Below are 56,675 nucleotides of genomic sequence, written 5' to 3' on the forward strand. Positions count from 1 at the left end.
TCCTGCCCGGTCTGCTCGTCGAAGGCCTGCAGCGGGCGCGCCGCCGCGTCGTACAGCGCGTCGAGCTCGGCCATGCGCTGACTCAGCAGTTGCTGCGCGGCGGCCGCGCCTTCGGCGTGGCCCGCCGCAAAACCTTCCTCGCGCGCCTGCTGCTCGAGCGCCGCCAGCTCGCGCACGGTCGGCTGCGGCGTCGCGTTGGCCGCCGGCGACGCCGCCGAGCGGGTGCCCACGTTCGGCAGCTCCCAGCGCTGGAACTCCGCCGCCACGTTGTGGATGGTGGCGGCCATCAGACGAACTCATCCCCGCTGGAGGCCAGGCTGAGCTGCCCGGCGTCGGAAAGCTTGCGCGCGATGCCCAGCACCTCCTTCTGCGCCGCGTCCACTTCACTCAGGCGCACCGGTCCCTTCACCTCGAGGTCGTCGCGCATCATGTCGGCGGCGCGCTTGGACATGTTGGCGAAGATCTTCTCGCGCACCGCCGGCTCGGCGCCCTTGAGCGCCGTGATCAAGGTGCCCGACGGCACTTCGCGCAGCAGGATCTGCATGCCGCGATCGTCCAGTTCGGCCAGATCCTCGAACACGAACATCAGGTCCTCGATGCGACCGCCCAGGGCCTCGTCCTGGCTGCGGATGGCGGTCATCAACTCGGTCTCGCGACTGGTTTCCATCGCGTTGAGGATGTCGGCGGCGGCCTTCAGCCCACCGACGCTGGCGGACTTGAGTTTCTTGGTATTGCCGGAGAACTGCCGCTCCATGATCTCGTCCAGTTCGTTCAGCGCGTGCGGCTGCACGCCGTCGAGCGTGGCGATGCGCATCACCGCGTCGGAGCGCACGCGCGGCGGCAGGTAGCCGATCACCTCGGCGGCCTGGTCGGGCTCCAGGTGCGCCAGCACCAGCGCGATGATCTGCGGGTGTTCCTGGTTGATCATCTCGGCGATCGCGCGGCTCTCCATCCACTTCAGCGATTCCAGCCCCTTGCTGGAGCGGCCAAGCAGGATGCGGTCGATCAACCCGCCGGCCTTGGTCTCGCCCAGCGCGTTGGTGAGGATCTTGCGGATGTATTCCTCGGTGCCGACGCCCAGCGAGGTCTGCTGGCCCATGTCCTGGTTGAGCCGGGCCAGTGCGAGCTCGACATGCTCGCGCGAGACGCTGGTGAGCCCGGCCATCGCCGTGCCGACCGCCTGCACGTCGCGGGCACTGAGGTGCTTGAGCACCTCGGCGGCGTCCTGCTCACCCAGCGTCAGCAGCAGGATTGCCGCGCGCTGCGCGCCGTTGATGGGCGCATCGGAACGATTAGTTGCCATCTTCGCTCACCCAGTTCCTCACCACTTGCGCCACCTGTTTGGAGTTTTCGCCGACCATCCGCCGGGCCTGGCCGACGCGCTGCTCGTACGAAAGCGTGGGCATGGCGCCGCCGAGCCGGGCCGGTTCGTTGGCCGCCAGCTCGTCATCCACGCGCACCGAGATCTGCGGCATCGGCGAAGGCAGCGCGCGCGCCGCCGGCTCGCCGCGCAGCAGGCCCTTCAGCAGCGGACGCAGCAGGCCGAACGCCACCAGCAGCGCGATCAGCACGCCGGCGCCCTGCTTGAGCAGGTCGAGCACGCCGGGCCGGCCCCACAGCGGGGTTTCCGGCAGCGCCTCAGGCGCCGCGCCACGCTGGAACGCCTGGTTGACCACGCTGACGCTGTCGCCGCGGGCGGCGTCGAAGCCGACCGCGTTCTTGGTCAGCTCGGTCAGATGCTGCAGTTCCTGCGCGCTGAACGGCACGCTCTTGGGCGCTGCCGTCGCATCGTCGGCGCCGGCGTCCGGGTTGGCCGGGACCGCCAGCTTGTCGTCCACCACCACCGCCACGGTCAGCCGGGCCAGCCGCCCCGCCGGGTCGCTGACGTGGCTGATGGTGCGGTCCAGTTCGTAGTTGCGGGTGGCGCTGCTGGAACTCTCGCCCGGGTTGGTCGCCGCCGCCGTGGCCGTCGCCGCGGCGGCCTTGCCGGCATCGGGCTTGGCCGCGGTGGGCTGCGCCACGGTGACCGGTGGCTGGTTGCTGAGCGCGCCGGGCACGCCGCCGCCGGCGGCATCCGCGCCACGTTGCTCGCTGCTGGTCTGCTCGCTGCGCAGCGCCGGGTGATCGTGGCCGAACGTCTCGGTCGCTTTCTCGGTGCGGCTGAAATCCAGGTCGGCATGCACCTGCGCGTGCACCCGGCCGGGGCCGACCAGCGGCATCAGCAATTCCTCGATGCGCTGGGCGTAGGTGTTCTCGATCCGCGTGGCGATGCGCAGGCGGTTGTCGCCCACCGCACCCGGGCTTTCCGGATCGGTGGTCAGCAATTGGCCCTGCTGGTCGATCACGGAAACCTGGCGCGCTTCCAGGTTCGGCACGCTGGCCGCCACCAGGTGCACGATCGCCGCCACCTGGCCGGCGTCCAGCTGGCGGCCCGGGTACAGCGTGACCAGCACCGAAGCGCTGGCTTCGCGACTGTCGCGGATGAAGGCGGAGGGTTTCGGCAGCGCCAGGTGCACGCGCGCGGCGCGCACCGACTGCAGCCCGCCGATGGTGGCGCCCAGGTCCGCTTCCAGCAGTTGCTGGTAGCGGGTGCGTTCGGCCAGGTCGCTCATGCCGAACGGCGAGTCGGCGGCCGGCAGCGCACTGCTGCTGGCGCTGCCCTGGGGCAGGCCCTTGGCCGCCAGCTTCAGGCGCAGCGCGGCCAGGTCGGCGGCCGGCGCCATGATCGACGAGCCGTCGCTGCTCAACTGGTAGGGCGTGTTGCCCGCCTGCAGTTCCTGCGTGATCGCCGAGGCGTCCTTCTGTTCCAGGCCGGCGTACAGCAGCCCGTAGTTCGGGCCGCGCGACCACAGCACCACGGCCACGCCCAGCGCCACCGCCGCGGCCACCGCCACCAGCAGCACCAGCTGCCGCGTCGCCGGGTTGCGGGCGAGCTGCTTGAAGGGGTCCAGGCGCGTACCGTTGTTGGCGGTCGTCGCGATGGCGTTGTCGGCCATGCTGCTGCTCTTTGGCTAGGGGACGGAACCGGCTCGGCGCATGCGCGTCAGACCGGCATGTTCATGATTTCCTTGTAGGCATCGACCAGCTTGTTGCGCACCTCGACCACCGTGCGCAGGGACAGGTCGGCCTTCTGCACCGCGATCATCGTGCGGCCGAGGTCGGCGCCGGGGTCGCCGCGCTCGAAGCTCGCCGCCAAGCGGCCGGCTTCCAGCTGGTTGCGGCCCACGGCGGACAACGACTGCTTGAGCACGTCGGAGAAATCCGCCTGCCCGACGGCGGCTGCCGGCTTCACCGCCGCTTCCGGCGCACGCACCTGCGCGGTCATCTGGCGCATCTGGGACAGCAGGTTGTTGACGTCGATGGTGCTCATCGCGATGCGTCCTCATGACGGATTCCCGACGCGTGACGGGGTTTCGAGTGAGTGGTTGCACGAGGCGTGCCAGTTTTTCCGGGCATAGGGAATGGGGAGCAGGGAATCGCAAATGCAAAGGCTGACGCGCTTCCCGACTCCTCATTCCCCATTCCCGGCCCTCACGCCGCCAGGCTGTTCTGCAAGCCGTACTTGCGCAGCTTTTCCACCAGCGTGGTGCGTTGCATGTGCAGCAGCCGCGCGGCATGCGCCACCACGCCGCCGGTGACGTCGAGCGCCTGGCGGATCAGCCCCACCTCGATGTCGGCCAGGTGGTCCTTCAGGTCCAGGCCCTGCTCCGGCAGCGTGCGCAGCGCCTCGGCTACCGGATGCACGCCGGCTTCGCACGGCGGCAGCTCGTCGTCCATCAGCGCCAGCAATGCCGCACCGTGCACTTCGTCGACGGCCTGCTGGCCGCGGTACTTCTTCGGCAGGTCGCTGCCGCGCACCTCGCCGTGCGGGAACAGGATCGCCATGCGCTCGACCAGGTTGGAAAGCTCGCGCACGTTGCCCGGCCAGGCATGCTCGCGCAGCGCCTGCATCGCGCCGGCGCTGAAGCGCACCACGCCGAGCCCGCGGCGGGCGAGGCGCTGGTTGAACTCGCCGATCAGCACCGGCAGGTCGTCCAGCCGCTCGCGCAGCGACGGCAGTTCGAGCGGGAACACGCTGAGCCGGTAGAACAGGTCCTCGCGGAAGCGGTCGCTGGCGATCGACTCTTCCAGGTTGCGGTGGGTGGCGGCGATGATGCGCACGTCGCAGCGCAGGGTCTTGCTGCCGCCGACCCGCTCGTAGGCACGCTCCTGCAGCACGCGCAGCAGCTTCACCTGCATCGGCAGGCTCATGTCGCCGACCTCGTCGAGGAACAGGGTGCCGCCTTCGGCCATTTCGAAGCGACCCTTGCGCGCGCTGATCGCACCGGTGAAGGAGCCCTTCTCGTGGCCGAACAATTCGCTCTCCAGCAGCTCCGCCGGAATCGCCCCGCAGTTGATCGCCACGAACGGCTTGTCGCGACGCGGCGAATGCTCGTGGATCGCCCGTGCCACCATTTCCTTGCCGGTGCCCGACTCGCCCAGCACCAGCACGGTGGAATCGAACGGCGCGACCTGGCGGATCAAGCCGTTGACGCGGATCATCGGTGCCGAGTTGCCGACGAAGCGCAGCGCGCCGGACTGGCCGCCGAGCAGGCGCGCATAGATGTTGCGCATGGCCTCGGCCATCTTCTCGTAGCGCAGCGGAAACTCCAGCGTGGCCATCCGCGCGGCAAACGGCGACGACGCCGTGCTGAAGCGCTCGACCCAAGGCGAATCGCCGGCCAGCAGCACCGGCACGTGCGACACGGCGGCGCCCAGCAGGGCGAACTGGCGCTCCGCCTCGGCGGCGTCGGCAACGCTGCCGATGTACACGGCGCGCCATGCGTGGGTGGATTCGTCCACCTCGCCGCAGGCGGCGCCGTGTTGCGGCCGGTAGCCCAGGAAGTGAAGTGCCGAGAGCACGAAATCCACACGCGCCTCATCGGATTCGATGACCAGGAAGTCGAATTTCTGCATCGCTCTCTCCTTATCCACACTGCTCGTTTTGGCGGCCCCATGCTTCCAGCGGGAGCGCTTTTTCATCGGTGCCGGGCTTCCGTTGCCGGCCTGATGAACCATGAGCAATTAGGAGGCCAATGTTTCCGGCCATCGCGACGACAAAATGTCACCTGTCGGAAAAACTGCCACCGCCGCGTCGACAAACATGCGTAACCGTGTTCCCTAACTGCATGAAACATGGACGATTTACACGACGTTCGCGGCATGGCCTGGCGCACATGCCAAATGTGACCGGCGTCGAGAGAAGCGCCAGCGGAGTTTCGCAATTGCGAACTGCATCACATCCGATGCATCGACCGGATCCCGCCTCACGCCACCGGCTGGCGCGCCCCTGCCACTTTGCGTCGGTGATGGCGGAAAACCAGACGCTCAATTGCGTCACTCAGTGCCTCGCCCAATGGCGCAAAAATCACGAACACTCGACCATCGTCGAATTGACGCTGCACCTGCGCGGCGAGTTCGAGCGGCAGGCTGCGGCACAGGTCGAAACGGATGCGCAGCAGCAGCCCGCCGCCGGCCGGCGCCAGGCCGGCGGGCAACAGCGCGCCGATCGCATTGAAGCGCAGCAGCTGCCGCGGCGGCAGCACGCTGTCGGGCACCAGCAGGCTGTTGACGATTTCCACCAGTACGTTGAGCTTGGCGTCCATCCGCAGGATTTCCTGCATCAGCGGGCTGTCGTCCTCGCCGCTGTCGGCGCGGCGCTCCTCCAGCGCGGCGATCGCCGCCAGCACGTTCGCGTTGCGTTCGGCCAGCTGCTGCAGCAACGCCGGCGAGGGCGGCCAGGCCAGCGGCTCGCCGTCGGCATGCAGGCTCTCCTCGCAGCTGACCCGTTGCTCGAAATCGTCCCAGCCGGCCACTGCCGCGCCGCCCGATGCCGTAATGCCGGAGGTCGTCTTGCCCGGGGACGTGCTGTCTGAGGTCATGGCGTGGCTCCGCGACGCGGTGAAGCCGAAACCGCCACGCCGGCGGCTTTCGGAAGGGGAAGCAAGGCGCTGATGAAAAAAACCGCTTCCTGCGGCCGTTTCCCTCGCCAGTCCGACACACGTCCGGACTGGCCCATGCGCCCGTTGCACAGACCCTCAGCCGCCGCCGGCGATCACGGCCGGGCGTAGGCGGCGATCGCGCGGGCGCGGTCGGTTTCCTGCTGCCATTGTTCGGCCGCCGAGTCCCGCGCGCGGCCGACGATGGCCTGCAGCTGGCGATCGTACGCCAGAATCTCGTCCAGCCGGGCCAGGCTGTCCGGGTCGGACGCGTGCCGGCGCAGCAGCAACGGTTCACGCTCGGCCTCCAGCTCGATCAGCCGCGGCCACTCCTGCGCCTGCGCAGCGGCCAGCATCGCGCGGGTCAGCCCGAGCGCGAGTTCGAGGACGTCCATGCTCACGCGCCTGCCACCCGCTGGCTGGCGGCCGGAGCGATCTGCACCCAGCTGTCGCGGACCGGCTGCAGCAGGTTGCTGACCTCGTCGATCAGGCTGGCGTCGTCGCGCAGGTTGGCCTGCAGCAGGCGGCGGCTCATGTAGTCGTAGAGCGAATCCAGCCGGCCGACCAGCACCGGGTCCGCCTTGGGATCGAGGCTGCCGCGCAGGCCGCCGATGATCTCGATGCAACGCGAGATCGCCTCGCCCTTCGCCGCGACCTCGCCGCGCAGCATGTGCGCGCGGGCCTTCACCAGGCGCTCCAGCGCGCCATCCATCAGCAGCGTGATCAGCCCGTGCGGATCGGCCGACTCCACCCCGCCGTGCGAGCGGACTTGTTGATAGGCGCCTGCGCCGTAGCCGAATCCCATGACCGTGTCCTCTTACTTCTTGCTGCTGTTGGTAAGCGCGTCGAACTGCTGCTGCAGGTAGGTGCTGGTGCTGTTGAGCTTGGACATCAACGTGTCGAGCGCGGTGAATTGCGCCTGGTAGAGCGCGGTGAGGCTGTCCATGCGGCTGTTCAGCGCGGTCTGCTGGTTGGCCAGGTCGCTCAGCTGCTGGCCGATGCTGCTGGTGCGGCTGGCCAGCACGCCCTGGCTGCCGACCCAGCTGGTCAGCGGAGCATTGAGCTTCGCCGCGAAGCCGTTGGTGCCACCGAACAGGGCGCCCACCTGCTTGCCGCCGTCGCCGAGCGCGGTCGCCAGCTTGCCGCTGTCCAACTTCAGCGTGCCGTCCACCTGCAGCGAGATGCCGATCGAGGACAGCGAGGCGCCGTTGGCGGTGCCGCCGATGATGCTCGACAAGGTGTTGTTGATGCCGTTGAGCGTGGCGTCGCCGAGCAGTGCGCCGGCGGTGCCGCTGGTGGCGTCGTACCTGGTCAGGTTCTGGTAGATCCCGACGAAGCTGTTGTAGGTGTTGACCAGGTTGGTGAGTGCGCCGGTGGCCTTGCTGCTGTCGCTGGTCACGCTCAGCGTGCTGCTGCCGGCCTTGACCAGGCTCAGGGTGAGGCCGTCGATCGCGCTGCTGACGGTATTGCCGGCGCTGCTGGCGGCCAGGCCGTCGATGCTGTACTTCGCGTCGGCCGCCGCGGTGACCACGCTCAGCCCGTTGCCGGTGGTGGCCGCCGGATCGTATTTCAGCGCCGCCAGCTTGCCGTCGCCGCCGCTGCTGCTTACCGAGAAACCGTTCGCCGCGCCGGTGCGGGTGCCGCTCAGCACCAGGTGCGCGCCGTCGGTGCCGGTGACGATGGTGGCGCTCACGCCGGGGTTGGTGCTGGCGCCGTTGATCGCATCGCGGATCGCCGCCAGCGAATTGTTGGTGCTGTCGAGGGTGAGGCTCATCGACTGGCTGCCCACCGCGATGGTCAGCGTGCCGGTGCCGACCGCAGTGGTGCTGCTGGCGAATGCGCCGGACGACGCCTTCAGCGCGCTGGCCAGCTGCGTCACGACGATGTTGTAGCTGCCGTTGACGGGAGTGCCGGTGGCGCTGGCGCCAAGTACGGTGGTGTCGCTGCTGCCTACCGTGCGCGCGGTGAAGGCGCTGCCGTCGGTGAGCGGAGCCATCGCCGACTGCAAGGCGGAAAGCGCGGCGCTGACCTGACCCAGCGCCGAGAGCTGGGTGTTCGCCGCGTTGGCCTGGCTGGTGATCTGGTTCTGCTGCGGTGCTTTCTTCGCGGCGACCAGCTGGCTGACCAGGCTGGCCACGTCGAGCCCGGAACCCACACCCATGGAGGTCAGCAAACCCGAAGTGGGTGTGGTGGAGCCTACGGTGATCGCCATGGGTGTGGGTTCCTGAAATGAAGGGAACGGCCGCGAACTGCTCGCGGCCGTTCCGGGTTACCTCGTTACTGCAGCAGCTTGAGCACGCTCTGGGTGGAGGCGTTGGCCTGTGCCAGCACCGAGACGCCGGCCTGTTGCAGGATGTTTGCGCTGGACATGTTCGCGGTTTCCGCGGCGAAGTCGGCATCCTGGATCTGGCTGCGCGACGAGCTGAGGTTCTGCGAGATGGTCTGCAGATTGGCGATGGTGGACTGGAAGCGGTTCTGCACCGCGCCGAGGTCGCTGCGCATCGAACTGACCGTGCTCAGCGCGGCGTCGATGCGGCTGATGGTGTCGTTGGCGCCGGCCACCGTCTTCACATCGCTGCCGGACAGGCTGCCGCCGGTGGCGATCGCGGTGGCGCCCGCGCCGGTGAAGCCCAGGTTGCCTGCGCCCGCGCCGGACTTGGTGCCGTTCACGGTCAACGCCGACTGCGAGTTCAGGTGCACCATGTGGCTGGTGCTGTCGTAGTAGGCCGAGACGCCGGCGACGCCCTTGGCGTTGATCGCATCGACCAGGTTCTGCGCGCTGTTGTAGGTGCCGTTCATGTCGACGGCGGCGCCGCCACTTGCCGACTGGATCGTCAGGTCGCCGGTGGCCAGCGTGAGGATGCCGGTGGAGGCCGGCGTCTGCGCGGCGACGCTGGTGGTGCTGAAATAGGTCGCCTGCTTGGTGCCGGCAATCGCCACTGCCGCCGCGTTGGTGTTGCTGATGGTGATCTTGTTGCTGGTGCCGTCGAAGGTCGCGGTGACGCCGGCGCCGCCCGCGGTCTGGATCGCGGCGGCGAACTGGGCACCGGTGTAGGTGCCGGCGGCCACGGCGGTGCCGCCGATGGACAGGTCGCCCGCGGCGACGACGGTCGACGCGCCGATCACCAGGCTGGTCGCCGTGCCCGGCGCCGCCGCGCTGACGGTGAACATCGCGCCCAGGTCGACGCTCTGCGTATTGGCCATCTGGCCGACCTGCTTGGCGCCCGCGCCCTGGCTCAGGTTGACCGAGATCGTCTCGCCGACGTTGGCGCCGATCTGGAACGCGGCGCTGCCGAAGCTGCCGTCGAGCACGTGGCGGCCGTTGAACGTGGTCTGCTGCGAGATGCGGGTGATTTCCGACAGGCGCTGCTGCACTTCGGCATCCAGCGCGGCGCGGTCGCTGTCGGAGTTGGTGGCGTTGGCCGACTGCACCGCCAGCGTACGGATGCGCTGCATGTTGTTGGTCACCTCGTTCAGCGCCGACTCGGTGGTCTGCGCCAGCGAGATGCCGTCGTTCGCGTTCGACACGGCCTGGTTCAAGCCGTTGATCTGGGTGGTGAAGCGGGTCGAGATGGCGAGGCCCGCGGCATCGTCCTTCGCGCTGTTGATGCGCATGCCGGAGGACAGGCGTTCGATCGCGGTGGCGAGTTTGCTCTGCGACTTGGCCAGGTTCTGCTGGGCATTCAGCGAGCTGATGTTGGTGTTGACGCTCATGACCATGGGAGTATCTCCAGAAGGGGTCGTAGGTGCCGGTGGCCGGCGGTGGTAGCCAGCGGGGATTCCGATGGGAACACCGCCGCCTCAGACACTGTTTCGACCCCCACCATGGAAACTTGAGCCTTGTCAACGCAAATAGTCGAACAATTTTGAACCCTGGATTTTGGTGAACGTCTGCTGTGACGCCTGCAACGCCGTGGTCTGCGCACCGAGCTGGCTGATCGCGTCGTAGTAGTTCAGGTCCTGCACGTCCGACAGCGCGCCCTTGTACTGCAGCGTGAGGTCGTCGTTGAGTCCGCGTTGCTGGTCGAGCGCATTCATGCGCGCGCCGACCATGCCGCGCGTGCGGCTGATAGTGTCGATCGCCTGGTCGAGATTGGCGAACTGCGTGTTGATGCTGTTCTGCATGTCCGCGCCGCCGCCGTTGGGCTGGCGCAACGTGGCGATGATCTTGTCCAGCGTGGTGAACACGTCCTGCCTGGCGGAGGCGCCCAGCGCGAACGCGTCGCCCGCATTGGGCTTACCGCTGAACGCTACCTGCGCACCGCGAAAGTTGATGCTGCCGCCGATGGTGGCGTCGTAGCTGCCGCTGTTCAGCACCGTGCCGGCGCCATCGCGCACTTCATACGCATTGGCCGCGGTGAACACGATGCGATAGCTGCCACCGCCCCACGCCGAGGGATTCGCGTTGGGGTTGCTGACGCTGCTGGCGCCGGCCACCGCGCCGCCCGTGTTGGCTGCAGCGGCACTGACCGCGAACGTGCCGTTGCCGGTGGGGATGTCGGCGAACACCGTGCTGCCCGGATCGCCGGTGGCCACCTGCAGGCCGGGGCCGGCGGCGACCATGCGCTGGCCGTCGTCGCCGACGTAACTCACGCCGTTCTGCGCGACGAACGGCATCGTGCCGGTGCGGTTGCCGGCGAACAGGTAGTCGCCCTGGCCGTCCTTGCTGTTGGCTTGGCCGAGCAGTTGCTGGCGCAGCTGCAGCATCTCGGCGGCGATGTCGCCGCGGGTCTGATCGGTCTGCGAACCGTTGGCGGCCTGCAGCAGCAGCGTGCGCACGCGGCCCAGCACGTTGCTGACGTTGGACAGGGTCTGGTCTTCCAGCCCCAGCCGCGCGTTGGCGCTGGTGATGTTGCGCTGGTACTGCGCGGCGTCGGCGGTGAGATGGGTCAGATCCAGTGCGCGCGCTGCACCTACCGGATCGTCGGACGGCTGGTTGATGCGCTTGCCGGTGCTCAACTGGATGTTGAGGTTGGACAGGTCGCTCTGCCGCTCCATCATGCTGCCGACGGACTGCTGCTGCATCCAGCTGGTGGAAACGCGCATGGCTTACCCCTTCACGGCGCTGAGCAGCGCGCCGAAGATGTTGTTGGCGGTGCTGATGACCTGCGCGGAAGCCTGGTAGGCCTGCTGGTAGCGCAGCAGGTTGGCGGCTTCCTCGTCCAGGTTCACGCCGGACACGCTCTGCTGCGAACTCATCGCCTGGTGGTACACCGCGGTCTGCGTGGTCAGGTCGTCCTTGGCCAGCGCGCCGGCGCTGCCGACCTGGCCGACCAGCTGGCTGTAGGCACGGCCGGCGCTGGTGACGCCGCCGTCGAGCACGCCGAGATTGGCCACCTTGCCCAGCATCAGCGCGTTGCTGTTGTCGCCCTGCGCGTTGCTGTTGGCCTGCACGCCGAAGCTGTCGCCGGCCTGCGGTGCGCCGCCGAACCGCAGGCTCCAGCCGTTGTGGACGATCGGCTGACCGGGGGTGAAGACCTGCGCCGGGCCGCCGTCGATGCTGTAGCTGGTGGTCGAGGCGAACACCACGGAGCTGCTGTTGAACAGGTTGGGGTTGCTGCCGTCGCTGACGCTGACTGCCGCTGCTGCGGTGCCGGTGTTGCCGGCCGCGGCAGTGGCCTTGAGCGGCGCGGCGGCGGCGACCTTGTCGGGGTCGTCGATTGCCACCGAGAAACTCGCAGCGGCGTTGCGGCTGGGCTGCACGCGGAAGCTGTCGCCGGCGTTCGCGCTGCCGCCCACCACCAGGCTCAGCCCGGCGGCGACGAACGGATCGGCGCTGGTGCCGCTGCCGCTCAACGCGACGCTGTTGCCGCTGGTGTCGCGCATGCGCCAGCTGCTGCCGTCGTAGCTCAGCACGTAATCCTTGCCGGTCAGCGCGCCGATGTCGCCGATGGCGGCGCCCAGCGTGCCGCTGCCGCTGTTGGTACTGGCCGCCTGCACGGTCGGGCCGGCCACGTCGAAGAAGGTGCCGCCGAGCTCGCCGCGCAGGTCCATGCCCTGCGCGTGCTGTGCGTTGAACGTACTGGCCAGCGCCTGTGCGGCACGGCCCAGCTGGTTCTGCGCGGGATCGAGCACGTTGCCGCGAAAATCCAGCAGGGCGCCCAAGGTGCCGCCGCCGATGCGCCCGCTCAGCACGGCGCCGGACGCCGCGCCCACCACTTCCAGCCGGGTGGCGTCGTACATGTTGGGCGCGGTGCCCAGCGCGTGCGCCTCGGTGCCGGTGACCAGCGCCTGGCCGTTGCCCACGAACACGCTGAGGGTGTTGTCGTTCTGCGGCACCACGCTGATGCCGACCTGGCCGGCCAGCTTCTTCACCAGCGCATCGCGCTGGTCGAGCAGGTCGGCCGGCGGCGTACCGTCGGTGGCCTGCGAGGAACGGATCAGCCCGTTCAACCTGGCGATCGACTGGCTGTCGCTGTTGATCGCATCGACCGCCTCGCCGATCTGCTGCTGTACCTGGCCGGAAAGCTGATTGAACTGGCCGGACAGCGCGCGGAAGGTGCTGGCCAGCCCGCCCGCGCGGGCCAGCAGCACCTGGCGCGAGGCCGCGTCCGACGGCGCGTTGGCCATGTCCTGCACGGCGCCGAAGAAACTGTCCAGCGAGGTCTGTAGGTTGCTGTTGCCGGACAGCTGGTCATTGAGCTGGCCGGTGAGGCTGTCCATGCTGCTGGCACGGCCCTGCGCCGAGGTGGCCGACCACAGCGAGCTGTTCAGGAACTGGCTGTAGGCGCGCTGCACCGCCACGGTATTAACGCCGGTGCCGACGTAGTAGTTGGCCTGCCCCTCGGGTAGCCGCGCGGCGTACGACACCAGCTGGCGACTGTAGCCGTCGGTGTTCGCATTGGCCACGTTGTGGCTTACCGTGCTGAGCCCGATCTGCGCGGCAAGCAGTCCGGACACGCCGGTCGAAAGCATGTCAGCCATGGATCATCCTCGACACCTGGGGCGCCGCCGGAACGGCACGGCACGTGATCACGGTAACGGCCGGGCCCGCGTTCACTTGAGTTCACCCGACGACCGCAGCGCCGCCAGCGCCTCGCGCATCTGCGGGCTGTTGGCGATCGCGGTGATCTTGGCCGCGTACGCCGGGTCGGTCGCGTAGCCGCCGCGCACCAGTGCCCGCGCAAAGCCGGCGATGTTCTCGCCCTGACCCAGCGCCTGCGCATAACGCGGGCTGTCGGTCAGCAGGCGGGCATAATCGGAGAACGATTCCGATGGCGAGTCGTAGGCACGGAACTGGTCGCGACGGCGCACCGCCACGCCGCCCTCGTACTCCAGCGTGGGCACGCTGACCTTGTCGCCATCCCAGCTGCCGCCGGCCTTGATGCCGAACAGGTTGAAGCTGCTGCTACCGTCACGGTGGCTGGGCAGGTGCTTGCCCCAGCCGGTTTCCAGCGCCGCCTGCGCCAGCAGCGCGCGCACCGACACGCCCAACTGCTTCGCCGCCTGCTCGGCGTGCGGCGCCAGCGCGCGGACGAAACCCACCGGGTCGCCGCCCGGCAGCAGCTGCGCCGCGCTGCCGGCCGCCTCGAGCGCGCCCTGCGCCATGCGGTCCAGTGCCTGGCGCCATGCCGAGCCGGCGTCGGCGGTCGAGGGCATGGCCATGATGCCGGTACTGCCGGCCGCCTCGTCGGCCCCGTCAGCCGCGCCACCACCGGCGCCCAGTTGCAGCAGCGCGCGCACGTTGGCGTTGGCCACATCGGCAGTGGGCAGCGGCAACCGCCCATGGGCATCGACGGCGGCCGTCGGCGGCTTGCCGCCCAGCTGGCGCACCAGCATCTTCGCGATGCCGAGGCCGTTGTTGCCGTTGGCCAAGCTCAGTGAGAGCTGCTGGTCGAACAGTTGGCGATAGGAGTCGACCTGCTCGCTGCCGGCGATGTCGCTGCCCATGCCGGCGTTGGCGTCGCGCATCGACTTCAGCATCATCTGGGTGAAGATCGCCTCGAACTGCTTCGCCACGGCCGGCAGCGCGCTCTTGCCGCCGTCGCTGCGCGCCTGCGCGCGCAGCTGCTGGAACCCGGACAGCTCGGTCCAGGTATCGAGCGCGGGCGAGGGGCGGTTGATCGGTGTCATGGTGATCCCGTCGCCTAGATCACGACCAGGTCCGCGTGCAGCGCACCGGCCTGCTTCAGCGCCTGCAGGATCGAGATCAGGTCGCTCGGCGTGGCGCCGACCTGGTTCACCGCGCGCACGATGGTGTCCAGGCTCACGCCGGGGCCGAACTTGAACATGTGCGCGCCCTCTTCGCTGACCTGCACGCTGCTGCTGGGCACCACCGCGGTCTGCCCGCGGCCGAACGGCGCCGGCTGGCTGACCTGGGGCTGCTCGCTGATGGTGACCTGGATCGCGCCGTGCGCCACCGCGGCGGCGCTGACCCGCACGTCGGAACCGATCACCACGGTGCCGGTGCGCGAGTTCACCACGATGCGCGCCGGGGCATCGCCCGGCTGCACGTCGAGGTTCTCGATCGCGCCCAGCCATGCCACTTTCTGCGCCGGATCCTGCGGCCCGCGCACGGACACCGAGCCGCCGTCGAGCGGCTGCGCGGTACCGGCGCCGTAGGCCCGGTTGATCGCCGTGGCGATCCGCGTGGCCGTGGTGAAGTCGGCGGTGTTGAGGTTAAGCATCAGGTCGCCGCCGGCGAACGACGAGGGCACGATGCGCTCCACCGAGGCGCCGTTGGGGATGCGCCCGCTGGCGGAGATGTTGACCTGCACGCTAGAGCCGCTCTTGCCCTGCGCGCTGATACCGCCGACCACCACGCTGCCCTGCGCCACCGCGTAGACGTTGCCGTCGGCGCCGCGCAGCGGCGCCATCAGCAACTGGCCGCCGCGGATGCTCTTGGCGTTGCCGATCGAGGCGACGGTGACGTCGATGGTCTGGCCCGGCTTGGCGAACGGCGGCAGGTCCGCGGTCACCATCACCGCCGCCGCGTTCTTCAGCTGCGGCCGCGCGCTGGCCGGCACGGTGATGCCGAACTGCTGCAGCATGTTCTCCAGGCTCTGCGTGGTGAACGGCGCCTGCGTGGTCTGGTCGCCCGAGCCGTCCAGGCCCACCACCAGGCCGTAGCCGATCAGCTGGTTGCTGCGCACGCCGGCCACCGAGGCGAGGTCGCGGATCTTGTCGGCATGGGCGGGGGCGACGAGCAGAACCCCCACGACAAGCAGGAACACACGTAGGAGCCCGCTCGCGGGCGATGCCTTTGCCTTTGACCTTACCGAATCCCGGCTTTCAACAGACGAATGTCTGGTCATCCCGAACCCCGGCTTCCAACAGACGAATGTCTGGTCATCCCGGAACAAACGCATCGCCCGCGAGCGGGCTCCTACGGTGGAGCGTGGCGACGGGCTCATCAGAAGGGCATCCACTTGGAATTGAAGAAGCGCGACAGCCAGCCGCGCGTGTTCGCGTCGGCCAGGGTGCCGCGGCCGGTGTAGCTGATCCGCGCGTCGGCCACGCGGGTGGACGGCACCACGTTGTCCTGGCCGATGTCCTGCGGGCGCACGATGCCGGAGATGCGCACCAGCTCCTGGCCCTGGTTGATGGTCAGCCATTTCTCGCCGCGCACCAGCAGGTTGCCGTTGGCCAGGCGCTGCGCCACGGTGACGGTGATCTGCCCGGTGAGCTGGTTGCTCTGCGTGCTGGAACCGGCGCCGTCGAAGCTGCGTTCGCCGTCCAGCCCGATGTTCGCCGCCTTGCCGCCGATCGAAATGCCCTGGCCGAGGATGGTGGGCGACGCGATCTTCGCCTTGTCGGTCTTGCTGGTGGTGGTGGTGGCCTTCTTGCTGGCCTGGGTGCTCTCCACCAGCGCCACGGTGAGGATGTCGCCCACGCGGTGCGCGCGCGGGTCGGCAAACAGTTCCATGTTCTGCTGGTCGTGGTAGATCGCGCCGTCGGCCTGCCCCGGCGCGATCTGCGCTGCGGGCGGCGGCGTGGGCGCCCATTCGGCATCGTCGTGCGTGCGCGGGCCGGTGGCGCAACCGGCCAGCAAGGTCAGCGCGCACAGCACGAATGGAAAACGGCGATCGAACATCACGACATGCCTCAGGTCTTGTTGGTGAGGAACTGCAGCATCGAGTCGGCGGCGGACACCGCCTTGGAATTCATCTCGTAGGTACGCTGGGTCTCGATCATGTTGACCATCTGCTCCACCACGTTGACGTTGGAGCTTTCCAGCGCACCCTGCGCCAGCGTGCCCAGGCCATTCAGGCCGGGCTGGCCGATCTGCGGCGAGCCGCTGGAGGCGGTTTCCAGGTAGAGGTTGTCGCCGTTCGGCTGCAGGCCGGCGGGGTTGATGAAGTCGGCCAGCTGCACGGTGCCGATCTGCTGCGTCGCGGCCTGGCCCGGCACGCTCACGCTGACGGTGCCGTCGCTGCCGATGGTGATGCTCTGCGCGTTGGCCGGCACGCTGATGGCCGGATCGATCGCGTAGCCGTTGGCGGTGACGATCTGCCCGTTCTGGTCCATGTGCAGCGAGCCGTCGCGGGTATAGGCGATCGAGCCGTCGGGCATCGTCACCTGCAGGAAGCCGCGGCCTTGCACGGCCACGTCCAGCGAGTTGCCGGTCTGCTCGATGTTGCCCTGGGTGAACAGCTTCTCGCTGCCGGCCACGCGCACGCCGGTGCCCAGCATCAGGCCGGACGGCGCCTGGGTCTGCTCGGTGGTCTGGCCGCCGGGCTGGCGCAGGTTCTGGTAGACCAGGTCCTGGAACGAGGCGCGCGCGCTCTTGTAGCCGGTGGTGTTGGCGTTGGCGAGGTTGTTCGAGATCACGTCCATGCGCGTCTGCTGCGCATCGAGGCCGGTCTTGGCTACCCACAGGGATGAGAACATGTCGATGGACTCCGTCTGGACGTCTGGATGTCTTTATGAAATTCGTGTGATCAGGTCATCTGCAGCAATCGCGAGGCCGACTGCGCGTTTTCGTCGGCGCTGTGGATGGCGCGGATCTGCAGCTCGTACTGGCGCGAGAGCTGGATCATCTGCACCAGCGTCTGCGCCGGGTTGACGTTGCTGGATTCGAGCACGCCGGACTTCAGCGTCACCGCGGGGTCGGCATCCGCCGTGGCGCCGCCGGCCAGGTGCATCAACCCGTCGCTGCCCAGCGCGAGCTGGTCGGCGGCCGGGTTGACCAGCTTGATGCGGCCGACCGCGGCGATCGTCTCCGGACCCTGCCCCATCGGCACCACCGACACCGTGCCGTCGGCGCCGATGTTCACGTGCGCGCTCTGCGGCACGCTGATCGGGCCGCCGTCGCCGAGCACCAGGTTGCCGCGGGCGTCGGTGAGCAGGCCGTCGGGGGTCAGCCGCAGCTCGCCGGCACGGGTATAGCCTTCGCTGCCGTCGGCGCCCTGCACCGCGATCCAGCCGGCGCCCTGCACCGCCACGTCCAGCTCGCGGCCGGTCTCGATCTGGCCGCCCTCGCGCAGGTCCACGCCCAGCCCCTGCGCCACGCCGTTGATCCGCGTGGGCAGGCCCGGACCCTGCACCGCCAGCGGCTGGAACGCCGACAGCTGCGCCTTGAAGCCGACCGTGTCGGCGTTGGCCAGGTTGTGCGCCACCTCCGACTGCCCGCGCATCATCTGCGTGGCGCCGGTCATGGCTACATAGAGCGAACGATCCATGGAAAACCTCGAATGGTTTTAACTCGTCATTCCGGTGCAGGCGGAATCCAGCGTGTTGCCTTGACGTTGTGTCCCGGCTTCCGCCGGGACGGCTCTTTCACTGGATCCCGGCCTGTGCCGGGATGACCTCACGCATTCGCGTGAGGTCAGTTGCGGATGTTGATGATGGTCTGGGTCAGCTGGTTGTCGGTGGAGATCACCTGCGCGTTGGCCTGGTAGTTGCGCTGCGCCTTGATCATGTTGACCAGCTGCGCGGTGAGGTCGGCGGTGTTGGAGGCCTCCAGCGCACCGGCCTGCACGCTGCCGAAGGTGCCGTTGCCGGCCGCGCCCATCACCGGCGTACCGGAATCGTAGGAAGCGGCCCAGTTGGTGTTGTCCAGCTGGCGCAGGCCCTGTTCGTTGGAGAACTGCGCCAGCGCGAGCTGGCCGAGCGCGGTGGTCTGCCCGTTGGAATACTTGGCCTGCACCACGCCCTCGCGCGACACGTCGATGCTGGACAGGATGCCGGTCGGATAGCCGTCCGGATTGATCGCGCTGGCCGCGTAGGCGTTGCCGAACTGGGTGGCCTTGCTCATGTCCAGGCTGAGCTGCATCGGGTCGGCGCCTGGGCTGACCGACACCGCCGGGAAACTCAGCTTGCCGTTGGCTGGCGCGACCAGTGCGCCGCTGCTGTTGAAGGTCAGCTGCTGCGACGCGCCGGTCGACGTGCCGTCGATATACAGGCTCGCGTTCCACACGTTGGCAGCGGCACCCTTGACGAAATAGACCACGCCGTTGTGGGTGGCGCCGAGCGAATCGTAGGCCGTGAACGGCGTGGCCTGGTTGTAGCTGGACGGGTCGTTGAGCGGGTCGAAGGCGGTGGCCGGCGGCGTGGCGTCCGACGGCAGGTTCAGTGACATCTGCACGGTACCGGTGGCCTTGGCCGCGTTCTGCGCGGTGAGCAACTGCAGGTCGGTCAGCGTGCTGTTGTCGAAACCGCCGTTGGCGACCGGCGGGAACACCTGCAGGCGCTGGCCGTTGGCATTCATCACGTAGCCGTTCTGGTCCTTCTGGAACGCGCCGGCGCGGGTGTAGGAAAAGCCCTTGCCGTCGCGCACGGTGAAGAAGCCGTCGCCGCTGATGGCGAAATCCAGGCTGTTGTTGGTGGTCTCGACGCTGCCGGCGGTGAATTGCTGCGCCACGTTGGTCAGCCGCACGCCGCTGCCGGTCTGGCTGGAGCTGAGGTTGGGGCCGGCGGCGTTGAACAGCTCGGCGAACTGCGTACGCGAGCCCTTGAAGCCGGTGGTGGCGGTGTTGGCGATGTTGTTGGCGGTAACCTCCAGATCCTTCGAGGCTGCGTTGAGACCGCTCAAGGCAATGTTGAAAGCCATCGGATAATTCCTCTGTGTTGAAGCCCCGCGGGGCCGTCAGTTGATCTGCGCGACCTGGCTCAGCAGGGCACCGCCAAAACCGTCCACATCCAGGTAGGTACCGTCGCTGCCGGTCATGCCCACGCCGGTGACCTTGCCGCTGACGTAGGTGGCCACGGCGGTATCGCCGGCCTGCGCCGCCAGGCCGTAGGTGCCAGCCGGCAGCGCCTGGCCGCCGTCGCCGGTGCCGTCCCAGTGGAAACGCGCCAGCCCAGCCGGCGGCGTGCCAAGGCTGATCGTGCGCAGCACGTTGCCGTGCGTGTCGCTGATCTTCACCAGCACCTGGCCGCCGCCGTCGGGCACGTTCACCGCGCCGTCCAGGCCGCCGTCGCGCAGCGTGCCGGCCGCGGACGGCACCACCACGCTGCGCCCCACCATGCCGCTGGCCTGCAGGATCTGGTTGCCCTGCAGCGCGGCACTCAGGCCGTCGAACGAGCTCTGCAGCGCCTGCGTCGCCGAGACCTGGCTGATCTGCGCCAGCTGGCTGACCATCTGCGACGAATCCATCGGCTTGGTCGGATCCTGGTTGCGCATCTGCTGCGTCAGCAGGCTGAGGAAATCGGCCTGGCTCAAGGTCTTGTCCTTGCCCACGCTGGCCGCTTGGCCGGCGCTGGCACCCACGTTGGAAACATTCATGCCGCTCATGCCGTCTGCCTCATGGTTCGCCGCCTCACTTGCCCAGGTCCAGCGTCTTCTGCATCAGCTGGCGGGTGGAATTCATCACCTCGACGTTGTTCTGGTACGAGCGCGAGGCGGAGATCATGTTGACCAGCTCGTCCACCGGGTTGACGTTGCTGCTGTAGACGTAGCCGTCGGCGTCGGCCAGCGGGTTGCCGGGTTCGTAGCGGCTGGGGATCGCCGCCTGGCTCTCGGTGACGCCGAGCACCTGCACGCCTTCGCCCGGCGCATCGCTGCCGTCCAGCCGGCTCTTCACCGCGGCGAACAGCGGTTCGCGTGCGCGATAGGCCGCTTCCGGCGTGGTCGCCACGCTGTCGGCGTTGGCGAGGTTGCTGGCTACCGTGTTCAGGCGCAGCGACTGTGCCGCCATGCCGGAACCGGCGACGTTGAAGATCGAGAAGAGCGACATCAGACCTGGCCTCCGGTGATGGCGGTGCGCAGCATGCGGATCTGTGCGGTGATGAAGGACAGGCTGGCCTGGTAGTGCACGCCGTTGGCGGCAAAGGCGGCCTGTTCGGCCTGCGCATCGACGGTATTGCCGTCCATGCTCGGCTGGGTCGGCACGCGGTAGGCGAGCGCGCCGTCCGCCGCCGGCCCGGCCGTGCCGATCTGGCCGGCGGCCGTGGTCTGCAGCGGCAAACTGCCGGCGCCGCCGCTGGCGTCCGCCAGCACCTTGCGGAAGTCGACATCGCGGGCGAGATAGCCCGGCGTATCGGCATTGGCCAGGTTGTTGGCGAGCACTTCGGTACGGCGCTGCCACAGGTCCAGTGCCTGGGTATGTATGCCGAACAGGTTGTCAGTGGTCAGGGACATCGCTTCGCTCCGCGTGCAGTTGCCGCACGGAGCTGGAGGCAATTTGCATGCCACCACGGGGAGAAGCGTTGCTGCAGCTGGGCTGGCGCGGCAACACCGGCAACGCCACGAAAGCGGCATCGGCGAAAAGACGGATTGTTGACGCTGCCCCTGCCGGGCCGCGGCGGACGTCAGCCCGCCGGCGGTTCCGCCGGCTCCGGCAACAGCTCCAGCACCGCCTGCGCCAGCAGGTCCGGCTGGAACTTGGCGACGAAACCGTCGGCCTTGACCTCTTTCACCATCGCCTCGTTGAAGATGCCGCTGAGCGAACTGTGCAGCACCACCTTGAGCTGGCGCAGGCCCGGCGCCTCGCGGATCGCGCGGGTCAGCGCGTAGCCGTCCAGCCGTGGCATCTCGATGTCCGACACCACCAGCCTGACCCCGTTGGCGGGGTCGCCCACGGCGAGTTCCTGCAGGCGCTCGAGCGCCTCGCGGCCATCCGTCGCCACCACGCACTCGATGTTCATCTGCTTGAACAGGCCGACCAGCCGGCGGCGGGCGATCAGCGAATCGTCCACCACCATCACCCGCCGCGGCGACAGCGCGCGGGTGTCGGCGGCGCGCTGCATCTGCACGGACAGCTCGGCCGGCGCGGCGTCGATGCTGGCCAGCACATGCTCCACGTCGACCACCGCCATCAGCGCGCCGTCGATGCGGGTTACCGCGTTGACCCGCGCGCCGAAGCCCAGGTTGCTCGGCGGCGCCACCAGCGTTTCGCCCGCGCACTGCACCATGCGCTGCAGGTCCGCCACCAGGAAGCCCTGCACCGAGCGGCTGAACTCGGTCACCATCAGGTGCGCCGATGCCACCTCGCGCAGCGGCGCGTAGCCCAGCGCGGCGGCCAGGTCGATCACCGGAATGGTCTGCCCGCGGTAGTCGCAGCTGCCGGCCAGCAAGGCGTGCACGCCCGGCATGCGCTCCAGCGGCGGGCGGCGCAACACCTCGCGCACCTTGAACACGTTGATGCCGAACAGCTGCTCGTCGCCCAGCCGGAACAGCAGCATCGCCACGCGGTTGTGCCCGGCCAGTCGGGTGTGCTGCTCCACTTTTTCCAGCAACGTGCCGCCCATGCGGTCTCCTCGGGTGGGTTGCCGCCGTGGCGGCCGTACGCGGTGGCTATCGGCCGCGGCCCGCCGAGCTTGAGCGGCGCCGGCGAAGGGGCCGCCCTGCCTTGGGCTGGCATGCGACTTGCTTCCTCAAGTTTCGAAGGTTGTTGTCGATGCAGCGATTGCACTCCCGCGCCATAACCAAGGTGATCTCCGCCCCATGAGCCTGATCTGGAACCAGCACCTCACTGCCCTGGTCGAGGCCGCCGCCGCCGGCGACGACGCGAAGGTCGCCGCGCTGCGGCGCCGCTACCCGCGCGCGGCGCAGGCGCTGGCGCCGCTGCTGGCCCGCGTCGTCGGCCGCCCGCCCGCCTCGGTGGCGCTGCAGACGGTGGAACAGCAGAGCCTGGTGCTCGGCGCAGTGCAGCAACTGTCGCGCGAGCAGGCGGCGCTGGAGAAGGCCGCCGGCGAAGGCCGCGGCAGTGTCGATCGTTTGACGGATGGCAGCGCCGGTATCTCGACGGCGCTGCAGCAGATCGGCGCCGACCTCGACCAGGCCGGCCAGGCCGGGCAGGCCGGCGAACGCAGCGTCAGCGAACTCGACGGCCAGTTGCGGCTGCTGCGCAGCGCGCTGTCGGCGATGAACCGCAACCAGAGCAAGCTGGCCGAGCAGGTTGCGCAGATCCGCAAGCTGATCGGCGTGGTGCAGGAGATCGCGCACCAGACCAACCTGGTGGCGCTGAACGCGGCGATCGAGGCGGCGCGTGCCGGCGAGGCGGGCCGCGGCTTCGCCGTGGTCGCCGACGAGGTCAAGCAGCTGGCGGAGAAGACCACGCTGGCCACCGCCGAGATCGAGACCGTCACCGGTTCGATCGGCGACTTCTCGCTGCAGCTGGATGGCGACGTGCAACACGGCCTGCAGCAGCTCGAGCGCGCGCAGGCCGGCGTCGGCCAGTCCGGCACTACCCTGCGCGAGGGCAGCGAAGTGCTGCAGGCCGCCAGCGGACGCATCCACAAGCTGCAGCAGAACCACGACGTGCAACACGCGCGCGCCACCGCGGCGCAGGCCGCGCTCGGTGCGCTGCAGCGCCGCGGCAACGAGGCGCGACGCCAGTCCGACTCGCTGCACCGCGCCGCCCTGCTGGCCCACCGGCTGGGGCTGGACTGGCTGGAAGGCGAAAGCGGCCGCGACCCGGCCAGCCTCAGCCTGACCCTGCGCGAAGCATCGCTGAGCCTGCGCCAGGCGGCGGAGCTGGCGCTGCTGGAACCGGGCGCGCTGGACCGGCGCTGGTTCGACACCCACGCAATCAACCGCAGCGTCGACCGGCTGGGCACCCTGTACCAGGGCCACCCCGCCAGCGCCGGCCTGAGCGACAGCGGCAGCCGCCTGTGCGAACAGGGCAGCCGCTTCGTCTCGCTGCTGTGCGATGGCCAGCTCGAACAGGCCGCCGCGCTGTCGCAGCAGATGGAATCCGGACGTGAAGCCCTGCTGGGGCAACTCGGCGCCCTGCTGGCGGACGCATGAGGAAACCCCGGCTCATCGCTCTCGCTGTGCTGGTCGCCGCGCTGGGCAGCGGTGCGGCGTGGCCGCAGCGGGCCCGTGCCGACACCGCGGCCACCGCGACGCAATCGCCCGACAGTGTTCGCAGCGCGGCCGAGCAGGCCGTGCGCGAGCACTACGCCCTGCCCGGCGGCCGCGTGGTGGTCAGCGCCGCGCCGCTCGACCTGCGCCTGCGCCTGGACGCCTGCCGCGAGCCGCTGCGCGCGGTGATCCCCGCCCACGCGGCAACCTCATCGCGCATGACGGTGCCGGTGCAGTGCCCGCAACCCGGGGGCTGGACCGTGCGGGTGCCGGTGCGGCTCGAGCTGTTCCGCCAGGTGCTGGTGACCAGCCGGCCGCTGCTGCGTGGCGACGGCCTGGGCGCGGCGGACGTGCATGCGGAAGAGCGCGACGTCACCCGGCTCGGCTACGGTTATATCGACAATCTCGCCCAGGTGGCTGGCCGTACGCTGACCCGCGCGCTGGCCGGCGGCAGCGTGCTTTCGCCCGGCGCGCTGGGTGGCCGCCGCATGGTGCGTGCCGGCGATCGCGTGGAAATGGTGGCCCGGCTCGACGGCATCGAGGTGCGCGCAGCCGGCGTGGCGATGGGCAGCGGCGACAACGGTGCCCGCCTGCGGGTGCGCAACGAGAGCTCGGGCAAGGTGGTCGACGCAATGGTCAGCGCCCCCGGCGTGGTGGTCGCACTGCCATGAGCCCGACAAACCGGTGCCCACGCCGCTACGCTCGCCATTCCACCCTAAAGTTTCCGCGACAGCGGCCGATCTGACGGTTACAGGGCCACACCCCAGCGAGCACGGACCCATGAATACGACCATTCCCAACAACGGCTTGCCGAAATTCACGCAGACCACCGGCAGCTCGGGCAACGGCCCGGCGGCGACGGCCAGCGGCCCGGCGGATGCCGCGGCGTCCGCGCCCAAGGCCAGCGACCAGCTCAAGCTGACCGATTCGGCCCTCGCGCTGCAGGAAGCCGCACGCACCGGCGACAGCTCCGCGATCGACGCGCCGCGGGTGGAACGCCTGCGCCAGGCGCTGGCCGACGGCAGCTACACGATCGACGCCAACCGCATCGCCGATCGCATGCTCGCGCTGGAACAGCAGCTCGGCGGCACGGGCAAGGCATGAACCGACGCCTGCAGCACGAACTGGACGACGCGCTGGCCGCGGTGCTGGGCGACATGCAGCAGGCGGTCGACCGGCTCGCGCAGGTACTCGAGGCCGAGCGCTCGGCGCTGGACGCCAGCGACAGCGACGCGCTGGACCAGGCCGGCACGCGCAAGCAGGCGCTGACGCTGCAACTGGAGCAACTCGATGCCGAGCGCCAGCAGCTGGCGTCCGAACAGCCGGCCGTGGCAGCCGCGGCAGCGGCCGGCTGGAGCCGGATCGTGCAGCGCCTGCAGTATTGCCACCTGCTCAACCAGCGCAACGGCAGCGTGGTCAGCCAGCGGCTGAACCAGACGCGCCGGGCGCTGGCCGTCCTGACCGGGCATGCCGGCGAAAACGAACTGTACGGCCGCTCCGGCGAACTGCACGCCAGCCTGCGTTCGCAGGTACTGGCGGCGGTATGACAGCGCGATGAGAGGCGGCACCACCAGCTGCCCACGCAGACGATCTTCCCACTGACCGCGAAGCAGCCGCCCCGGCATGCCCAGCGTTAACCACGACGACTGATCATGAGCCCTCCGAACGCCTCCACCGCTGTCACCCCCTCCACCGGCGCGCCGGGTCGCGACGGCGTGCCGACCTCGGTGCCGCTGCCGGTGTTGCGCGTACCCATGCTCGACCGCGAGCGCCAGCTGTTCGCCTACGAAATCGTCTTCCATCGCGAGCCCGGCGACGAACAGACCCTGCTGCAATGCGTGCTGTCGACCATCACCGACGGCGCACTGACCCGGCTGGTGCGCGGCAACCGCGCCTTCCTCAACATGCCGGCCGAACTGCTGCCGGAAGACTCCGACGTGCTGCTGCACCAGCCCCGCCTCGGCGTGGTGCTGCAGCCCCACGTGGCCAGCGACACGGCGCTGATGAAGCGCCTGCAGCAGATGGCGCAACGCGGCTGCCAGTTCATGCTCGACGTGGCCGGCGCCGACCTGCAAAGCAGCCTGCCGCTCGAGACGCTGCTGCAGATGGTGCAACTGGTGCGGCTGGACGCCAGCCATCTGAGCCCCGAGCGGCTGAAGGAGCACGCCGAGCAACTGCACCTGCGCGGCATCCAGGTGGTGGCCGGCCACGTCAACGACCACCCCACCTACGAACGCTGCCTGCAACTGCCGCTGGAGGCGATCCAGGGCCGCTACCTGCTGATCCCGCAGCCGGTGGCCGTGCCCGTGCTCACCGCCAACCGGCTGAGCATGCTGCGCCTGATGCGCGTGCTGCAGGAAAGCAACCCCGGCCCGGTGGAACTGGGCAACATCGTGCGCGACGACGCGGTGCTCAGCTACAAGCTGCTGAGCTGCGTCAACTCGGCCTACTTCGCGCTGCCGCGGCAGCTGAAATCGGTGCAGCAGGCGGCGATCTTCTTCGGCGTCACGCGCATGCGCAACTGGATCGACACCATGTCCATGTGCGGCATGGACGACCGCCCGCCGGAGCTGCTGCGCGCCGCGCTGATCCGCGCCCACATGTGCGAGAAGCTGGCCACCGGCATGCCCAACGGCCATCCGGAGATGGCCTTCACCGTGGGCCTGTTCTCCCTGCTCGACACGCTGATGTGCGCGCCGATGGAGTTCCTGCTGACCCACCTGCGGCTGGTGCCGGAGATCAGCGACGCGCTGACCGGCCGCGGCGGCCCGTTCGCGCCGTTGCTGAAACAGATCCTCGCCTGGGAGGCCGGCGAGCTGACCAGCGAACACGCCGTGCCGCAGCGCATCCAGCGCATGGCCACGATCTACCTGGGCGCCACGCAGTGGGCCGATCAGGTGTTCGCCTCCGCCGGCGGCAAGTCGGCCACGGCGTAAGGAGTCCGAGCGCGCGCATTCAGCGCGCGCGGCGCAGCCGCCAGCCGGTGAGCAGCAGGCCGCACAGCGCCAGCGCCAGCCAGCCGAACATGGTGCGCGTATCGTCGCCGAGCCACAGCACGCTGGCCACGATGCCCACGACCAGGGCGCCCAGGCCCAGCGCCAGCAGCGGGTCGCGCCGGTCGCGCTGGGTCGCCAGCAGCACGAACGCCCCCAGCGAAGCCAGCAACACCGCCAGGACCCGCCAGCTCAGCACGAACTCCGGCGGCACCGGCAAGTCCGGAAAGATGTCCAGCACCGGCACGTCGCCGACCTGCACGACGTAACCCTTGCCGTCGGCGGCATCGGTGGCCGCCACCAACCGGTCGCCGTCGATGCGTCCGACCACGGTCAGCTGCTGCAGCGGCACCTCGTTCCAGCTCACCCGCACGTCGCCCAGGCGCGGGTCGCCCGGCCGCGCGCTGGTCACCAGGTAATCCTGGTAGCGGCTGAAACTGGCCGCCAGGTTCGCCGGCAGCGCGCCGGGATCGGGCGTGACCCGCTGCGTGCCCGGTATCGCATGCAGCAGCGCCGGCCCCAGCTCGAACCCGCCCAGCCGCACCAGGCCGGCGTCGAACTGCTTGCCGCTGAGCGGGAAGCTGGCCGGGTTCGCATGGCCCTGCGGCTCCTCGAAATGGCCGGCATCGAGCAGGTGGTCGACCCAGTCCAGTTCGTAGTGCACGCCGCTGCCGACGCGCACCTCGCGCCACTGGAACATCTCCACGTGGCGCACCAGCACCGGGGTATCCGCCCGCAGGTTGAAATCCGGATCGCGCGGCGCCTCCACCACGGTCGGCGTGCCGACCACGCGCGCCATCGCGCCGTGCTGGCCGCCGCTCGGCGGCGAGTTCGTGCCGAGGTCGATCACCTCGCCGCCGTGCAGGCTGGCCACCGCGCGGTAGTTCAGCAGGCTGCGCGCGGTAGTCGCCACCAGGCCGATGCCGGCCAGCACCAGCAAGGCGCCGACGACGTTCAAGGCCAGCGCCTGCAGGGAGACCCCTTTACGCCGTACCATCAGGCCGCTCCCGCCTGATGGTACGGCGGCATGCCGCGCACGACCTGCTGCTCGTCGGCCGTGCCGAAGCGGCCGCGCTCGTCGCGACTCACCCGTGCCAGCGCGCAATCGTGGTCGTGCGTGAAGAACAACCGCACGTCGCGCGCCAGCTTGTCTTCCAGGAACACGCGCTTCTCGTCGATCAGCTTCTCCGGCCAGCGGTCGTAGCCCATGGTGATCGGCAGATGCACCCAGAAGCGGCCCGGGATCAGGTCGGCGCAGAACACCACGCCGCCGACTTCGGCCAGCATCAAGCCCGGCGTATGGCCGTCCGAAAAGAAGAAGCGCACCGACTTGCCCAGCGTCCGCGAATATCCACCCTCGACCAGCTCCAGCCGGCCGCTGGCCTGCAGCAGCGGCTGCAGCTCGGGCACGAACGAGGCGCGGTCGCGCGGATGCGGGTGGGTGGCGCGATGCCAATGCTCCGCGCCCACCACGAAACGCGCGTTCGGGAACAGCAGCCGCGGCGGCTGGCCGTCCTCCCATGCCGCCAGCAGGCCGCCGGCATGGTCGAAGTGCAGGTGCGACAGCACCACCACGTCGATGTCTTGGTGAGAAAGACCCACTTCGGCCAGCGAATCCAGCAGCACATGCTGCGGCTCGACCACGCCATAACGTTCGCGCAGCGCCGGCTCGAAGAACGCGCCGATACCGGTCTCGAACAACACGTTGCGGCCGTCCAGGCCCTTCACCAGCAGACAGCGGCAGGCCAGCGGAATGCGGTTCTCTGCGTCCGGCACGATCCAGCGCGACCACAGCGCCCGGGGAGCGTTGCCGAACATGGCGCCGCCATCGAGTTGCTGCGAGTTGCCGAGCAGGGACCAGAATTCCACTTCAGATACCTCGCATTGCCGACGGATTCGCCGGGAGCGAATCCGGACGCCGCAGGCGGCCCCGCGCAGCCCGCGGGGTGAGGCCCACGGATGGGCCGAACCACATGGCGCCGCCATTCAGCTGCTGCGAGTTGCCGAGTATCGAGAACAGTTCCATGGCCCGACCTTACTGCACCTTGCCCAGCCCCGACGGTCGGCGCGGGTCGCTGGCGGCGTCGAGCTTGTTGGTCTTGCGGTCCCAGGTCACCACGTTCATGAAGCCCCACGACTCGCGCGGCTTCAGCGTGTAGCCCATCTTCGTCAGCGCCTCGCCGGTGGCGGCGTCGAACGTGCCGTCCTCCACCATCACCACGTCCGGCAGGTACTGGTGGTGGAAGCGCTTGTGCGCGGCGATCTGCTGCGCGCTCTCGCCGTCGATGAAATGCAGGATACCTTCCAGCACCTGGGTAATGATGGTCGAGCCGCCGGGCGAGCCGATCACCGCGGTGCGCTCGGCACCGATCACGATGCTGGGCGACATCGACGACAGCATGCGCTTGCCGCCCTTCGGCGCGTTCGCCGTGCTGCCGAGCAGGCCGTAGACGTTGGGCTTGTTCGGCACCAGCGCGAAGTCGTCCATCTCGTCGTTGAGCAGCACGCCGGTGCCGGCGGCGACGAAGCCCGAACCCATCGTGTAGTTCACCGTGGAGGTCACCGCAGCCATGTTGCCGTCGGCGTCGATGATCGAGAAATGGGTGGTGTGCATGCCCGGCTCCGGCGCCTCGGCGCGCGGCAGCATCGACGACGGCGTGGCCTTGTCCGGCAGGATGCTCTGGCGCAGGCCGGCGGCGTAGTACGGCGACAGCAGCATGTCCAGCGGCATCTGCACGAAGTCCGGGTCGCCCAGGTAGTCGTTGTGGTCGCGGAACGCGCGGCGCATCGCCTCGACGATGTAGTGCACGCGCGTGGTGGCATCCATCTTCGTCAGGTCGTAGCCGGACAGGATGTTGAGGATCTCGGCGATCGCCACGCCACCGGACGACGGCGGCGGTGCGGTGATGATCTGGTAGCCGCGATAGTCCACGCTGATCGGCGTGCGCTCCTTCGCCTGGTAGTTGGCCAGGTCGGCCAGCGTCCAGTTGCCGCCGGCGGCGCGCACCGCCTTGACCAGTTTCTGCGCGGTCTCGCCCCGGTAGAAGCCGTCGCGGCCGTGCGCGGCGAGCAGCTCCAGCGTGCGCGCCTGGTCCGGGTCGCGCCAGGTCGCGCCCTCCGCCGGCGGCTTGCCGCCCGGCAGGTACTTGGCGGCCGAGGCCGGCCAGCGCTCGAGGTCCTTCTGCGTGCCGGCGATCGCGCCGCGCAGGCGCTGGTCCGGCTTGAAGCCGTCGCGCGCGATGCGGATCGCCGGCGCCAGCGACTGTGCCAGCGGCAGCCGTCCGTAGCGAGTGGACAGCAGCACCAGTCCGGCCGGCTGCCCGGGAATGCCGGCCGACAGCGGCCCGCGCAACGCGGTGTCGCGGTTCGGGCTGCCGTCCGGGTTGAGGTAATCCTTCGGGTTCACCGCCGCCGGCGCGGTCTCGCGCGCGTCGATGAAGATGTTGCGGCCGTCCTTCGCCCGGTGCAGCACGGCCATGAAGCCGCCGCCGGTGCCGGAACTCTCCGGCTCCACGATCGACAGCGTGGAGGCGACCGCCACCGCCGCGTCGAACGCATTGCCGCCCTTCGCCAGCACTTCGAGGCCGGCTTCGGTGGCATGGAAATTCGCGCTGGCGACGGCCGCGTGGCCGGGGCGCAGTGGCGCGACAGGGGTCGCTGCGGTCGGCGCCGCCGACGGCGCGCCGTCGGCGGCGAACGCCGCGCTGCCGGCCAGCAGAAGGCTCAGCGAGAGCACTGCCCAGTTCAGGGAAAACCTCATGCCGCGGACTCCTTCGCCATCAGCTGGCGATACTTGAGTTCAAGCTGTTCACGCGATTCGACGTGGTCGGGGTCGCTGACGATGCATTCGACCGGGCACACCACCACGCACTGCGGCTCGTCATGATGACCGACGCACTCGGTGCACAACGCGGGGTCGATCACGTAGAACTCCTCGCCCAGCGAGATCGCCTTGTTCGGGCAGGCCGGTTCGCAGACGTCGCAATTGACGCAGGTGTCGAGGATCTTCAGGGACATGGGATCGAAACAGAAGCGAGGGAGCAGTAGCGGGAAAGGCGAGGAGGCGAAGCCGCCTCTCCCAGCCCACTGCTCTCCACTCGCTCCGGCTTTCTCACATCGCGACGAAACGCACCGTGGCGCCGGTCGGCTTCAGCACGGCATCGACGCGCTGCTGGTCAGCCTGGTCGCCGATGAACAGGATGATCACGTCCTTGAACGAACCGGGCTTGGCATCCTTGAACGCCGCGACCACCAGGTCGGCGGTCTTGGCCGAATCCGGACCGGCGAACACCAGCATGTTGCCCGGCAGCACGCCGCGCGCCACGGTGTCCTGCACGTTCGACAGCTGGCGGCCACGACCGGCCACCGCCTCCTCCGAATCGCCGGCCGGCACCAGGTACGGGTACGGACGGTCGGCCTTCATGCCCTGCATGTTGTTCTGCACGATCTGGCCGAGATAGGCGTTCCACGCCTTGGTGTCGTTCGGATCGGTCGGCTTGGTCGCCTGCTGGCTGGCCTGCTGGCCGGCCTGCTCGGCGGATTCGTGCTTGCCGCAGGCGCTCAAGGCCAGACTGGCGGTCAGCGCGAGGGCAGCGATGAGAACGAACTTACGCATGGTGGTCACCTTCCGTTTCGGGTTGCTTGTTGTGGCCGGTCCGGCCCTTCTGCCAGCGCTGCCGCATGGCCTGTTGTACCGCCGGATGCACGAAACCGGAGATATCGCCGCCGAGGCGGCCGATCTCGCGCACCAGCGAGGAGGAGATGAAACTGTATTGTTCCGCCGGCGTCAGGAACAGCGTCTCGGCCTGCGGAATCAGATGCCGGTTCATGCTGGCCAGTTGGAACTCGTATTCGAAGTCCGACACCGCGCGCAGCCCGCGGATGATCACGCCGGCGCCGATATCCTGCACGAAGGTGGCCAGCAGGCAGTCGAAGCCGCGCACCTCCACGTTCGGCAGGTCGGCCAGCGCCAGCCGCGCCAGGGTGATCCGCTCGCCGATGCTGAAGCCGGGCCCCTTGCTGGAACTGTCGGCCACCGCCACCACCACCTTGTCGAACAGCGGTGCCGCCCGCGTCACCAGGTCGGTATGGCCGTTGGTGATCGGATCGAAGGTGCCCGGATAGACGGCCAGGCGCGGATTGCCCAATGGTTTGCTCACAAGACGGAGGAAGGCGGTAGCGGAATTGACCCTAGCTTAACGGAAGCGCGCGCCGATAGAGCGCAAAGCGCACCTCGCCGGCCTGGCCTTCGCGATGCAACTGCCAGTTCGGCGGCAGCGCCGGTGCGGGGCCGCGCGGCGACTCCACGTAGATCCAGGCCCGCGCGGCGAGCCAGCCACCCTGCTCCAGCTGCCGCGCCAGCGCCGGCCACAGCTCCAGCGCGAACGGCGGATCGAGGAACACCACGTCGCAGGGCTGTGCCGTGCCGCGCAGGAACGCCTCCGCCTCCAGTGCCGCCACCTGGCCGCCGTCGGCCTTGAGCCGCGCCAGATTCGCGCGCAACGCCTGCGCCGCGCGCGCGTCGCGCTCGACGAACTGCACGGCGGCCGCGCCGCGCGACAGCGCCTCGATGCCGAGCGCGCCGGTACCCGCGCACAGGTCCAGGCAGCGCGCGCCGTCGATCACCGGCGCCAGCCAGTTGAACAGGGTTTCGCGCACCCGCTCGACGGTGGGGCGCAGGCCGGGCAGGTTCGGCACCTCCAGCCGCGAATTGCGCAGGCTGCCGCCGATGATGCGGATGCGCCCCGGCGCGGCCCGGCGCATGTCGTTCATGCCGCCGTACCCTCGGCGAACGGACCCTCAGCGGGCAGTACGGGTTGGGGTGTTAGCATGCCGCCCATTGTCTTCGAATCACGCCCGCAATGCTCAAGTTCTGGAAGAAAAAGCCCGCTGAAACGGGGCCTGCCGACAAGGAGGCGAAGCACGCCGTCGTCGTGACAACCGCCGACGCCGTCGCACCGGAGAGCGGCGATGGCCCCCTGCACGAAGCGCTGGCAGAAATCGCCGCGCCGGCGGAAACCCAGCTCGAAACCGAACGCTTCGCAGTGCCGGCCGGCGATGACGTCGCCGAAACGGCGACCCCGACCAGGCGCAGCTGGCGCGAACGGCTGTCCGGCAGCGCCTTCGCGCGCAGCCTCGGCTCGCTGTTCGTGCGTCACCCGAAACTCGACGACGACCTGCTCGACGAACTGGAAACCGCCCTGATCAGCGCCGACGTCGGCATCGAGGCCAGCACCGAGCTGGTAGAGAGCCTGCGCAAACGCATGCACAAGCGCGAGTTTGCCGACGCCCCGGCGCTGCTGGCTGCGCTGCGCGAGGCGTTGCTGGCCCTGCTCAGGCCGGTCGAGCAGCCGCTGCAGGTGGCCGGCCGGCAACCGTTCGTGGTACTGGTGGTCGGCATCAACGGCGCCGGCAAGACCACCACCATCGGCAAGCTGGCGCGCCGCTGGAGCGACGAGAAACGCGCGGTGATGCTGGCCGCCGGCGACACCTTCCGCGCCGCCGCGGTCGAGCAGCTGAAGACCTGGGGCGAGCGCAACGCGGTGCCGGTGATCTCGCAGGGCCAGGATGCCGACGCCGCCAGCGTGATCTTCGACGCGCTGCAGGCGGCGCGCTCGCGAGGTGCCGACGTGCTGATCGCCGACACCGCCGGCCGGCTGCACACCCAGGGCGGCCTGATGGACGAGCTGGGCAAGATCGCCCGCGTACTGAAGAAGCTCGATGCCGACGCGCCGCACGAGGTGCTGATGGTGATCGACGGCACCACCGGCCAGAACGCGGTCAGCCAGGTGCGCCAGTTCCGCCAGATCGTCGGCGTCACCGGGCTGGTGGTGACCAAGCTCGACGGCACCGCCAAGGGCGGCGTGGTGTTCGCGCTGGCGCGCGAGTTCGGCCTGCCGATCCGCTTCGTCGGCCTGGGCGAGAGCGCCACCGACCTGCGCGTGTTCGAAGCCGCGGCGTTCGTCGACGGCCTGCTGCCGGCCAGCCTCGGCGGCGAGGCGCCGGGCCATGACTGAACCGCAATGGCGGAGCTGAGCGCATGTCGCGCCGACTGCGGCTGACCCTGCTGGCCCTTGGCGGCGTCGCGCTGACACTGCTGCTCGCCGCGGTGATCGCGGTCTACATCCTGCTGCAGCCGGAGCGCTTCACCCGCATGCTGCAGACCCAGGCACGCAGCGCCGGGCTCGAACTGAACCTGGCCAGCCCGGCCAGCCCGACCCTGTTCCCGCGACCGGCACTGGGCCTGGACGGCATCACGCTCAATGCCGCAGGCGCCGGCGCGCCGATCCTGCTGGCCGCGCACGGCCAGTTGGTGCTGCCGTGGCATACCGTGCTCGGCGGCCCCACGGTGATCTCGCAACTGCAGATCGAGTCGCCGCGGGTCGACCTCGACGCGCTGCAGGACTGGCTCGCCGTGCTGCCTGCGCAAGCCGAGGGCGCGCCGCCGAACATCCCGCGCATCGACACCGGCGTCAGCATCAGCCGCGGCAGCGTGGTGCGCGGCAACCAGGTGCTGCTCGGCAATGTCTCGCTCGAAGCCGGTAGCCTGATTTCCGGCCAGCCGTTCCCGCTCGCGCTGTCCGCCGTCACCGCCGCCGGTACGCCGCTGCGGCTGCGGCTGTCCGCCACGCCGCGCATCGAGGGCAACGCGCTGCAGCTCAACAACATCACCCTGCACCTGTCGCAGGGCAGCACCACGACGCTCGCGCTCACCGGCCAGGCACGCTGGCACGGCGCCGCCGACGCCGCCGCCAGCCTTGCCGGCAAGCTCGACCAGGCCAGTGCCGGCCAGTACGACGTCTCGCTGCAGCTGACCCCCGCCGACCAGAGCAACCCACTGCTGCTCACGCTGAAACTCGACGGCCCCGCCAACCACGCCGATCTGCGCCTGCCGCCGCTGGCGCTGGCGCACTGGTGGAGCCAGCTGGGCGACCCGCAGGGGCCGCAATTGAGCGTGCCGCCGGGCAGCGGCCATGCCGAGATCGCGCAGCTCGACGCCGGCGGCATCCATATCGAGGGTCTCGCCATCCGCGCCGGCGACGCCGTGCCCGCGCCGGCCGGAACGGTGGCCGCACCGGCGAAACCCGCCGGCAAAAAGCAGCCATGAATGCATCCCTGGCTCCCCGCGTGCTGCGCTGGTTCGACCAGCACGGCCGCAAGGACCTGCCATGGCAACGCGCACTCGATGACGGCCGGCGCGACGCCTACCGCGTGTGGCTGTCCGAGGTGATGCTGCAGCAGACCCAGGTTGCCACCGTGCTCGGCTACTTCGAGCGCTTCGTCAACGCGCTGCCCACCCTGCGCGCACTGGCCGCTGCCGACGAGGACACCGTGCTGGCGCTGTGGTCGGGCCTCGGCTACTACCGCCGCGCGCGCTTCCTGCATCGCGCCGCGCAGCTCTGCGTCGAGCGGCACGGCGGCGAACTGCCGCGCGACTTCGACGCGCTGGCCGCGCTGCCCGGCATCGGCCGCTCCACCGCCGGTGCGATCCTGGCGCAGGCGCACGGGCTGCGCTTCGCCATCCTCGACGGCAACGCCAAGCGCGTGCTGGCGCGCCACCACGGTATCCACGGCTACCCCGGCGACAGCGCAGTGGAAAAGCAGCTGTGGCAACACGCCGAGGCGCACACGCCGGCCGCGCGCGTCGCCGACTACACCCAGGCGATCATGGACCTGGGCGCCACCGTCTGCGTGCGTGCGCGCCCGCGCTGCGCGGACTGCCCGCTGGCCGCCGACTGCGTCGCCCGCCGCGACGGCCTCACCGCGCAGCTGCCCGGGCGCAAGCCGGCGAAATCCATCCCCACCCGCGCCACCGTGATGCTGGTCCTGCGCGACCGCCGCGGCCGCGTGCTGCTGGAGCGGCGCGGTCCGCAAGGCGTGTGGTCCGGCCTGTGGAGCCTGCCCGAAGCCAGCGACCCGGACGGCGCCTGGCGTCTCGCGCAGCAGCACGCGCGGATCGACGACGCGCAGGCGCTCGCCCCGTTCACCCACGTCTTCAGCCATTACAAGCTCGCCATCGAGCCGCTGCTGTTCGACCACGCGACAGCGCAGCGCGGCATCGCCGATAATCCGCAGCTGCGCTGGTGCGACGCCGACGAACTGGGCGCACTCGGTCTGCCCGCGCCGGTGCGCAGCCTCCTGCTGCAGATCAACGACAAGCCTTGAGCCGCCCCGCAAGCTGCACGCCGCATCGCGACCGCCCCATCAGGATCCGAACCATGAGCCGTACCATCCACTGCGCCAAGCTCGGCACCGACGCCGAAGGCCTCGACTTCGCCCCCTGGCCCGGGCCGCTCGGCCAGCGCATCTACGCCGAGATTTCCAAACCCGCCTGGCAGCAATGGCTGGCCCACCAGACCACCCTGATCAACGAATACCGGCTCAACCCGCTCGACCCGAAGGCTCGCAAGTACCTCGGCGAACAGATGGAGAAATTCCTGTTCGGCGGCGACTTCGACCATGCCGCCGGCTTTACCCCGCCCAACCTCGAGTCTTGACGAAAAGCCGTGCATTCGGTCTAATGCGCGGCTCCACGCATCATCGGCAAGCTTCATCGCTGCCCTGATTGCCAGGTTCCCGGCCGGGTAGCTCAGTTGGTAGAGCAGGGGATTGAAAATCCCCGTGTCGGCGGTTCGATTCCGTCCCCGGCCACCATTTCATGCGGGTTTCCAGCCATCGGCTGACGCGCTTCGCATCTAACTGGGCGCTGCCAGTCTCCCCCGCTGTTCCGCCAGCCCCCGGGTCCGTCCTCTTGGGGTACAAAAACCGGGCGTGCCCCACGTGCGCGATACCGACTGGGTCCGCCTGCCCCACCTGTTCCTCACTTCAGGAAGTTCCCCCCGCAACGGGCGGGATCGGATCATGTGCGTACGCCAGATTCGGGTATTTCTCCGGCAGCAGGCGAAAGCAGCCACCGCCCATGCTGCGTCCGGAAAATCGTCGGAGAAACTTACATTTTTCGGCGCGTAACCCACTCGCGGACGATCAGCCCTCTGATCTACAAGCCATTTCGTTTTTGGCATAGGTCGTGCTCTCAAAACGTGCCGGGGGGCTTTCATTTCGACGGAGGCACTACACATGAACCTGCTGACAAGACGTTGGAGTACGGCAATCCTCGCGGGGCTGTTCGCTGCCGGAATGATCGGGGCCGCGCACGCTTCGACCACCACCTTCGCCGGGCAGGACGATGGTGCGCCCACGACCGGCCCATTCACCAACTCGGACGCCGCCCAGACCAGCTTCCTCGCCGCGGCATCCGTGTTCGGCCCCACCCACACGATCACCTATGAGAGCCTGGCCACCGGCTACTATTCACCCATCGCCGCCGCGCCAGGGGTGTCGATCACCCTGACCGGCCCGAATTTTGGGTCCGGGTTTTCGGGGATCAGCAACACCACGTTCGGCAACCTCTACGGCTTCAATACGACCTCCGCTGGCAGCCAGTGGCTCGGCTTTGCCGGAGGCTCGGCCACCTTCAACTTTGCCACGCCGACGTATTCCTTCGGGACGTTCCTGACCGGTCTGCAGACAACTTTCAGCGGCACCAACGCCCTCCAGGTCACCTTCAACGACGGCACCAGCCAACTCTTCACGCCGGCGATCAACGCGGACGGGGGAGCCGCGTATTTCGGCTTCACCGACACGTCGCCGTTCAGCTCCCTCACGTTGACCAACTTGACCACCGACGCCTGGGGTATCGACGACACGACATACAACGGGCGTTCGACCTCCGTGCCGGAGCCTGGCTCCCTTGGCCTGTTGGGCATTGGTGCGCTGCTGATCGGGGCGTTCGTGGCTTTGCGTCGCCGCTTTGCCTGAAGCGTTGCTGGGTTCGACTTGGATAAGCCCCCCGGCAACGGGGGGTGTGCTGTTGTGCGACTCGCAGTGCCGAGTCTGGTCGCATGCATGAGCAGGTGCGCAGGTGGCCCGTCCGGACACTGCACGGCGTCGCAACAGGGTCATATCCCTGGTCGACCGCCTCCATTTCCGGGTAATAGGGGAAAAGGAGGGCGTTTCATGTCGCCAGCGGCGGGATTGTCGGAAAACCTTACAAAACTACAGTATTTATGGATGGAAACTGATAAAAAACGCAATAAAATAAATAACTTGCGAGTTTGGCCCGAAGTGTGCTTATAAAAAACTGCTAGTGAGGTGTGCTTGCTGGTAGCGACGAATACAGGCGTTCGAAAAATCCCGGGCTGCCTGGCTACGGATGATGACAAGTCTCGATGGGAGTCAAACAACATGAAAAGAATCCCGGCTCTGACAGGCATTGCCCTGGTAGCACTGACGGTGCTGCCCTTGCAGGTTGCCGCGACCCCCATCTCGACCACCATTGCCCTGAACACCGTTTTTTCTGGAAACACACCGGATGGCCCTGCGCCCTGGCTCATTGCCGAGTTCACGTCCTCGACGGGTTCGAACACGGGAACGCTGGTACTGTCCTCCCACACGACCGGCCCGGATTTCATACAGGGCCTGAGCAGTCAACAGTCCACCGTCGGCTGGGCCTTTTATCTCAATCAGGCGATCTCCCTCTCTGGCGCCACCTGCACCGCCGGTACTTGCGCGGACCAGGGCGCGTCGTACAAGGCCGGTGGTTTCAATACGGGCCCGGTGCCGGGCATGTTCAACCTTGCCTTCGGCTGGTCGCAGGGCAACCGGTTCATGATCGGGGATTCGGCGACCTATGCTTTGACGTTCACGAGCCCGCTGACCGGGAATCCGTTTGTGGAGAACGACAGCAATTGGTCATCGGTGGCGCACATCCAGGGCATCGCCAACAACTGCAGCGGCTGGATCGTGTCGGGGGACGGAACCGGCGCCGAGGGCAGCGGGCCCTGCGGCGACCCTCCGCCGGTGACGGTGGCGGAGCCCGGCGAGCTGGGCATGCTCAGCCTCGGCCTGTTGTTTGTCGGACTGTTGCTGGGTCTGCGTCGGCGTTACAGCTGACCGGCCCGCTTGTGTGAAGTCAGGTGCAGGCGACGCGAGAGCCTGCCGGGGCGTAGCCGGGCCGATCATGGTCGCCGCGGCGGCGCCAGTCAGGCGCGGACGCCCCGTTCCTCGCCGGGCCACCGACTTCTGCGCGCAGGGCTCCTTCGCTGAGGGAACCCTACTTCCGATTGGCTCACATCCTCGCATCAGCGAGGACACCTCAACCTAGGCTGCCGACCAGGCGAGACCGCGGCCCGCCAGACCGGTGCCGGCCGTCCGGCACGGATCAATACCGTAGCTGGCTTTCAAAAGGCCCGCGACCAGGGAACCACGCAGTTGCTCGGGCTCAAACGCGAAGCGATGCGAGAACTTGCTGGCGGGCAGTGGATTGTCACGCGCATCAGCGAGACCTCGTGGCAACTCGTCTTTCGCCAGCCCCTCAATCAGGCGAAGGCGCAAGGGCACCACGGGATTGTTCCGCACCATGGGGTAGCTTGTCGGTGGCGCGAATTGCTCGAAGCCGTAACAACGCACGTAGAACTGGGCATGCCGCGGATGCACACCGATGACGATGTCAGTCACGCCGATGTGCAACCCATAGTGCACGGCCCAGCGCATCATGCTGAACAAGGCCGCGACACCACGTGATGCGCACTGGCGACGATCCGCCAGCATCCCCACCTCCAGCAGGCGACGCCCTTTTCGGCGCAGTTCACCCAGAGGTCCCGCATATACGCTGTCCAGCGCGAGCCCCTTGGGGTTGTCACGAAACAGCGTCATCGTATAGCCGACTTCCGCTCCTTCCGCTCCCCATATCACGCATGCATGCTGTCCCACGGCAGAGGGAGCGGCATGCAGGCCATACGGGTTTTCGTCAATCAGCCCCATTTGCGTATAGCGCTCATATACCAGTCGCCAGGCCGATTCAACCTGTTCAAGACTGGTCGCGCAGGAACAAGGCTGTTCATTGCCGCGCACTGTTGAACGATTGAGACGCGCCGTAATGTCGACAACTGTCTCGGGCATTTCTGCCGATCTGATTATATTCATGTTCCAATCGCCGATCAGGGACACGTTGTTTCAAGGCATACTGCTTTCTTGGCAACACGGAGTTGGCTCCGTATTTGTCGACGTCGTCCCAGACGGGTATCGGTGCCGTGGGTGTGTCATCACCACGCAACCTGCAGCGCAGCGGCCGTTTAGATGCAACGTACCGCGGACTGGGTCCGATTGTACAACCTCGAGTACGATGGTTGTGTGAACGGCGTCGCCATATGCACAAGCCCCCAGGAGCCCGGATCGGCCCCAATCCACGTCGAAATCGGCAACGGGGCATCGACACGCCGGGCAGCCGCCACCAGCCCGCGTGCCCCGGCCTTGAGCTTGAAGCGCGGGTGGAAGCGGCAGTGGATTTCGGTGGCGAATCGACTTTCCGAGTCGAACTAGACTGGTTTCGCTTCTTGAAATGGCCTATTTTGGTGCATGCTTTTATCCATGAATAATATGCTTGTGCGGGCAAGCTGATTGCCAGCCCCACAAAACCGTAATCGGCCGAAATCAGTTGCCATATCGGGACAGACGCGAACCGTGGACCGGTATACGAAAACTGGCATTCTTTGTGCAGGCATCGCCGCGCCCTCGGCAGATAATTCGCAGCCGTGGCGTTTCGAATGGCGCGGCGACGACCTGGACCTCCGAATCGACGCGAGCCGTAGCGGCCACGTATCCGATACCCGATATGTCCTCAGTGACCTGGCCGCCGGCGCGTGCCTGGAAAACATGATCATCCACGCCGGGTCGCTAGGTTATGTGGCGGACCTGCAGCCCTTCCCGCAACCCGACGACGAGCTGTGGGTCGCGCGCATCCGTTGGCGCCGCGACCGGGAGCGCGCCCTCCCCGAGCCGCTGGCTGCTGCCATCGAGCAGCGTCACACCGATCGCCGTTTCCCTTGGCGCGGCCCGATCACCACCGCTACCCAGGCGCGCCTGGACGCCCAAGCCCGGCTGATTCCAGGACAGCGGCTCTGGTGGCCACAGGCAGCGCGTGAGCGAAATGCCGCACGAAGCGTCATCAGGCAGGCCGAGACGCTGCGTTTCAAGAGCCCGACGCTGCACGCGGAACTGTTTTCGAGTATCCGCTTTGCCGCTGGCTGGCACACCGCCTGCGAGGAAGGCCTGGCCCCAATGACACTCGCCGTGGAGCCACCGTTGCGCCCGGCCTTTCAGGCGATGCGTCGCCCCGCGGTGATGAGCGTGCTCAATCGGCTGGGCGCGGCGTCGGTCCTAGGGTGGCGCTCGGCCTGGCTGCCCATCCGGCTGTCGCCGGGACTCTGTCTGCTCGTCATTCCGTCCACGGCGCGATCCGATGTACTCGCCGGCGGCCGCGCCTTGCAGCGCGTGTGGCTTCAGGCCACCCTCGATGGGCTGTCGGTCCAGCCGTATGCGGCGGCGGGAGTTCTCAGCCTGGGGTTCGTACCCGTCGAGCCGGCCTTTCAGCAGACGCTCTCGCGCCTGGGCTCGGCCCTGCACGACCTGTGCGCGCCGGGGTACGGCCTCGTGTTCCTGCGGCTTGGCCATGCGCAATCCGCACCGCGTGATCGCAGTGGGCGGCGAGCGCCTGGAAGCTTCGGCGCCCTCCCATAGTCCTGGCAAAGCGAGACCCTCGCTGGTCTGCGATAGCCCTCGGCCCCGACGCAAGCTCATTTTCCGCCCGCCCTCTGCGGCTTGCCGCAGGCACCGGCGATAGAACGTCGCAACCCACAGACGTCGACCGCGACTTTCCTCGCTTCGCGGTTTCCCGCAAGGGCGAGAGTGATTTACGCCTGTGTCGAAATCCTTTACAAATTCGGCCCGCAGTCGATCTCTCCAAATAAATTGCATTAAAAACAAATAACTACGCCAGTACCCCCCAGGGCGTGCGATCGCTCGGCGAAATGCCGGCAAGCGGGTTCGACCCCCGGCGACCGACGGACGGTCGATTGCTTGAACATGTTGCTATTCAACAACTTAGTGCCATGCCGATGCGACGGACACGGGGACACGATGGCAGCGACATCTGGTTGAAGCACCCGCGGCTCTACGCATGGCAGGCGCGGCATAGCGCCGGAATGCCTTACAGGTACCGGGCAAACTCGGCAGGCAAGCATGAAGAAACAAATACAAAACAGTGTCTTATATTCATGGCACGCCCGTTGCTTAATAAAACTCGCAGGGCGACGTCAATCGGGTACCACTGTCGTTGCGGTTATCCAGGTTGTTTCTCAGTGGAGGAAAGCATCATGTTGAAGAAGAAAAGCATCGGAATCGCCCTCGCATGCGCGCTGGCGCTGGGTGCGTGGAGCGGATCGACGTTTGCAACCCCCACCAATGTGGGTGGTGTCGTGTGGGATCCCAGCTCTCCGTTGGACCTGACCGTCCAGGCACTCAACTTCCGCGAATCGAGTATCTCGGGCGTCGGCAACGTGCTGACGGGCTACGGGGTAATTGGCTCGTTCAACGGGACAAACGAGGCAACGTTCTGCCCGGGCTGCAATCTCAACTTCACCTTCCAGTACACGGTGTCGAGCATCATCGGTAACCAGGTTGAGTTCAGTCCTGGATCCATCAGCTTTTTCGTCGACAACACCAGCAGCTTCAACGTGCTGAATCCGACGACGGCCGGGATCGGTACGCCGTGGCTCACCTTGTCCGGCCATACCGGCGCGGTGCTCGGCTTTGCGGGCACGGCACAGCTTTTCTCCGCGATCGTCGGCACGGTGGCCAATCCCCTGACCGGATCCAACGGCATCGGTTTTCTGGATGCGACCGGAGGTCCTGCGGCGTCCTACTTCCAGACCCATACGCAGGCCGATGGTCTGGGCGGATTCGCGGATTTCACGCTCAATTCGGAGTTCCTGTTCAGCCCAGTCAGGACGTGCACGGGCATCTCGCCGGATCCGGCCAATATCTGCCACTACCCGATTACAGGCACGGCCACGTTGATCGGCAGAACGGTACCCGAGCCGGGAGAGATGGGCCTGCTGGGTCTTGGCCTGGCCTTCCTGGGCTTGCTCGTACGGCGTCGCGGCAAAGAGGCTGACGGACGCGTCTAGAGCCGGCGGCTCCTGACGTGTGCAGTTCTGCGATGGATGGCGCCGCTTGCGGAAGCGGCGCCATCCATCGTACGTCTGCGTCGAACCGGTTGGCTGGCCACGCAGCGCTTGTCCTTCACGCGGCAATCCACCTGACCCGCACAAACTCCCGACGCAGTCACTCTTGTCGAGCCAACGCCGCCGCCCCAACGTTCGGCAATGCTTCCAGGCAAGCCGATGTTGCCGCCCCGGTTCAGCAACCGCGCTGAGCAGCAAGGTCGAGAGTAGATGCCTCATGATGTCTGATGCACCGGTCACGCCCGAGCCGTTCGACTACGCCACGGCATTCAGCCGGACGATCGGCTGGATCACCAGGGCCGAGCAGGCGAAGCTTCGCTCCAGGCGCGTGGCGATCGCCGGACTCGGCGGCGTTGGCGGCAGCCATCTGCTGACCCTGACCCGACTCGGCATCCAGTCGTTCAACCTCGCGGATCTCGACCGATTCGGCACGGAAAATTTCAACCGCCAGGCCGGGGCGTTCCTGTCGACCGTGGGCCAGCCCAAGGTCGACGTGGTATCCCGGATGGCGCGGGACATCAATCCGGATCTGGACATCAACAAGTTCCCCGGCGGCGTCACCGTCGACAACATGGAGCAGTTCCTGTCGGGGGTGGATCTGTACGTCGACGGACTGGATTTTTTCGTGCTCGATATCCGCGCCAGGCTGTTTGCCCTGTGCGCCGAGCGCGGCATTCCGGCGATCACCGCCGCGCCGTTGGGCATGGGCGCCGCGGTACTGGTGTTCCTGCCGGGGCAGATGACATTCGAAGAGTATTTCCGGCTGGAAGGGAAAACGCTCGACGAGCAGTTGCTGCGCTTCATGGTCGGTCTGGCGCCCGCCGTGCTGCATCAAGGCTATCTGGTCGACCCGTCGGCGGTGGACCTGGTCAACCATCGGGGACCATCGACGCCCATGGCCTGCGAAATCTGCGCCGGGATAGCCGGCACCCAGGCGCTGAAGATCCTGCTGGGCAGGGGCAAGGTGCTCGCGGCGCCCCACGGCCTGCACTTCGATGCCTACCGCAACAAGCTCGCCCGCACGTGGCGACCGGGGGGCAACAACAATCCGCTGCAACGCTTGCTCCTGTCCGTGGCGCGCCGCCGTTTCATGCGCCGGTAAGGGGCCCATTGGCGAGTCACTTTTTGGTTTTCCCGCATGACCCGATACAGGGGAATCTCCCCGATGGACTCGACCCGCCAGCGGCGAAGTTACGACGGCGTGAACGCCGAAAAACGCGCAAATGCAGATACCCGCAAGCAAGCCGGTTTACTCACGCAAAACCACGCCGGCATGCGGCAACGTCTTGCTACACTCAAGCCACCACGGAACCGGGGGGTGTCCCGTCATGCAGCGGCTCAGGATTGATTTGATCGCCGCCGCGCGACCCAATTTCATGAAGGTCGCGCCGCTGTTCCACGTGCTGCACGAACAGCCGTGGTGCCGCCTGCGACTGGTACACACCGGCCAGCATTACGACCAGAACATGTCGGAGGCTTTTTTCCGTGACCTGAAGTTGCCGCCGCCGGACCTGCACCTGGGCGTGGGCAGCGGCAGCCACGCGAAACAGACCGCCGACGTGATGCTCGCCTACGAAGAGGCCTGCGCTGCGGATCGGCCGGACCTGGTCGTGGTGGTCGGAGACGTCAATTCAACGATGGCCTGCGCCCTGGTCGGCGCGAAGCTGCACATTCCGATCGCGCACCTGGAGGCCGGGTTGCGCAGCGGCGATCGCCGGATGCCCGAGGAAATCAACCGGCTGGTGACCGACACGCTGGCGGACATCCTGTGGACGCCGTCGCCGGACGCGGACGAACATCTCGCCGCCGAAGGCGTGCCACCGGAAAAGATCACCCGCGTCGGCAACATCATGATCGATTCCTACGAACTCATGCGTGAGCGCATCGACGCCAGTGGGGAGCGGCGCCGACTCGGGCTGGAGAATCGCGCATACGCGGTGGTGACCCTGCATCGCCCCTCCAACGTGGACACGCCCGCGCCGCTCACGACGCTGGTCGACCAACTGATCCGCATGGCGGCCAGATTGCCGCTGGTGTTTCCGGTGCACCCGCGCACCCGCAAGAATCTGGAAGCCTTCGGCCTGTGCTCGAAACTGGCCGACGCGCCCAACCTGCAAGTCATCGAGCCACTCGGTTACGTGGATTTCATGAACCTGGTCTGCGGTGCGCACCTGGCCATCACGGATTCGGGCGGCATCCAGGAGGAAACCACCTATCTCGGCATACCCTGCCTGACCCTGCGCACCACGACCGAGCGGCCCATCACGATCACGGAGGGCACCAACCGGTTGGTGACTGCCGCCGAGCTGGTACCGGCGGTGGACGAGATTCTCGCCGGTCGCTGGCCGCAGGGACGCAAGCCCCGACTCTGGGACGGACATACCGCGGCACGCGTTGCGGCCGACATTCGCCGTCGCCTGCTGCGCGCACCGCCCCACGTTGCCGAAGCAACGGCAGTTCCCGCAACCGCCCACCAGCGTACGCGGGGCAATGCCTGAATCCGGGAGCGGACATATGCCCGATTGAGCGCAGACAACCGCGTTGCACGTCGGGGATCGTCCAGATATGCACGTCATCATCATCGCCAGTTACCTGACCGCCGCCGCCGCGTTTCTCGTCGGTACGGCACTGCTGGGCGCCGGTTGGCGCGGTCAGCGCACCGGGGCCTTGCTGGTCCTGGCCACGATGATCTCGATCCTGTGGGGCGTGTTTCTGGCTTACGCCGAGTGGCAGCGCACGGTGGCGGTCCACTGGATACTGCTGGCCGAGGTTCTGCACTACGGCGCCTGGATCGTCTTCGTAAGCGCCCTGTTCAGCACCTGGCCGATGTCCGGCATGCTGCGTGGCCTGCACGTCGTCGCGCATGCACTCTGGGTCGTGCTCGCGCTCTACTGCCTGGGGCCGCTGACGGGTTTGGCGCAGGCAGCCGGGTTGCCGTTCAGTGTCAACGTACCGCTGGTCGGCGTACTGGTGCTCGCCCTCACCGGATTGGTGTTCCTCGAACAGATCTACCGCAATGTGCAACGGGAACAACGCTGGGCGCTCAAGTTTCTGGTGATCGCGCTCGGCCTGCTGTTCGCCTACGGCATCTTCCTGTATTCCTATGCAGTGCTCTACCGGCAGTTCAACGCCAGCGCATGGGCGGCGCGCGGCTTCATCGATGCCCTGCTGGTGCCGCTGTTGCTGGTGGCGGCGGCGCGCAACCCGCAGTGGTCGCTGGATGTGGGGGTGTCGCGACGCGCGGTGTTCTATTCCACGAGCCTGCTGGTGGTCGCGCTGTACATCATCGCCACGGCGATCGGTGGTTATTACGTGCGCTTGTACGGGGGCGACTGGGGCCGGGTGGCGGAAATCACGCTGGTCTGCTTCGCGCTGTTGCTGGTACTGTTGATCGCATTCTCCGGCCAGGCGCGCTCGCGTCTGCGGGTATTCCTGCACAAGAACTTCTTCAGCTTCCGCCACGACTATCGCGAGGAATGGCTGCGCCTGACCGCGACACTGTCCGCCGGCGACACGGAGTTGCCGCAGCGCGCGGTGCACGCGATCGCGCAGATCATGGACAGCCCGGCCGGCGCCCTGTTCACGCGCGACGACGCCGACGACTTCGTGGCGGAAGCGCGCTGGAACATGCCAACGCCAGCCGGCCTGAAGTTTCCGGCCAGCGTGCCGGCGTTCGGGCTCATGCAGACGCGCCGGTGGATTTACGACTTGAGCGAACCGCCGCCGCTGGGCGACGAACAACTGCGGGCGCCGGCCGAATTGACCGGCCTGCCGCACGCCTGGCTGCTGGTGCCACTGGTGCTGGAAGACCGGCTCGTCGGTTTCGTGGTGCTGGCGCACGCACGCGCGCGTCGCGCGTTCGATTGGGAGGACATCGATCTGCTGCGGGCAGCCGGCAGCCAGGTGGCCGGTATCCTGGCGCAGGCGGTCGATGCCCGGCGCCTTGCCGAGGCGCGCCAGTTCGAAGGCTTCAACCGGCTCACCGCGTTCCTGATGCATGACCTCAAGAACCTCGCGGCCCAGCAATCGTTGCTGCTGCAGAACGCCGAGCGCCACCGGCACAACCCGGCGTTCGTGGATGACATGCTCGCGACCGTGGCCAATTCGGTACAGCGCATCTCGCGCCTGCTCGAGCAGTTGCGCGGCGATGCAGCGCCGACCAGACACGGCCGCGTGCCACTGGCGGCGGTGCTCGACAAGGCGCTCGACGAGTGCCACGCGCAGTCGCCACGGCCGCAGTACCTGCCGGCCACGGATGAGCTGTGGGTGCAGACAGATACCGATCAGCTGGCCACCGTGCTCGGGCACGTGATCCGCAACGCCCAGGATGCAGCGCAGGCCCACGGCCATGTCACGCTGAGAGTCAGGCACGAAACCGGGCATGCCACCATTGAAATCGAGGATGACGGAGCAGGCATGGACGAGGATTTCATCCACAACCGGTTATTCAAGCCGTTCTTCACCACCAAGGCCAGCAAGGGCATGGGCATCGGCGCCTATCAGGCTCGCGCTTACGTGCACTCATTGGGTGGAACGATGCATGTGGACAGCACCCCCGGCCAAGGCAGCGTATTCACGATCCAGCTGCCGCTGGCCGAACCCGCCGGGGCCGCCGTGGTGGCCGGCAAGCCGCAGGCCGCGCCATGAGTCAGAAGCAGCGCTGCCTGTTGATCGTCGAGGACGATGTCGGCCTGCAGCGCCAGCTGCGCTGGAGCTTCGAGGATTACGACGTGGTCATGGCCGGTGATCGACCAACCGCGCTCGCCCTGCTGCGCCGCCATGAACCGGCGGTGGTGCTGCAGGACCTGGGCTTGCCTCCCGACGCCACCGGTACCACCGAGGGCTTCGCCACGATCGCGGAAATCCTGCAGGACGCGCCGCACACCAAGGTCGTCGTGGTCACCGGCAACGGCGACCGTGACAATGCGGTCAAGTCCATCGGTTGCGGCGCCTACGATTTCTGCTCCAAGCCACTGGAACTGGAAGTCCTGCGCCTGATCGTGGATCGCGCCTTCCGGGTGCATGAGCTGGAGGCCGAGAACCGCAAGCTCAGAAGCCAGTCGTCCACGGTACTCGAAGGCATCATCGGCAGCAGTGAAGCCATGCTCGACGCCTACCGGCTGATCGAGAAGGTCAGCCCTTCCAGCGCCACCGTCCTGCTGCTCGGCGAGACCGGCACCGGCAAGGAGGTGTTCGCGCGTGCGGTGCACCGCCTGAGTACGCGGCGCGACGGGCCGTTCGTGGCAATCAACTGCGCTGCCATTCCTGAAACCCTGCTGGAAGCCGAGCTGTTCGGCCACGAAAAAGGCGCCTACACCGGCGCGCACAAGCAGACCAGGGGCAAGATCGAACTGGCCGTCAACGGCACCCTGCTGCTCGACGAGATCGGCGACATGCCGTTTGCACTGCAGGCCAAACTGCTGCGGTTTCTGGAGGAGCGGGTGGTCGAGCGCATCGGCGGCCGCGAACTGATTCCGGTGGATGTGCGCATCATCTGCGCGACGCACCAGGACCTGCCCGCGCTGATCAGCGCAGGGCGCTTCCGCGAGGATCTGTTCTACCGCGTCAGCGAGGTGACCATCCGGCTCCCGCCGCTGCGCGAACGCGCCGGCGACATAGCGCCCCTGGCACGGCATTTTCTCGAGCAGGCGGCCAGCCGCCACGGCCGCGCAGTCCATGGCTTTACTGCCAAGGCGCTCAAGGCCATCGAGGCGTCTCCGTGGCGCGGCAACGTGCGCGAGCTGGAGAACGCCGTCAACAGCGCCGTCATCATGGCGGACGGGAAGCAGATCGACCTGGAAGAGCTGCGTCTTGGTGCGGCCGGCGGAGATATTCTGGACCTGCGCCAGGTACGAAACGATGCCGAAAAAAGGGCGATCCAGCGGGCTCTGACCCAGGCCGGCGGCAACCTCTCGCATGTCGCGGGCCTGCTCGGGATCAGCCGCCCGACGCTCTACGATCTTCTGGACAAGCATGGCTTGAAAAAGCCTGCCGATGCAGATTGACCCCGCGCGCCGCGCGTGGCGAACTGAGGGTGACGATATGCGCTTGATCAGGTTGAACACGCGGGTCGTTCGTTGCGCCCTGGCGCTGTTGTGCGCCGCCTTGTCACTGGGCGGCTGCGGCCTTGGCAGCCGACACGGCAGCGTCGAGGCCGGCGCCAGATACCAGGCCAACGGGGAATATCGCGCGGCGTACATCGAGGCCAAGAAGGTCCTGCAACGCGATGCCAAGAACGGCGAGGCCTGGCTGCTGCTCGGGCAAGCTTCGCTGATGCTCGGCAATCCAAAGGACGCCCTGAGCGAACTGCAGAACGCCGAGGCGAACGGGGTGCCGGCAGAACGTTGGGCGGTACCCATGGGCCGGGCGCTGCTGATGACACGCCAATACGACCAGTTACTCGCAACCCTGACTCCCGACAAGCCCTACGAGGCCGCCACCAAAGCGCGTGTAGCCGTGCTGCGGGGCGACGCCTATCGCGGACTCAGGCAGTTCGACCAGGCCCGGCAGGCGTACATGGCCGTGCTGTCGGGGGACCCGAAGAACCCGGGTGCGCTGGTGGGACTGGCCCAGTTGGCGGTCATCGCCGGCGATCCGGATGCCGCCGGCAAGTACGTGCAGCAGGCATTGGCCGCCGCGCCAGACAATCCGCAGGTCTGGGTGACGAAGGGCGATCTGGCGTTCGACAACGCCGATTTCGCCGGCGCCGAAGCGGATTACCAGAAGGTGATGGGCTTCAAGAACCCCGACTGGCTGCCGCAAGAGCGCTTCTACGCCTTGGCCCGGCTGGCCAACGCACAGGCGCAGCAAAGCCAGTTCGACAAGGCGCTGGCCAACATCCAGACGCTGGAAAAAATGTTGCCGCAGCACCCGTACCTGCACTACCTGCGCGCCGTGGTGCTGTACAAGCAGGGTCATCTGGACGACGCCGTTTCCGAGCTTCAGCAGGTGCTCAAGGTGTCCCCGGACAACGCCCAGGCGCAACTGCTCATGGGCGCGGTCAACTACGCGCAAGGCAACTACAGCCAGGCGGAAATGTACCTCAGCAACGCCATGGGCATGGACCAGAAAAACGCCAATGTGCGCAAGTTGCTGGCGCTCACGCTCTACCGTGAAGGCCGCTCGCGCCAGGCGCTGGACATGCTTCGACCGGCCGTAGCGGGCGCACCGTCCGACGCCGAGCTGCTGGCGCTGTTGCAGAAATCTGCCGCCACGAATGCCCGTTCACCGGGGACGGTAGCCGCCGCAACCAGTGCAGGCACTCCGTCCGACACCCTGTTTGCACGCGCCGGCAACGCCATCGCGGGCGGAAATGAAGCGGAAGCGATCAACCTGCTGCAGGATATTCCTGCGGGCAGTAGCTCCACCGAGGCGCGGCGCAACAGCCTGCTGGTCATGGCCTACGTGCGCGAGCAACGCCCGGCCGAAGCGGTCAAGGTGGCGGCCGCCTATGCGTCCAGCAATCCGCGCGACAGCGCCGCGCGCCTGCTGTACGGAACCGCGCTGGTCGCGGCCAGTCGGCGCCCCGAAGCACGCGCCCAGTACGCCGAGGCCTTGAAGCTGGACCCGGAAAATCTTGCCGCGCTCCTGAGCTTGGGTGGCCTGGATTCACTGGAGGGCCATCACGAAGCTGCTGCCAGCCGCTACGCAACGGTATTGAGAAAGGACCCGCGCAACGTGGCGGCGATGACCGCGCTCGGCCAGCTCGCCGCGCTGCAGGGTGACAGGGCGGAAGCCGCCAAGCGATTCAAGCAGGCCATCGACACGGCGCCGAAGTCCCCCACCGCGTATATCGCACTGGTGGTGCTATACGGCGAAGACGGCAAATACGACGAAGCAGTGAGCACGGCCAAACAGCTGGTAGCTGCCAGCCCCGACAACCCGGCGGCACTCAATGCCCTCGGGGCGGCGGAACTCAATGCCGGCCATCACGGCGAAGCGTTGAAAGTGCTGCAGCAAGCCGTGAACTTCGCGCCGCAGGTGCCGTTGTACCGCACCAATCTGGCGCGTGCACAGATCCTCGGCAAGGATACGAAGGCTGCCGCAGGCAATCTTGATGCGGTGATCAAGGCCGATCCGGGCCAAGTGACGGCGGTGGTCCTACGGGCGCTGCTGAAATCGCAGGACCATGATCTGGCGGGCGCCACTGCGCTCGCGCAAATGCTGCAGAAGCAACCTGCCACCAAGGCAGCGGGCTTCACGCTGGAAGGCGACTTGTACATGGCGAACAAGTCCTATCGCGAAGCCGCCCAGGCCTACCAGCAAGGACTGAAGCTGCAGTACGACCGGCCACTGGTGGTCAAGAGCTTCCTCGCGCTGAACGAAAGCGGCGCCAACGCTCCAGAAGGCGTACTGCGCGACTGGTTGGCCAAACATCCGGACGACAACGCCACCCACCTGCTGTTGGCCGACTACTACCTGAAGCACACGCAGAACGCGCTGGCTGCCGCGCAGTACGAGCAGGTGTTGAAGACCGATCCGTCCAGCATCGACGCACTCAACAACCTCGCCTGGATTTACACGGAGCAAAACAATCCCAAGGCGCTGGCACTGGCGGAGCGAGCCTACAAACTGGCGTCTGGCTCGCCGGGCATTGCGGACACCTATGCCTGGGCGCTGGTCGCGCACAACCAGCCAAGGACCGCGCTGCCGATCCTGCTGCAAGCGGCCAAGGCAGCGCCCAAGGCACCGGCGATCCAGTATCACCTGGCCGTGGCCCAGGCGCGCACCGGCGACCATGCCGGCGCGCGAAGCACGCTGGTGGCGCTGCAAAAATCCGGTGCCGATTTCCAGGGCAAGCCGGCCGCGGAGAAGTTGTATCGCGAGTTGACCGGCGCCAGCGCCAAGTAGGTGCAAGCTATCGGCGGCCTCGCACTCTTACTCGATACGAAAGCCGAGGAGAATCAGCCCGGCCCCGATAGCCCAGCCGATGGCCAGCGTAACCAGAAGCCGGCTGATCCGGATGTTTTGCAGGCGCCAGTACAGATCGCTCAGCAACCACCATAGGCCGGTGAAAACGGCAAGCGCAAAAACGCCCCAACCCAGATGACCGGACGACCACAGAAAGTCATTCATGGGCAGGTCGCGCCTTCTGCAACCGCCGTTTCGCCGGCCCAGACGCGATCGCCCGTATGCACCAGCAGGTTCACCGCAGCCGGCAGCTCGAGCACCACCGTGCTTCCCAGCAGGATCCGGCCGATCCGCTGGCCGCGCTTGATCTCCTCGCCCTCCTGGACCCAGGTCTCGATACGCCGCGCCGCCAGGCTGGTAATCAAGCGCACCGCAACTTGCCCGGCGCCCGTCCCAATCACCAGACGCTTTTGCACCGGGCAGGATTTCTCGCGCAGAAAAGCAAACTCCCTTCCCTCCCCGTCCATGAAGCCGTCGCCGTGCGACTCCACGGCGAGCACCCGACCGGACACCGGGCTGCGCTGCACATGCATGTCCCAGAAACTGAGCGCGATCACCAGATAGCGCACTCCGCCTTGTACCTGCGCACTGGTCACCAGCCCGTCTGCCGGAGCCAGCATGGCGTTGCCGGGAGGCGCGATGCGCTCCGGATCACTGTAAAAGTGGCGTAGAAACGCACGCTGAAACTCCCCCCGCTTCAGCCATGTGCGGATCTGCGTTTCCGGCCAGCGCTTGCGCGGCGCAAGCCAGCGCCGTATCAGCGGCGACGGGTACGGGAAATAAAACGCCCAGAGCACGATGGCCGCGGCCACCAGGCACAGGATCACGATCTGCAGGACAAGTATCGTCATTTCATTGCGAATCCTGATTGGCGACAACACTCAGCCATGAAAATTGTCGACGGCGCGCAACTAGGCCCTGACCAAGGCTTGCACAGGATCACGACGCGCGCCAGTCGCCGCCGCAGTTCGACCAAGCGAAAGCGGCAGCTGAAGCGGCACCTTGGCTTGAGGCGCGTGTCCCGGATTTTGTGCAAACCGGTCGCGATCAGGCCACTGCTGCCTGATCCGGAGACACGATGGGCCAAAGCAGGCGTGGGGCAACATGAGCCTGCGCAGCATCGGCAAGGAATGGGCGATGCCGATTCATGACTGGAAGGCAGCCTCGAACCACTTGCGATCCGGTCCGGGGAGCGACTTTCTCAACGGCAACTCACATCACGGTGACGCAAAATCATGTATATCCTCGCCCGGATCGGCGACATCGTGGGGGCAACCACATCGTCAGCCACAGGCCGCATATGTCGAGGCGGCCTGACTCGAATGCGGCTAGCACCGGGACATCCGGAGCGGCATCATAAGGTGGCAGGATCACAATCCCATGCATATAAGCGAGCAAGCCGGACGCTTCAACCAAGGCAGCTGGGTTGGCCAAGCCGCTGTGAAGATGCTGTGCGGGTGCGCAAGCTGCGTGCTGATGCTCGACGCGGCGCCGGCGCGAGCGGGAATGGTTGTGACAGACAACGTGATCAGCACAGTCGCGCAGGCGCAGACCCATGTTCCCGTCACTTTCGGCCAGGTCTTCGAGGCTGGCGACATACCCCGGGGCAGGACCGTCACGGTTACCGCCACCCTCAATGGGCAGCCGGTAGCCTTGCAGGTGGACAGCAAGGCTACCCATCCCGACGGCAGCTTGCGCCACGCGGTGCTGACGGCGATGGTTCCGGCACTGCCGGGCAATGCAACGTTGCCACTGACGCTTTCCACGAACCCATCGCCAACGGTGACCGGACAGGACCAGCCCATCAGCTTGTCGCAACTGCTTGCGACAAACTACGACGCCGACGTATCGCTCGACATCGGCGGCCGCAGATACGCCGCAAATGCCCGCGCACTGTTGCAGACGGCCAACAACACGAATGCATGCAAGCCGTGGAACCGCCACTGCAATGTGTGGCTGTCGGGTCCGCTGGCGAGCGAGTGGGTAGTGAACGGCCCGGTGACGGCTTCCGACGGCACCACCAACCCCAGCCTGCAGATCTACTTTGCAGTCCGCGCATATGCGGGAACGGTACCAGGCAGTGTCGGGCTGGTGCGCACCGACATCATCGTCGAGAACTCCGATGCGTTTTCGCCACAGGCGCAGCCGCAGTACACGGCAACCCTGACGTCGGGGAGTGCCAGCTACACCAGCCCCGCACTGACACAGTACGCCTACACGCGCTGGCACCAGGTACTGTGGTGGAACCATGTCCAGCCACAAGTCTATTTGCAGCAGGACACCGGATACATTCAGGCGAGCAAGGCAGTGTCCCGCTACATGCCACTGCAGCCTGACGAGAAGTTTTTGGCCAGTTTGCGCCAGACCTGCGCGCCGCTGGACCACTGTGATCAGACCCAGAAGATGCATATGACCGGGGCACAGGCAGCGATTGGGCCACTGCCGCGCTGGACCAGCGTGTACATCGTCGACCCGGATGTGCGGGCCTACAACTGGATGCTGGCCAACACAGATGCGCTCGGCGCCTATGGCATCCATTACCGGGACCAGGCGACCGGCTGGCCAGTCAGCATCCAGCAACATCCTAACGTCACGACAGTGGGCTGGACCTACGCAAATGGCGTTGCAAAGCAGGCGTTGACAGGGTCTGCGGCCCACCGGGACAAGGTTGCTGCCTACCGGCGGGATCTGCTGCCAACCTGCGTGAACAACACCGTGGTGACGAATTGCACATCGACCTCATATGGGACGGGTAACCCGAACCTGTGGGACAACGCGCACCAGCCGGCACAGTCCTACGTGCCATACATGGTGACCGGTTCGTACTACTACATGTCCGAGCTGGCGTTTGCGGCCTCGCTCAACGAGATCTGGTCAGGCGCGGAGTATCGCGATTATGCGAGGGGATTGATCGACAAAAGTCATAGCCAAGTGCGTGGCAAGGCATGGACGCTGCGCCAGATGGCGGATGCGGCGTGGCTGTTGCCCGATGACTACCCCTTGAAAGCCGAGTTCAAAGCGGATGTGGAGAACTCGCTGGCAGACTGGAACCAGAAGTACACCAACAATCCGAACGCCAATCCGCTGGGGCTGCTGGACAGTGGCCACAGCTACAGCATGCAAGGTGGCACCCGGAACGCGATGGCGCCATGGATGCACAGCTTCTTCACTTGGTCGGCAGGCCACGCGGCGGAGCTCGGTTTTGCGGGAGCCGCGGAGCTGCGCGACTGGTTGGCGAAGTTCGAGATCGGTTTGATGACGGACTGGCAAGCCAATCCAACCCAGGGCTATTGCTGGCTGGAAGCTTCCGCCTACACGCTGGTGGTTACCGATCCCACTGGGAAGACCTACCTGCCCTCACACAGTGCCATATACGCAGCGACGTTCCCGAGTCTAGTCGGACTGGCCTGCAATTCGCCGGCCATGGTGACCGCCATGGGAACGCTGGAGAAGCAACCGTGGCAAGCTGGCAAGATGCATGGATACCCAAACTCGGCAACGGGTTATCCGGCGAATTTGCAGACCGGGCTGGCCGCCGCCGCCGATAGTGCCGTGCCCAAAGCACACGAGGCCTGGAATCTTTTCGAGTCGCGCAGCGTGAAGCCAAGCGGCACCACCGCCTACAACAACTATCCCAATTTCGCCGTCATGCCGCGCCTCGTGCCGCAATGACATGCCGATCTCCGTTCTAGCGAGGGCGCCCGCCTGGCGCAGCCATTGCTTTGGTCCGATGCAATCAGGATTGTCTTCCAGATTTTGCTCCGACACTGCGCGCTTCGGCCGCCGAACCTCATGCGCAGGATGCCGCGCATTGAGCACTAGAGCAGCCGCCGCCATACGACCTCGACGGCAAGAGCGCGCCCCAAAGCACGCTCATCCGTCAACTGAATGAGGTCGAGCAGCGAGTCCATGCGCCACTCGCCTGGAAGCAACGCACGGTACCGTTGCCACACCGCAGGCGCTATCCGCATATTCTGCAGACTCCGGCGTGTGGCATTGATCAGTGGGCGCAGCCGCGCGGGACGCGCGCACGTCGTCCACTCGGCCAGTCGTGCCTTCCAGCCCGGTCCAGCATCAAAGCGAAAGCCATAGGTCGAAGGTTGCGCAGCGACGGCCAGATGCAGTGCGGCGACCAGGCGACTTTCCAGGGCCCCTGCGTTCTTCCAGCGCAACGGCACCCGGAGCGCCAAGCGCACGGACTCCAGATCCACCAGCGGCGTCGCGTAGTTACCGTGGCGTACCGCCACACTGTTGTTGAGGCCCATCCAGTAGTGGCAGCGAAACAGAGGGTAGAGCAGCTCCACTTGCTCGCGCGACAGACGTTCGCTCCCGACTTCAGACATGCCCACGATATTCCGCATCGACGCGGCGAGCCGCGCTTCGTAACTCGCCAAGCCATCGGGGTCGCGAAAAACGCTGCGGCTGAAGCCGCGATAGAAGGTTCTCACGATGTCACGGGCGGCAAAGGCACGGTTCGGCAGATGGAAGAAGTTGCGGAAGATCTCGCCGCCGCCACCATTCAGCGCAATGCGCCCGTCGGCAGTTTGCTGCAAGCGGGTGTGGCGGTCGGCGCCCGGATCATCGATGCCGTCACTGGGCAGGCCGTCGAAGAACAGCGCGCTCTGCTCCAGGGCTTCGATGTCAGGCATCGGAAAACCACGATTCATCGCGCGTTTGTCGATTGCTTCGAGCGCGAGGTCGGCCGCAGCAGCCACGGTCCGGGCTGCCGCCACGTCGGCGGAGTCGGCATCGCCATATACAAACAGCCGAGGCCGCACACCGGCATCAAGCAACCCTGCGACAATCAGGCGTGAATCGAAACCGCCCGACAAAGCCGCATTGACCCGACCCGGAAAGGCCGATGCCACCTCGGACGAAGTCGTGCGCAGATGCCCGGTGATGGCCTCCACCGCCTCGTCCAACGAGTGGAACTCAGGCGCCTGCACCTCGAAACCGCGGGGGAAGCGCTGCCACGTACTGCGGCGCCGAAAATCCTGGACACGCCCGAGGGGAAGCAGGTCGACACCGCGCGCGACCGATTGGCATGAATGCGCCGCCCCCAGCAGTACGTATTCAATCGCCGAGGCGGCGTCAGGTTCGACGCGCTGCCCATAAGCGCAGACAGCCAGCCAGCTAGTACTGAAAAAACAGCCATCTGCACTCGTGTAAATGCGTATGAAGCCCAAAGCGTCGTTCAACAGCCAAGTTTGTTCGCCCGTGTCGAGGAACAGCGCAAAGTTGCCGCGCAGCGAACCTTCTTCCAGACGCCCCGTCGCGCGAACTTCGTCGAGCAGTGACGCCAACGCCTGCCGGCCGAAATAACCGCGAAACCACAGTGGACCGACGCAGCAAGCTGCCCCCAATGGGCTTTGAACGACGCAATCCTCGACTCGCCGTTGCTCCGGATGCCCCCACGCGACAACGCTGCCTCCGTTCCATTCGATCTGCGTGGCACGGATAAACCGTTGCCGCTCCAACGAGCGTGCCGCGCGGGTTTGCCCGTCGGAATCGCCGCCAACAAGGA

The 56,675-nt window shown here is 67.3% G+C and carries 52 protein-coding genes and 1 tRNA gene (2 of these 53 cut by a window edge); 20 read left to right on the forward strand and 33 right to left on the reverse strand.

Features of this window, described 5'->3' with window-relative positions; all coding sequences use genetic code 11:
- The 22 genes from RHOOR87_RS0105675 to RHOOR87_RS0105780 all read right to left on the reverse strand — a co-directional run.
- Positions 1-287 carry the start of a FliH/SctL family protein gene (locus tag RHOOR87_RS0105675; RefSeq protein ID WP_027484468.1) on the reverse strand. 334 nt of this gene lie to the left of the window's left edge, so 287 of the gene's 621 nt are visible here — the first part of the coding sequence; its start codon is at positions 285-287; its stop codon lies beyond the left edge, outside the window.
- A complete protein-coding gene (fliG, locus tag RHOOR87_RS0105680; protein ID WP_015448503.1) occupies positions 287-1,303 on the reverse strand; it encodes a flagellar motor switch protein FliG in 1,017 nt (338 codons plus the stop codon). Before fliG ends, RHOOR87_RS0105675 begins: the two co-directional genes overlap by 1 nt.
- A complete protein-coding gene (gene fliF / locus RHOOR87_RS0105685; protein WP_027484469.1) occupies positions 1,293-2,996 on the reverse strand; it encodes a flagellar basal-body MS-ring/collar protein FliF in 1,704 nt (567 codons plus the stop codon). The genes fliG and fliF overlap by 11 nt, the downstream gene beginning before the upstream one ends.
- Before the next feature lie 47 nt (positions 2,997-3,043).
- Positions 3,044-3,370 carry a flagellar hook-basal body complex protein FliE gene (gene fliE / locus RHOOR87_RS0105690; RefSeq protein ID WP_007511357.1) on the reverse strand — a complete coding sequence of 109 codons (327 nt, stop codon included), beginning with the start codon at positions 3,368-3,370 and terminating at the stop codon, positions 3,044-3,046.
- A 161-nt stretch (positions 3,371-3,531) separates the two neighbouring features.
- On the reverse strand, positions 3,532-4,956 hold the full coding sequence (locus tag RHOOR87_RS0105695; protein WP_027484470.1) for a sigma-54-dependent Fis family transcriptional regulator: 1,425 nt from the start codon (positions 4,954-4,956) through the stop codon (positions 3,532-3,534).
- 350 nt (positions 4,957-5,306) lie between these two features.
- The gene (locus RHOOR87_RS0105700; RefSeq protein WP_015448506.1) at positions 5,307-5,921 is read right to left on the reverse strand and encodes a PilZ domain-containing protein; all 615 of its coding nucleotides are present in this window, start codon (positions 5,919-5,921) and stop codon (positions 5,307-5,309) included.
- Between the two features lie 173 nt (positions 5,922-6,094).
- Positions 6,095-6,373 carry a flagellar protein FliT gene (gene fliT, locus RHOOR87_RS0105705; RefSeq protein ID WP_007511363.1) on the reverse strand — a complete coding sequence of 93 codons (279 nt, stop codon included), beginning with the start codon at positions 6,371-6,373 and terminating at the stop codon, positions 6,095-6,097.
- Between the two features lie 2 nt (positions 6,374-6,375).
- On the reverse strand, positions 6,376-6,783 hold the full coding sequence (fliS, locus tag RHOOR87_RS0105710; RefSeq protein ID WP_027484471.1) for a flagellar export chaperone FliS: 408 nt from the start codon (positions 6,781-6,783) through the stop codon (positions 6,376-6,378).
- A gap of 12 nt (positions 6,784-6,795) precedes the next feature.
- On the reverse strand, positions 6,796-8,190 hold the full coding sequence (gene fliD / locus RHOOR87_RS0105715; protein WP_027484472.1) for a flagellar filament capping protein FliD: 1,395 nt from the start codon (positions 8,188-8,190) through the stop codon (positions 6,796-6,798).
- A gap of 65 nt (positions 8,191-8,255) precedes the next feature.
- Entirely contained in the window at positions 8,256-9,698 is a 1,443-nt protein-coding gene (locus tag RHOOR87_RS0105720) for a flagellin (protein WP_027484473.1), read from the reverse strand.
- Between the two features lie 123 nt (positions 9,699-9,821).
- Complete coding sequence (gene flgL, locus RHOOR87_RS0105725; RefSeq protein ID WP_027484474.1) at positions 9,822-11,024, reverse strand: flagellar hook-associated protein FlgL; 1,203 nt, start codon at positions 11,022-11,024, stop codon at positions 9,822-9,824.
- Between the two features lie 3 nt (positions 11,025-11,027).
- On the reverse strand, positions 11,028-12,902 hold the full coding sequence (gene flgK, locus RHOOR87_RS0105730; protein WP_027484475.1) for a flagellar hook-associated protein FlgK: 1,875 nt from the start codon (positions 12,900-12,902) through the stop codon (positions 11,028-11,030).
- Between the two features lie 72 nt (positions 12,903-12,974).
- Positions 12,975-14,051: a flagellar assembly peptidoglycan hydrolase FlgJ gene (gene flgJ / locus RHOOR87_RS0105735; protein ID WP_027484476.1), complete on the reverse strand. Its 1,077-nt coding sequence runs from the start codon at positions 14,049-14,051 to the stop codon at positions 12,975-12,977.
- Positions 14,052-14,065: 14 nt separating this feature from the next.
- Entirely contained in the window at positions 14,066-15,136 is a 1,071-nt protein-coding gene (locus tag RHOOR87_RS0105740) for a flagellar basal body P-ring protein FlgI (protein ID WP_027484477.1), read from the reverse strand.
- Between the two features lie 194 nt (positions 15,137-15,330).
- On the reverse strand, positions 15,331-16,011 hold the full coding sequence (gene flgH / locus RHOOR87_RS0105745; RefSeq protein WP_027484478.1) for a flagellar basal body L-ring protein FlgH: 681 nt from the start codon (positions 16,009-16,011) through the stop codon (positions 15,331-15,333).
- An 11-nt stretch (positions 16,012-16,022) separates the two neighbouring features.
- On the reverse strand, positions 16,023-16,808 hold the full coding sequence (gene flgG, locus RHOOR87_RS0105750; protein WP_027484479.1) for a flagellar basal-body rod protein FlgG: 786 nt from the start codon (positions 16,806-16,808) through the stop codon (positions 16,023-16,025).
- Between the two features lie 50 nt (positions 16,809-16,858).
- Positions 16,859-17,599 (reverse strand): flagellar basal-body rod protein FlgF, encoded by a 741-nt coding sequence (gene flgF / locus RHOOR87_RS0105755; RefSeq protein ID WP_015448515.1) that lies wholly within the window; start codon positions 17,597-17,599, stop codon positions 16,859-16,861.
- 146 nt (positions 17,600-17,745) lie between these two features.
- Positions 17,746-18,969: a flagellar hook protein FlgE gene (gene flgE, locus RHOOR87_RS0105760; protein WP_015448516.1), complete on the reverse strand. Its 1,224-nt coding sequence runs from the start codon at positions 18,967-18,969 to the stop codon at positions 17,746-17,748.
- A gap of 36 nt (positions 18,970-19,005) precedes the next feature.
- The gene (locus RHOOR87_RS0105765) at positions 19,006-19,644 is read right to left on the reverse strand and encodes a flagellar hook capping FlgD N-terminal domain-containing protein (protein ID WP_231381729.1); all 639 of its coding nucleotides are present in this window, start codon (positions 19,642-19,644) and stop codon (positions 19,006-19,008) included.
- A 34-nt stretch (positions 19,645-19,678) separates the two neighbouring features.
- Positions 19,679-20,095, reverse strand: a complete 417-nt coding sequence (gene flgC / locus RHOOR87_RS0105770) for a flagellar basal body rod protein FlgC (protein WP_015448518.1) — start codon at positions 20,093-20,095, stop codon at positions 19,679-19,681.
- Positions 20,095-20,499, reverse strand: coding sequence for a flagellar basal body rod protein FlgB (gene flgB, locus RHOOR87_RS0105775; RefSeq protein ID WP_015448519.1), 405 nt, complete (start codon positions 20,497-20,499; stop codon positions 20,095-20,097). Before flgB ends, flgC begins: the two co-directional genes overlap by 1 nt.
- 170 nt (positions 20,500-20,669) lie before the next feature.
- On the reverse strand, positions 20,670-21,608 hold the full coding sequence (locus RHOOR87_RS0105780) for a chemotaxis protein (protein WP_015448520.1): 939 nt from the start codon (positions 21,606-21,608) through the stop codon (positions 20,670-20,672).
- A 196-nt stretch (positions 21,609-21,804) separates the two neighbouring features.
- Here RHOOR87_RS0105780 and RHOOR87_RS0105785 point away from each other — a divergent pair, with 196 nt between their 5' ends.
- The 5 genes from RHOOR87_RS0105785 (at position 21,805) to RHOOR87_RS0105805 (ending at position 26,102) form a co-directional block, all read left to right on the forward strand.
- A complete protein-coding gene (locus RHOOR87_RS0105785; RefSeq protein WP_027484480.1) occupies positions 21,805-23,109 on the forward strand; it encodes a methyl-accepting chemotaxis protein in 1,305 nt (434 codons plus the stop codon).
- Complete coding sequence (gene flgA, locus RHOOR87_RS0105790) at positions 23,106-23,837, forward strand: flagellar basal body P-ring formation chaperone FlgA (protein WP_027484481.1); 732 nt, start codon at positions 23,106-23,108, stop codon at positions 23,835-23,837. The genes RHOOR87_RS0105785 and flgA overlap by 4 nt, the downstream gene beginning before the upstream one ends.
- Before the next feature lie 109 nt (positions 23,838-23,946).
- Positions 23,947-24,270 carry a flagellar biosynthesis anti-sigma factor FlgM gene (gene flgM / locus RHOOR87_RS0105795; protein WP_027484482.1) on the forward strand — a complete coding sequence of 108 codons (324 nt, stop codon included), beginning with the start codon at positions 23,947-23,949 and terminating at the stop codon, positions 24,268-24,270.
- Positions 24,267-24,713 carry a flagellar protein FlgN gene (locus tag RHOOR87_RS0105800; RefSeq protein ID WP_027484483.1) on the forward strand — a complete coding sequence of 149 codons (447 nt, stop codon included), beginning with the start codon at positions 24,267-24,269 and terminating at the stop codon, positions 24,711-24,713. The genes flgM and RHOOR87_RS0105800 overlap by 4 nt, the downstream gene beginning before the upstream one ends.
- A gap of 105 nt (positions 24,714-24,818) precedes the next feature.
- Positions 24,819-26,102: an HDOD domain-containing protein gene (locus RHOOR87_RS0105805; RefSeq protein WP_027484484.1), complete on the forward strand. Its 1,284-nt coding sequence runs from the start codon at positions 24,819-24,821 to the stop codon at positions 26,100-26,102.
- A 19-nt stretch (positions 26,103-26,121) separates the two neighbouring features.
- On the opposite strand, the gene RHOOR87_RS0105810 is transcribed toward RHOOR87_RS0105805, so the two are convergent.
- The 7 genes from RHOOR87_RS0105810 to rsmD form a co-directional block, all read right to left on the reverse strand.
- Entirely contained in the window at positions 26,122-27,156 is a 1,035-nt protein-coding gene (locus RHOOR87_RS0105810; RefSeq protein WP_007511406.1) for a TMEM43 family protein, read from the reverse strand.
- Positions 27,156-28,028, reverse strand: coding sequence for an MBL fold metallo-hydrolase (locus RHOOR87_RS0105815; protein WP_027484485.1), 873 nt, complete (start codon positions 28,026-28,028; stop codon positions 27,156-27,158). The genes RHOOR87_RS0105810 and RHOOR87_RS0105815 overlap by 1 nt, the downstream gene beginning before the upstream one ends.
- Before the next feature lie 166 nt (positions 28,029-28,194).
- Positions 28,195-29,919: a gamma-glutamyltransferase gene (gene ggt / locus RHOOR87_RS0105820; protein ID WP_027484486.1), complete on the reverse strand. Its 1,725-nt coding sequence runs from the start codon at positions 29,917-29,919 to the stop codon at positions 28,195-28,197.
- Entirely contained in the window at positions 29,916-30,176 is a 261-nt protein-coding gene (locus RHOOR87_RS0105825; RefSeq protein ID WP_007511409.1) for a YfhL family 4Fe-4S dicluster ferredoxin, read from the reverse strand. Before RHOOR87_RS0105825 ends, ggt begins: the two co-directional genes overlap by 4 nt.
- Before the next feature lie 94 nt (positions 30,177-30,270).
- Complete coding sequence (locus tag RHOOR87_RS0105830; protein WP_007511410.1) at positions 30,271-30,774, reverse strand: hypothetical protein; 504 nt, start codon at positions 30,772-30,774, stop codon at positions 30,271-30,273.
- Positions 30,767-31,306 carry a pantetheine-phosphate adenylyltransferase gene (gene coaD / locus RHOOR87_RS0105835; RefSeq protein WP_015448529.1) on the reverse strand — a complete coding sequence of 180 codons (540 nt, stop codon included), beginning with the start codon at positions 31,304-31,306 and terminating at the stop codon, positions 30,767-30,769. Before coaD ends, RHOOR87_RS0105830 begins: the two co-directional genes overlap by 8 nt.
- Before the next feature lie 43 nt (positions 31,307-31,349).
- Entirely contained in the window at positions 31,350-31,931 is a 582-nt protein-coding gene (rsmD, locus tag RHOOR87_RS0105840) for a 16S rRNA (guanine(966)-N(2))-methyltransferase RsmD (protein ID WP_027484487.1), read from the reverse strand.
- 89 nt (positions 31,932-32,020) lie between these two features.
- Here rsmD and ftsY point away from each other — a divergent pair, with 89 nt between their 5' ends.
- From ftsY to RHOOR87_RS0105875, 7 genes are all read left to right on the forward strand, one after another.
- Positions 32,021-33,175 (forward strand): signal recognition particle-docking protein FtsY, encoded by a 1,155-nt coding sequence (ftsY, locus tag RHOOR87_RS19000; protein ID WP_081699990.1) that lies wholly within the window; start codon positions 32,021-32,023, stop codon positions 33,173-33,175.
- A gap of 23 nt (positions 33,176-33,198) precedes the next feature.
- Positions 33,199-34,266: a membrane assembly protein AsmA gene (locus tag RHOOR87_RS0105850; protein WP_015448532.1), complete on the forward strand. Its 1,068-nt coding sequence runs from the start codon at positions 33,199-33,201 to the stop codon at positions 34,264-34,266.
- Positions 34,263-35,324: an A/G-specific adenine glycosylase gene (gene mutY / locus RHOOR87_RS0105855; protein ID WP_027484488.1), complete on the forward strand. Its 1,062-nt coding sequence runs from the start codon at positions 34,263-34,265 to the stop codon at positions 35,322-35,324. The genes RHOOR87_RS0105850 and mutY overlap by 4 nt, the downstream gene beginning before the upstream one ends.
- Before the next feature lie 53 nt (positions 35,325-35,377).
- A complete protein-coding gene (locus RHOOR87_RS0105860; RefSeq protein ID WP_015448534.1) occupies positions 35,378-35,656 on the forward strand; it encodes an oxidative damage protection protein in 279 nt (92 codons plus the stop codon).
- 81 nt (positions 35,657-35,737) lie between these two features.
- A tRNA-Phe gene (locus RHOOR87_RS0105865) sits at positions 35,738-35,813 on the forward strand.
- 423 nt (positions 35,814-36,236) lie between these two features.
- Complete coding sequence (locus tag RHOOR87_RS0105870; protein ID WP_027484489.1) at positions 36,237-36,977, forward strand: PEP-CTERM sorting domain-containing protein; 741 nt, start codon at positions 36,237-36,239, stop codon at positions 36,975-36,977.
- Between the two features lie 426 nt (positions 36,978-37,403).
- Positions 37,404-38,111, forward strand: a complete 708-nt coding sequence (locus RHOOR87_RS0105875; protein WP_015448549.1) for a hypothetical protein — start codon at positions 37,404-37,406, stop codon at positions 38,109-38,111.
- Between the two features lie 207 nt (positions 38,112-38,318).
- Here the strand turns inward: RHOOR87_RS0105875 and RHOOR87_RS0105880 are convergent, their stop codons facing one another.
- The gene (locus tag RHOOR87_RS0105880) at positions 38,319-39,167 is read right to left on the reverse strand and encodes a hypothetical protein (RefSeq protein WP_231381730.1); all 849 of its coding nucleotides are present in this window, start codon (positions 39,165-39,167) and stop codon (positions 38,319-38,321) included.
- Between the two features lie 513 nt (positions 39,168-39,680).
- Here RHOOR87_RS0105880 and RHOOR87_RS0105885 point away from each other — a divergent pair.
- From RHOOR87_RS0105885 to prsT, 7 genes are all read left to right on the forward strand, one after another.
- On the forward strand, positions 39,681-40,736 hold the full coding sequence (locus RHOOR87_RS0105885) for a hypothetical protein (protein WP_027484490.1): 1,056 nt from the start codon (positions 39,681-39,683) through the stop codon (positions 40,734-40,736).
- Between the two features lie 635 nt (positions 40,737-41,371).
- Positions 41,372-42,184, forward strand: a complete 813-nt coding sequence (locus RHOOR87_RS0105890; protein ID WP_007511426.1) for a PEP-CTERM sorting domain-containing protein — start codon at positions 41,372-41,374, stop codon at positions 42,182-42,184.
- A gap of 277 nt (positions 42,185-42,461) precedes the next feature.
- Positions 42,462-43,343 carry a ThiF family adenylyltransferase gene (locus RHOOR87_RS0105895; RefSeq protein ID WP_231381731.1) on the forward strand — a complete coding sequence of 294 codons (882 nt, stop codon included), beginning with the start codon at positions 42,462-42,464 and terminating at the stop codon, positions 43,341-43,343.
- A 121-nt stretch (positions 43,344-43,464) separates the two neighbouring features.
- A complete protein-coding gene (gene wecB / locus RHOOR87_RS0105900) occupies positions 43,465-44,739 on the forward strand; it encodes a UDP-N-acetylglucosamine 2-epimerase (non-hydrolyzing) (protein ID WP_231381732.1) in 1,275 nt (424 codons plus the stop codon).
- Positions 44,740-44,806: 67 nt separating this feature from the next.
- Positions 44,807-46,888 (forward strand): XrtA/PEP-CTERM system histidine kinase PrsK, encoded by a 2,082-nt coding sequence (gene prsK / locus RHOOR87_RS0105905; RefSeq protein ID WP_027484492.1) that lies wholly within the window; start codon positions 44,807-44,809, stop codon positions 46,886-46,888.
- Complete coding sequence (gene prsR / locus RHOOR87_RS0105910; RefSeq protein ID WP_007511434.1) at positions 46,885-48,246, forward strand: PEP-CTERM-box response regulator transcription factor; 1,362 nt, start codon at positions 46,885-46,887, stop codon at positions 48,244-48,246. The genes prsK and prsR overlap by 4 nt, the downstream gene beginning before the upstream one ends.
- Complete coding sequence (gene prsT / locus RHOOR87_RS0105915; RefSeq protein WP_231381733.1) at positions 48,236-51,091, forward strand: XrtA/PEP-CTERM system TPR-repeat protein PrsT; 2,856 nt, start codon at positions 48,236-48,238, stop codon at positions 51,089-51,091. The genes prsR and prsT overlap by 11 nt, the downstream gene beginning before the upstream one ends.
- 27 nt (positions 51,092-51,118) lie before the next feature.
- Here prsT and RHOOR87_RS0105920 read toward each other — a convergent pair whose 3' ends face one another.
- Both RHOOR87_RS0105920 and RHOOR87_RS0105925 read right to left on the reverse strand, forming a co-directional pair.
- Positions 51,119-51,316 (reverse strand): hypothetical protein, encoded by a 198-nt coding sequence (locus RHOOR87_RS0105920; protein ID WP_007511439.1) that lies wholly within the window; start codon positions 51,314-51,316, stop codon positions 51,119-51,121.
- Positions 51,313-52,002 carry a phosphatidylserine decarboxylase gene (locus RHOOR87_RS0105925; protein WP_015448558.1) on the reverse strand — a complete coding sequence of 230 codons (690 nt, stop codon included), beginning with the start codon at positions 52,000-52,002 and terminating at the stop codon, positions 51,313-51,315. The genes RHOOR87_RS0105920 and RHOOR87_RS0105925 overlap by 4 nt, the downstream gene beginning before the upstream one ends.
- A gap of 529 nt (positions 52,003-52,531) precedes the next feature.
- Here RHOOR87_RS0105925 and RHOOR87_RS0105930 point away from each other — a divergent pair.
- Positions 52,532-54,823, forward strand: coding sequence for a hypothetical protein (locus tag RHOOR87_RS0105930; protein WP_051357931.1), 2,292 nt, complete (start codon positions 52,532-52,534; stop codon positions 54,821-54,823).
- A gap of 146 nt (positions 54,824-54,969) precedes the next feature.
- Here RHOOR87_RS0105930 and RHOOR87_RS0105935 read toward each other — a convergent pair whose 3' ends face one another.
- A protein-coding gene (locus RHOOR87_RS0105935) for a hypothetical protein (protein ID WP_007511445.1) crosses the window boundary here: on the reverse strand, positions 54,970-56,675 show its 3' portion. The gene runs 22 nt beyond the window's last position; 1,706 of the gene's 1,728 nt are visible here — the last part of the coding sequence; its start codon lies beyond the right edge, outside the window; its stop codon occupies positions 54,970-54,972.

This window comes from Rhodanobacter sp. OR87, from assembly GCF_000473345.1.
GTDB classification, from domain to species: domain Bacteria; phylum Pseudomonadota; class Gammaproteobacteria; order Xanthomonadales; family Rhodanobacteraceae; genus Rhodanobacter; species Rhodanobacter denitrificans.

Coding starts and splice junctions, on each gene's coding strand:
- fliG (WP_015448503.1), bottom strand. CDS start 1,303: ATGGCAACTAATCGTTCCGATGCGCCCATCAACGGCGCGCAGCGCGCG.
- fliF (WP_027484469.1), bottom strand. CDS start 2,996: ATGGCCGACAACGCCATCGCGACGACCGCCAACAACGGTACGCGCCTG.
- fliE (WP_007511357.1), bottom strand. CDS start 3,370: ATGAGCACCATCGACGTCAACAACCTGCTGTCCCAGATGCGCCAGATG.
- RHOOR87_RS0105695 (WP_027484470.1), bottom strand. CDS start 4,956: ATGCAGAAATTCGACTTCCTGGTCATCGAATCCGATGAGGCGCGTGTG.
- RHOOR87_RS0105700 (WP_015448506.1), bottom strand. CDS start 5,921: ATGACCTCAGACAGCACGTCCCCGGGCAAGACGACCTCCGGCATTACG.
- fliT (WP_007511363.1), bottom strand. CDS start 6,373: ATGGACGTCCTCGAACTCGCGCTCGGGCTGACCCGCGCGATGCTGGCC.
- fliS (WP_027484471.1), bottom strand. CDS start 6,783: ATGGGATTCGGCTACGGCGCAGGCGCCTATCAACAAGTCCGCTCGCAC.
- fliD (WP_027484472.1), bottom strand. CDS start 8,190: ATGGCGATCACCGTAGGCTCCACCACACCCACTTCGGGTTTGCTGACC.
- RHOOR87_RS0105720 (WP_027484473.1), bottom strand. CDS start 9,698: ATGGTCATGAGCGTCAACACCAACATCAGCTCGCTGAATGCCCAGCAG.
- flgL (WP_027484474.1), bottom strand. CDS start 11,024: ATGCGCGTTTCCACCAGCTGGATGCAGCAGCAGTCCGTCGGCAGCATG.
- flgK (WP_027484475.1), bottom strand. CDS start 12,902: ATGGCTGACATGCTTTCGACCGGCGTGTCCGGACTGCTTGCCGCGCAG.
- flgJ (WP_027484476.1), bottom strand. CDS start 14,051: ATGACACCGATCAACCGCCCCTCGCCCGCGCTCGATACCTGGACCGAG.
- flgH (WP_027484478.1), bottom strand. CDS start 16,011: ATGTTCGATCGCCGTTTTCCATTCGTGCTGTGCGCGCTGACCTTGCTG.
- flgG (WP_027484479.1), bottom strand. CDS start 16,808: ATGTTCTCATCCCTGTGGGTAGCCAAGACCGGCCTCGATGCGCAGCAG.
- flgF (WP_015448515.1), bottom strand. CDS start 17,599: ATGGATCGTTCGCTCTATGTAGCCATGACCGGCGCCACGCAGATGATG.
- flgE (WP_015448516.1), bottom strand. CDS start 18,969: ATGGCTTTCAACATTGCCTTGAGCGGTCTCAACGCAGCCTCGAAGGAT.
- RHOOR87_RS0105765 (WP_231381729.1), bottom strand. CDS start 19,644: ATGAATGTTTCCAACGTGGGTGCCAGCGCCGGCCAAGCGGCCAGCGTG.
- flgC (WP_015448518.1), bottom strand. CDS start 20,095: ATGTCGCTCTTCTCGATCTTCAACGTCGCCGGTTCCGGCATGGCGGCA.
- flgB (WP_015448519.1), bottom strand. CDS start 20,499: ATGTCCCTGACCACTGACAACCTGTTCGGCATACATACCCAGGCACTG.
- RHOOR87_RS0105780 (WP_015448520.1), bottom strand. CDS start 21,608: ATGGGCGGCACGTTGCTGGAAAAAGTGGAGCAGCACACCCGACTGGCC.
- RHOOR87_RS0105785 (WP_027484480.1), top strand. CDS start 21,805: ATGAGCCTGATCTGGAACCAGCACCTCACTGCCCTGGTCGAGGCCGCC.
- flgA (WP_027484481.1), top strand. CDS start 23,106: ATGAGGAAACCCCGGCTCATCGCTCTCGCTGTGCTGGTCGCCGCGCTG.
- flgM (WP_027484482.1), top strand. CDS start 23,947: ATGAATACGACCATTCCCAACAACGGCTTGCCGAAATTCACGCAGACC.
- RHOOR87_RS0105800 (WP_027484483.1), top strand. CDS start 24,267: ATGAACCGACGCCTGCAGCACGAACTGGACGACGCGCTGGCCGCGGTG.
- RHOOR87_RS0105805 (WP_027484484.1), top strand. CDS start 24,819: ATGAGCCCTCCGAACGCCTCCACCGCTGTCACCCCCTCCACCGGCGCG.
- RHOOR87_RS0105810 (WP_007511406.1), bottom strand. CDS start 27,156: ATGGTACGGCGTAAAGGGGTCTCCCTGCAGGCGCTGGCCTTGAACGTC.
- ggt (WP_027484486.1), bottom strand. CDS start 29,919: ATGAGGTTTTCCCTGAACTGGGCAGTGCTCTCGCTGAGCCTTCTGCTG.
- RHOOR87_RS0105825 (WP_007511409.1), bottom strand. CDS start 30,176: ATGTCCCTGAAGATCCTCGACACCTGCGTCAATTGCGACGTCTGCGAA.
- RHOOR87_RS0105830 (WP_007511410.1), bottom strand. CDS start 30,774: ATGCGTAAGTTCGTTCTCATCGCTGCCCTCGCGCTGACCGCCAGTCTG.
- rsmD (WP_027484487.1), bottom strand. CDS start 31,931: ATGAACGACATGCGCCGGGCCGCGCCGGGGCGCATCCGCATCATCGGC.
- ftsY (WP_081699990.1), top strand. CDS start 32,021: ATGCTCAAGTTCTGGAAGAAAAAGCCCGCTGAAACGGGGCCTGCCGAC.
- RHOOR87_RS0105850 (WP_015448532.1), top strand. CDS start 33,199: ATGTCGCGCCGACTGCGGCTGACCCTGCTGGCCCTTGGCGGCGTCGCG.
- mutY (WP_027484488.1), top strand. CDS start 34,263: ATGAATGCATCCCTGGCTCCCCGCGTGCTGCGCTGGTTCGACCAGCAC.
- RHOOR87_RS0105860 (WP_015448534.1), top strand. CDS start 35,378: ATGAGCCGTACCATCCACTGCGCCAAGCTCGGCACCGACGCCGAAGGC.
- RHOOR87_RS0105870 (WP_027484489.1), top strand. CDS start 36,237: ATGAACCTGCTGACAAGACGTTGGAGTACGGCAATCCTCGCGGGGCTG.
- RHOOR87_RS0105875 (WP_015448549.1), top strand. CDS start 37,404: ATGAAAAGAATCCCGGCTCTGACAGGCATTGCCCTGGTAGCACTGACG.
- RHOOR87_RS0105890 (WP_007511426.1), top strand. CDS start 41,372: ATGTTGAAGAAGAAAAGCATCGGAATCGCCCTCGCATGCGCGCTGGCG.
- RHOOR87_RS0105895 (WP_231381731.1), top strand. CDS start 42,462: ATGTCTGATGCACCGGTCACGCCCGAGCCGTTCGACTACGCCACGGCA.
- wecB (WP_231381732.1), top strand. CDS start 43,465: ATGCAGATACCCGCAAGCAAGCCGGTTTACTCACGCAAAACCACGCCG.
- prsK (WP_027484492.1), top strand. CDS start 44,807: ATGCACGTCATCATCATCGCCAGTTACCTGACCGCCGCCGCCGCGTTT.
- prsR (WP_007511434.1), top strand. CDS start 46,885: ATGAGTCAGAAGCAGCGCTGCCTGTTGATCGTCGAGGACGATGTCGGC.
- prsT (WP_231381733.1), top strand. CDS start 48,236: ATGCAGATTGACCCCGCGCGCCGCGCGTGGCGAACTGAGGGTGACGAT.
- RHOOR87_RS0105920 (WP_007511439.1), bottom strand. CDS start 51,316: ATGAATGACTTTCTGTGGTCGTCCGGTCATCTGGGTTGGGGCGTTTTT.
- RHOOR87_RS0105925 (WP_015448558.1), bottom strand. CDS start 52,002: ATGACGATACTTGTCCTGCAGATCGTGATCCTGTGCCTGGTGGCCGCG.
- RHOOR87_RS0105930 (WP_051357931.1), top strand. CDS start 52,532: ATGCATATAAGCGAGCAAGCCGGACGCTTCAACCAAGGCAGCTGGGTT.